At 65.6% G+C, this 57,485-nt stretch carries 49 protein-coding genes, 1 tRNA gene and 1 pseudogene (1 of these 51 running past the window's edge); 17 read left to right on the top strand and 34 right to left on the bottom strand.

The window, feature by feature from the left end; genetic code table 11:
• Together EU800_RS16950 and EU800_RS16945 are read right to left on the bottom strand one after the other, a co-directional pair.
• Positions 1–768, bottom strand: partial view of a ChaN family lipoprotein gene (locus EU800_RS16950; RefSeq protein ID WP_129634210.1) — the 5' portion only. It extends 48 nt beyond the left edge of the window; only the first 768 of its 816 coding nucleotides appear in the window; the start codon lies at positions 766–768; the stop codon falls past the left edge of the window.
• On the bottom strand, positions 765–1,649 hold the full coding sequence (locus tag EU800_RS16945; RefSeq protein ID WP_129634209.1) for an RNA polymerase factor sigma-32: 885 nt from the start codon (positions 1,647–1,649) through the stop codon (positions 765–767). Before EU800_RS16945 ends, EU800_RS16950 begins: the two co-directional genes overlap by 4 nt.
• 101 nt (positions 1,650–1,750) lie before the next feature.
• On the opposite strand from EU800_RS16945, the gene cobU reads away from it, so the two are divergent.
• The 3 genes from cobU to EU800_RS16930 all read left to right on the top strand — a co-directional run bounded on the left by cobU (position 1,751) and on the right by EU800_RS16930 (position 3,816).
• Positions 1,751–2,287: a bifunctional adenosylcobinamide kinase/adenosylcobinamide-phosphate guanylyltransferase gene (gene cobU, locus EU800_RS16940; RefSeq protein WP_129634208.1), complete on the top strand. Its 537-nt coding sequence runs from the start codon at positions 1,751–1,753 to the stop codon at positions 2,285–2,287.
• Entirely contained in the window at positions 2,281–2,853 is a 573-nt protein-coding gene (locus tag EU800_RS16935) for a histidine phosphatase family protein (RefSeq protein WP_129634207.1), read from the top strand. The genes cobU and EU800_RS16935 overlap by 7 nt, the downstream gene beginning before the upstream one ends.
• A gap of 90 nt (positions 2,854–2,943) precedes the next feature.
• Positions 2,944–3,816, top strand: a complete 873-nt coding sequence (locus tag EU800_RS16930) for a glutathione S-transferase (protein ID WP_129634206.1) — start codon at positions 2,944–2,946, stop codon at positions 3,814–3,816.
• Between the two features lie 3 nt (positions 3,817–3,819).
• On the opposite strand, the gene EU800_RS16925 is transcribed toward EU800_RS16930, so the two are convergent.
• A complete protein-coding gene (locus EU800_RS16925; protein WP_256369778.1) occupies positions 3,820–4,497 on the bottom strand; it encodes a sugar transferase in 678 nt (225 codons plus the stop codon).
• 201 nt (positions 4,498–4,698) lie between these two features.
• Here EU800_RS16925 and EU800_RS16920 point away from each other — a divergent pair, with 201 nt between their 5' ends.
• The gene (locus EU800_RS16920) at positions 4,699–6,213 is read left to right on the top strand and encodes a YifB family Mg chelatase-like AAA ATPase (RefSeq protein WP_129634204.1); all 1,515 of its coding nucleotides are present in this window, start codon (positions 4,699–4,701) and stop codon (positions 6,211–6,213) included.
• Between the two features lie 15 nt (positions 6,214–6,228).
• Here EU800_RS16920 and EU800_RS16915 read toward each other — a convergent pair whose 3' ends face one another.
• From EU800_RS16915 to rsmI, 4 genes are all read right to left on the bottom strand, one after another.
• On the bottom strand, positions 6,229–7,125 hold the full coding sequence (locus EU800_RS16915; RefSeq protein ID WP_129634203.1) for an alpha/beta hydrolase: 897 nt from the start codon (positions 7,123–7,125) through the stop codon (positions 6,229–6,231).
• Positions 7,122–8,060: a glutathione synthase gene (gshB, locus tag EU800_RS16910; RefSeq protein ID WP_129634236.1), complete on the bottom strand. Its 939-nt coding sequence runs from the start codon at positions 8,058–8,060 to the stop codon at positions 7,122–7,124. The genes EU800_RS16915 and gshB overlap by 4 nt, the downstream gene beginning before the upstream one ends.
• An 80-nt stretch (positions 8,061–8,140) precedes the next feature.
• A complete protein-coding gene (locus EU800_RS16905; RefSeq protein ID WP_129634202.1) occupies positions 8,141–8,542 on the bottom strand; it encodes a YraN family protein in 402 nt (133 codons plus the stop codon).
• Positions 8,539–9,423, bottom strand: coding sequence for a 16S rRNA (cytidine(1402)-2'-O)-methyltransferase (gene rsmI, locus EU800_RS16900; RefSeq protein ID WP_129634201.1), 885 nt, complete (start codon positions 9,421–9,423; stop codon positions 8,539–8,541). The genes EU800_RS16905 and rsmI overlap by 4 nt, the downstream gene beginning before the upstream one ends.
• A 92-nt stretch (positions 9,424–9,515) precedes the next feature.
• On the opposite strand from rsmI, the gene EU800_RS16895 reads away from it, so the two are divergent.
• From EU800_RS16895 to murJ, 3 genes are read left to right on the top strand one after another with little or no spacing between them, the layout of a single operon-like run.
• A complete protein-coding gene (locus EU800_RS16895) occupies positions 9,516–10,685 on the top strand; it encodes a penicillin-binding protein activator (RefSeq protein WP_129634200.1) in 1,170 nt (389 codons plus the stop codon).
• Positions 10,645–13,461: a [protein-PII] uridylyltransferase gene (locus EU800_RS16890; RefSeq protein ID WP_129634199.1), complete on the top strand. Its 2,817-nt coding sequence runs from the start codon at positions 10,645–10,647 to the stop codon at positions 13,459–13,461. Before EU800_RS16895 ends, EU800_RS16890 begins: the two co-directional genes overlap by 41 nt.
• A complete protein-coding gene (gene murJ / locus EU800_RS16885; RefSeq protein ID WP_129634198.1) occupies positions 13,458–15,011 on the top strand; it encodes a murein biosynthesis integral membrane protein MurJ in 1,554 nt (517 codons plus the stop codon). Before EU800_RS16890 ends, murJ begins: the two co-directional genes overlap by 4 nt.
• A gap of 13 nt (positions 15,012–15,024) precedes the next feature.
• Here murJ and EU800_RS16880 read toward each other — a convergent pair whose 3' ends face one another.
• On the bottom strand, positions 15,025–15,870 hold the full coding sequence (locus EU800_RS16880; RefSeq protein ID WP_129634197.1) for a transglutaminase family protein: 846 nt from the start codon (positions 15,868–15,870) through the stop codon (positions 15,025–15,027).
• Between the two features lie 145 nt (positions 15,871–16,015).
• On the bottom strand, positions 16,016–16,702 hold the full coding sequence (locus EU800_RS16875) for a rhomboid family intramembrane serine protease (protein ID WP_129634196.1): 687 nt from the start codon (positions 16,700–16,702) through the stop codon (positions 16,016–16,018).
• 73 nt (positions 16,703–16,775) lie between these two features.
• Here EU800_RS16875 and trpS point away from each other — a divergent pair, with 73 nt between their 5' ends.
• Together trpS and EU800_RS16865 are read left to right on the top strand one after the other, a co-directional pair.
• A complete protein-coding gene (gene trpS / locus EU800_RS16870) occupies positions 16,776–17,801 on the top strand; it encodes a tryptophan--tRNA ligase (RefSeq protein ID WP_129634195.1) in 1,026 nt (341 codons plus the stop codon).
• Positions 17,802–17,982: 181 nt separating this feature from the next.
• The gene (locus tag EU800_RS16865) at positions 17,983–19,431 is read left to right on the top strand and encodes an amidohydrolase family protein (protein ID WP_207209930.1); all 1,449 of its coding nucleotides are present in this window, start codon (positions 17,983–17,985) and stop codon (positions 19,429–19,431) included.
• A gap of 37 nt (positions 19,432–19,468) precedes the next feature.
• Here EU800_RS16865 and glcF read toward each other — a convergent pair whose 3' ends face one another.
• From glcF to EU800_RS16850, 3 genes are all read right to left on the bottom strand, one after another.
• On the bottom strand, positions 19,469–20,764 hold the full coding sequence (gene glcF, locus EU800_RS16860) for a glycolate oxidase subunit GlcF (RefSeq protein ID WP_129634194.1): 1,296 nt from the start codon (positions 20,762–20,764) through the stop codon (positions 19,469–19,471).
• Positions 20,765–20,777: 13 nt separating this feature from the next.
• Positions 20,778–21,893 (bottom strand): FAD-binding protein, encoded by a 1,116-nt coding sequence (locus tag EU800_RS16855; protein WP_129634234.1) that lies wholly within the window; start codon positions 21,891–21,893, stop codon positions 20,778–20,780.
• An 88-nt stretch (positions 21,894–21,981) separates the two neighbouring features.
• Positions 21,982–23,421: an FAD-linked oxidase C-terminal domain-containing protein gene (locus EU800_RS16850; protein WP_129634193.1), complete on the bottom strand. Its 1,440-nt coding sequence runs from the start codon at positions 23,419–23,421 to the stop codon at positions 21,982–21,984.
• 81 nt (positions 23,422–23,502) lie between these two features.
• On the opposite strand from EU800_RS16850, the gene EU800_RS16845 reads away from it, so the two are divergent.
• Together EU800_RS16845 and EU800_RS16840 are read left to right on the top strand one after the other, a co-directional pair.
• On the top strand, positions 23,503–24,201 hold the full coding sequence (locus tag EU800_RS16845) for a DUF599 domain-containing protein (RefSeq protein ID WP_129634192.1): 699 nt from the start codon (positions 23,503–23,505) through the stop codon (positions 24,199–24,201).
• A 95-nt stretch (positions 24,202–24,296) separates the two neighbouring features.
• Complete coding sequence (locus tag EU800_RS16840; protein ID WP_129634191.1) at positions 24,297–24,614, top strand: hypothetical protein; 318 nt, start codon at positions 24,297–24,299, stop codon at positions 24,612–24,614.
• 51 nt (positions 24,615–24,665) lie between these two features.
• Here the strand turns inward: EU800_RS16840 and EU800_RS16835 are convergent, their stop codons facing one another.
• The 5 genes from EU800_RS16835 to EU800_RS16815 all read right to left on the bottom strand — a co-directional run bounded on the left by EU800_RS16835 (position 24,666) and on the right by EU800_RS16815 (position 32,337).
• Positions 24,666–25,286 (bottom strand): C-type lectin domain-containing protein, encoded by a 621-nt coding sequence (locus EU800_RS16835; RefSeq protein ID WP_129634190.1) that lies wholly within the window; start codon positions 25,284–25,286, stop codon positions 24,666–24,668.
• A 325-nt stretch (positions 25,287–25,611) separates the two neighbouring features.
• Positions 25,612–27,687: a hypothetical protein gene (locus EU800_RS16830; protein ID WP_129634189.1), complete on the bottom strand. Its 2,076-nt coding sequence runs from the start codon at positions 27,685–27,687 to the stop codon at positions 25,612–25,614.
• A complete protein-coding gene (locus EU800_RS16825) occupies positions 27,687–30,455 on the bottom strand; it encodes a DUF4159 domain-containing protein (RefSeq protein WP_129634188.1) in 2,769 nt (922 codons plus the stop codon). The genes EU800_RS16830 and EU800_RS16825 overlap by 1 nt, the downstream gene beginning before the upstream one ends.
• On the bottom strand, positions 30,455–31,333 hold the full coding sequence (locus EU800_RS16820) for a DUF58 domain-containing protein (protein WP_129634187.1): 879 nt from the start codon (positions 31,331–31,333) through the stop codon (positions 30,455–30,457). The genes EU800_RS16825 and EU800_RS16820 overlap by 1 nt, the downstream gene beginning before the upstream one ends.
• Positions 31,330–32,337 carry a MoxR family ATPase gene (locus tag EU800_RS16815; protein WP_129634186.1) on the bottom strand — a complete coding sequence of 336 codons (1,008 nt, stop codon included), beginning with the start codon at positions 32,335–32,337 and terminating at the stop codon, positions 31,330–31,332. Before EU800_RS16815 ends, EU800_RS16820 begins: the two co-directional genes overlap by 4 nt.
• 84 nt (positions 32,338–32,421) lie before the next feature.
• On the opposite strand from EU800_RS16815, the gene EU800_RS16810 reads away from it, so the two are divergent.
• On the top strand, positions 32,422–33,000 hold the full coding sequence (locus EU800_RS16810) for a DUF1285 domain-containing protein (RefSeq protein WP_242500611.1): 579 nt from the start codon (positions 32,422–32,424) through the stop codon (positions 32,998–33,000).
• Positions 33,001–33,011: 11 nt separating this feature from the next.
• On the opposite strand, the gene EU800_RS16805 is transcribed toward EU800_RS16810, so the two are convergent.
• Both EU800_RS16805 and polA read right to left on the bottom strand, forming a co-directional pair.
• Positions 33,012–33,953: a cation diffusion facilitator family transporter gene (locus tag EU800_RS16805; protein WP_129634184.1), complete on the bottom strand. Its 942-nt coding sequence runs from the start codon at positions 33,951–33,953 to the stop codon at positions 33,012–33,014.
• A gap of 200 nt (positions 33,954–34,153) precedes the next feature.
• A complete protein-coding gene (gene polA, locus EU800_RS16800) occupies positions 34,154–36,946 on the bottom strand; it encodes a DNA polymerase I (RefSeq protein ID WP_129634183.1) in 2,793 nt (930 codons plus the stop codon).
• Between the two features lie 190 nt (positions 36,947–37,136).
• On the opposite strand from polA, the pseudogene EU800_RS16795 reads away from it, so the two are divergent.
• Positions 37,137–37,672 (top strand): annotated as a pseudogene (locus EU800_RS16795) (YHS domain-containing (seleno)protein).
• Between the two features lie 84 nt (positions 37,673–37,756).
• Here EU800_RS16795 and EU800_RS16790 read toward each other — a convergent pair.
• Positions 37,757–38,188: a GTP pyrophosphokinase gene (locus EU800_RS16790; protein ID WP_129634182.1), complete on the bottom strand. Its 432-nt coding sequence runs from the start codon at positions 38,186–38,188 to the stop codon at positions 37,757–37,759.
• 186 nt (positions 38,189–38,374) lie between these two features.
• On the opposite strand from EU800_RS16790, the gene EU800_RS16785 reads away from it, so the two are divergent.
• Complete coding sequence (locus tag EU800_RS16785; RefSeq protein ID WP_129634181.1) at positions 38,375–39,307, top strand: calcium/sodium antiporter; 933 nt, start codon at positions 38,375–38,377, stop codon at positions 39,305–39,307.
• Between the two features lie 13 nt (positions 39,308–39,320).
• Here EU800_RS16785 and EU800_RS16780 read toward each other — a convergent pair whose 3' ends face one another.
• Positions 39,321–39,491, bottom strand: a complete 171-nt coding sequence (locus EU800_RS16780; RefSeq protein ID WP_129634233.1) for a zinc-finger domain-containing protein — start codon at positions 39,489–39,491, stop codon at positions 39,321–39,323.
• A gap of 118 nt (positions 39,492–39,609) precedes the next feature.
• Between EU800_RS16780 and EU800_RS16775 the strand changes: the two genes are divergently transcribed.
• Both EU800_RS16775 and EU800_RS16770 read left to right on the top strand, forming a co-directional pair.
• Positions 39,610–40,554, top strand: a complete 945-nt coding sequence (locus EU800_RS16775; RefSeq protein WP_129634180.1) for an ABC transporter ATP-binding protein — start codon at positions 39,610–39,612, stop codon at positions 40,552–40,554.
• On the top strand, positions 40,555–41,619 hold the full coding sequence (locus EU800_RS16770) for an ATP-dependent carboxylate-amine ligase (protein WP_129634179.1): 1,065 nt from the start codon (positions 40,555–40,557) through the stop codon (positions 41,617–41,619).
• 41 nt (positions 41,620–41,660) lie between these two features.
• Here EU800_RS16770 and EU800_RS16765 read toward each other — a convergent pair whose 3' ends face one another.
• From EU800_RS16765 to EU800_RS16715, 11 genes are all read right to left on the bottom strand, one after another.
• Positions 41,661–42,044 (bottom strand): HIT domain-containing protein, encoded by a 384-nt coding sequence (locus EU800_RS16765; RefSeq protein ID WP_129634178.1) that lies wholly within the window; start codon positions 42,042–42,044, stop codon positions 41,661–41,663.
• A gap of 18 nt (positions 42,045–42,062) precedes the next feature.
• Entirely contained in the window at positions 42,063–42,422 is a 360-nt protein-coding gene (locus tag EU800_RS16760; protein ID WP_256369777.1) for a DUF5928 domain-containing protein, read from the bottom strand.
• 206 nt (positions 42,423–42,628) lie between these two features.
• On the bottom strand, positions 42,629–43,678 hold the full coding sequence (locus tag EU800_RS16755; protein WP_129634176.1) for a dihydrodipicolinate synthase family protein: 1,050 nt from the start codon (positions 43,676–43,678) through the stop codon (positions 42,629–42,631).
• Between the two features lie 13 nt (positions 43,679–43,691).
• Positions 43,692–44,330 (bottom strand): TetR family transcriptional regulator, encoded by a 639-nt coding sequence (locus EU800_RS16750; RefSeq protein WP_129634175.1) that lies wholly within the window; start codon positions 44,328–44,330, stop codon positions 43,692–43,694.
• Positions 44,320–45,348, bottom strand: coding sequence for an NAD(P)-dependent oxidoreductase (locus EU800_RS16745; protein ID WP_129634174.1), 1,029 nt, complete (start codon positions 45,346–45,348; stop codon positions 44,320–44,322). The genes EU800_RS16750 and EU800_RS16745 overlap by 11 nt, the downstream gene beginning before the upstream one ends.
• 12 nt (positions 45,349–45,360) lie before the next feature.
• Positions 45,361–46,815, bottom strand: a complete 1,455-nt coding sequence (locus EU800_RS16740; protein ID WP_129634173.1) for a mandelate racemase — start codon at positions 46,813–46,815, stop codon at positions 45,361–45,363.
• On the bottom strand, positions 46,812–47,648 hold the full coding sequence (locus EU800_RS16735) for a sugar phosphate isomerase/epimerase (protein ID WP_207209929.1): 837 nt from the start codon (positions 47,646–47,648) through the stop codon (positions 46,812–46,814). The genes EU800_RS16740 and EU800_RS16735 overlap by 4 nt, the downstream gene beginning before the upstream one ends.
• Positions 47,645–48,154: a tripartite tricarboxylate transporter TctB family protein gene (locus EU800_RS16730; RefSeq protein WP_129634172.1), complete on the bottom strand. Its 510-nt coding sequence runs from the start codon at positions 48,152–48,154 to the stop codon at positions 47,645–47,647. Before EU800_RS16730 ends, EU800_RS16735 begins: the two co-directional genes overlap by 4 nt.
• The gene (locus tag EU800_RS16725) at positions 48,151–49,194 is read right to left on the bottom strand and encodes a Gfo/Idh/MocA family protein (RefSeq protein WP_165354709.1); all 1,044 of its coding nucleotides are present in this window, start codon (positions 49,192–49,194) and stop codon (positions 48,151–48,153) included. The genes EU800_RS16730 and EU800_RS16725 overlap by 4 nt, the downstream gene beginning before the upstream one ends.
• Complete coding sequence (locus tag EU800_RS16720; RefSeq protein WP_129634170.1) at positions 49,191–50,702, bottom strand: tripartite tricarboxylate transporter permease; 1,512 nt, start codon at positions 50,700–50,702, stop codon at positions 49,191–49,193. The genes EU800_RS16725 and EU800_RS16720 overlap by 4 nt, the downstream gene beginning before the upstream one ends.
• A 113-nt stretch (positions 50,703–50,815) precedes the next feature.
• A complete protein-coding gene (locus EU800_RS16715; RefSeq protein ID WP_129634169.1) occupies positions 50,816–51,820 on the bottom strand; it encodes a tripartite tricarboxylate transporter substrate binding protein in 1,005 nt (334 codons plus the stop codon).
• 430 nt (positions 51,821–52,250) lie between these two features.
• Between EU800_RS16715 and EU800_RS16710 the strand changes: the two genes are divergently transcribed.
• Positions 52,251–52,340, top strand: a tRNA-Ser gene (locus EU800_RS16710).
• Positions 52,341–52,967: 627 nt separating this feature from the next.
• Here EU800_RS16710 and EU800_RS16705 read toward each other — a convergent pair.
• Positions 52,968–56,087 carry an efflux RND transporter permease subunit gene (locus EU800_RS16705; protein WP_129634168.1) on the bottom strand — a complete coding sequence of 1,040 codons (3,120 nt, stop codon included), beginning with the start codon at positions 56,085–56,087 and terminating at the stop codon, positions 52,968–52,970.
• Positions 56,084–57,214: an efflux RND transporter periplasmic adaptor subunit gene (locus EU800_RS16700; protein ID WP_129634167.1), complete on the bottom strand. Its 1,131-nt coding sequence runs from the start codon at positions 57,212–57,214 to the stop codon at positions 56,084–56,086. Before EU800_RS16700 ends, EU800_RS16705 begins: the two co-directional genes overlap by 4 nt.
• Between the last annotated feature and the right edge of the window lie 271 nt (positions 57,215–57,485).

Here is a 57,485-nt window from a genome sequence, read left to right as displayed (position 1 = left end):
CGCCTCTGTCGTGAGCCAGAAATCGTATGGCACCTCGCCCTCCGGAACGCTGTCCTCGAACTGCCCGAGCGTTACGACGCGCAGCTCCGGCGCGGCCGCCGCGAGATTGGCAGGCATGCCCCAGTCCCGCCGTGCATGGCCGTTTCCGGTAATCACTGCGACCGGCCCGCCGGTCTCCTCCAGTGCCCGCAGCGTCACCTCCGAAAACCGTGCATCCCGGAGCCGCTGCGCCTCGACCATTCCGCCGAGCATCTCCTCGGGCAGCGCGCCGCAATGCGCCTCGTGCTGCATCGCCTCGCGCGCTTCCTGCATCTCCGCCGGCAGCGGGCCGAGCCCGAAGGCGTCCGCTTGTGCCCCGAAGACTTCGGCCGCACCGGAAGAGACCGCTGCCATCAGATCTTCGCGCGGAACGGCCGCTCCATAGATGCGAGCTCCGGGCGCGGCAAGGAAGATGGGGTGATACATCGCGAAATCCGGCCAGCCCGAATGCGCCCAGTCAAGCGCTTCCGCAAGCGCCGCCGCATCGTCGCGCGACATCGCGTTGGCGGCGTCCGCCTGCTCGGCGTCAAGCATCTCGAAGACGAGCGCCGCGGGCGCGATCGCGGCCACCGCCGCGGCCTGGTTGGCATGCTGAATCGGATTGTCATGCACCTCGCCAAGCAGGACGATCACTGCGCCTGCGGGATCGAATTGCGCGATATCGGCGAGCTCCGCAGCCGCGACGGGCGTGGCGAGCAGAATGGCGGCAATAAATACGGACGGCTTCATGCCATCAGGTCGTATACCGCTTCGCCGTGCCGCTCCAGAGATTTGCGCATCTGGGTAAGCGCCGCCGCCTCGAGTTGGCGCACCCGCTCTTTAGAGAGCCCGAGCTCGCGGCCAAGCGAGTCGAGCGTGCGCGGCGAGTCCCGCAGCTTGCGCTCGCGCAGGATGAATTGCTGCCGCTCCGGGAGTTCCCTCAGCGCCTCCAGCAACCAGCCCCGAAGCGTTCCGACATCCCGCATCGCCTGCACGCGGGTCTCGGCGGGGGCGTCCTCGTCGGCGAGCGTGTCGATCCACTCCCGCCCCTCGTCGTCGTCCGATCCCTGCGGCGCGTTGAGCGAGAAGTCCCCGCCACCGAGCCGGCCCTGCATCATCTCCACATCGGCGATCGCGACGCCAATCTCCTGCGCGATCTTCTGCTTCAGTTGTTCCGAATCGAGCGGCGTGCCGCTGGCCTCCGCTTCGCGTTCGAACTTTGCCTGAACCCGCTTGAGGTTGAAGAACAGCGACTTCTGGCTCGTCGTCGAGCCGGTGCGCACCAGCGACCAATTGCGCATGACGTGGTCCTGGATCGACGCCTTGATCCACCAGACCGCGTAGGTGGAGAACCGCACGCCGCGGTCGGGATCGAATTTCTCCGCCGCCTTCAGGAGCCCGAGGCTCGCCTCCTGGATCAGATCGCCCATCGGCGCGCCGTAGCGACGAAACTTTGTCGCCATCGAGATTGCGAGCCGCATATAGGCGGTCACCAGCCGGTGCAGCGCTGCAACGTCACGTTCGTCGCGCCAGGCGCGCGCCAGACCGAGTTCGGTTTCGGCATCCAGAAGTTCCGCCCGCATCGCTGCGCGGGACAGGCCATGATCGTCTAGCGCGTGAGACACCTTCATCGCGTTTCCCCTCGGTCATGCCCCGTACGGGGCGTTTGCTCCGTCCTGTGCTTCTGATACGGAATGGAGCGCGGAGCGGATCACTCTGGAGTGGAGAGCCGATGGCGGCACGGATAACGTTGGTGCTGGGCGGGGCGAGTTCGGGCAAATCGGCCTGGGCGGAATCTCTGGTCGCGGGCACCGGCCTGCCGCGGATCTATCTCGCGACGGCTCAGGCCTATGACACCGAAATGGAAGCGAAGATCGACCTGCACCGGCGGCAGCGCGGCGACGGCTGGCAGACGATCGAGGCGCCGCACGCACTCGCCGCAGCGCTCGCCTCGCTGCCTGCGGGTCATGTCGTCCTGCTCGACTGCGCCACGATGTGGCTCTCCAACCGCCTTCTGGCCGAGGCGGAGGTGGAGGTGGAGGCCGAGGCGCTTCTCGCGGCGCTCGAGAGCTGCGAGTCGCCGGTCGTCGTCGTCTCCAACGAGGTCGGCCAGGGCATCGTTCCCGAAAGCCCGCTGGCCCGCCGCTTCCGCGACCTCCAGGGGCGGCTCAACCGCGCCCTTGCGGCACGCGCCGACCGGGTGATCGCGGTGATGGCCGGGTTGCCGCTCGCGCTCAAGGGCGAGTTGCCGGGAAACGCGGAATGGTGAGCTGGTGGTGGGTGCGACACGGGCCGACGAACCGGCACGACATGAACGGCTGGACCGACGTGGCTGCCGATCTCTCCGATCATTCCGCGCTTGAACGGCTGGCCAAGTTCCTGCCGGACGACGCGCCCGTGGTCTCCTCCGATCTGGCGCGCGCCGTTGCCACCGCGGATGCGATCCAGCGCGGCCGGGCGCGGCTGCCGCACGAACGCGGATTGCGCGAGATCCATTTCGGCGCCTGGGAGGCCCGCAGTTTCGACGACGTTCAGGAAGAGGACCCGCGACTGATCCGCGCCTATTGGGAGCGCCCCGGCGACATCCGTCCGCCGGGCGGCGAGAGCTGGAACGACCTCTCCGCCCGTGTGAGCCGCGCTGTCGACTGGCTGACCGGCGAGGCAGGCGACATCATCGCCGTGGCGCATTTCGGCACGATCCTCACCCAGTTACAGCGCGCGCGCGGATGCAGCGCGGTCGAAATTCTTGGGGAACGGATCGACAATCTCTCGGTGACACGGCTCGACTGGGACGGGCGGAACTGGCGCGCCGGGCTTCTCAATCACATCACGTGACAACAGGTCGTTTCATACATAAAAGATAACCACTTACCGCTTCACAAAATGTCGTTTGGCGCCAGAGCGCCCTGCCCATAGGCTGCGCCCATGACTTATCACCTCTATCTCGGCGACCCGGGTTATTCGAGCTGGTCGCTCCGCGGCTGGCTCCTCTTCGAACGGTTCGGGCTCACCGCGGACCTCCACTGGGTGGACTTCCTGAGCGATTCCGTGGCCGCGCAGCTGGCGCCACTCGCGCCCGCACGGACTGTGCCGACCCTGCGTCTTCCGGACGGCGCGATCGTCTCCGAGTCGCTGGCAATCGCCGAGGAACTTGCGACGCGGAATCCCGGGGCCGGCCACTGGCCCGCCGACCCCGCCGCCCGGGCCACCGCGCGCAACCTGGCCGCCGAGATGCATGCCGGTTTCACCACGCTGCGCTCGGACTGCCCGATGAACCTGCGCACGGCCTATCGCGACGTTCCGCTCTCCGCCGACCTCGAGGCCGATTTGCGCCGGCTCGAGCAGATCTGGGCCCACGCCCGTGCCACGACCGGCAGCGACACGCCCTGGCTCTGCGGGGCCTATTCCGCCGCCGACGCCTTCTTCGCGCCGGTCGCGGCTCGAGTCGCGGGCTACGGGCTCGATATCTTCCCCGAGGCCCGCGCCTATGTCGCCGCCCACCTTGCCGATCCCGCCTTCCGGCGCTGGCGGGCGCTTGCCATGGCCCGTGGCAACCGCCTGCCATGGTATGATCGCGACTATCCACAAACCGACTGGCCCGGACCGACACCGCTTCCGGCCCGCGCGCTTCAGGACGGCACCGCAGAGAACGACGTCTGCCCCTTCTCGGGCAAACCTGTCAGCGATCTGGCAGAGATCGACGGACATTGCATCGGCTTCTGCAACCCGATCTGCCGTGACAAGGCGGTGGCCGACGCCGCCGCCTGGCCGCAGGTCATGGCCCTTCTGGGGAGCTGAGCCCTAGCGGCCCGACATCCTGCAAACGGTCCAGATGGTGCGGAAGAGATAGCCGAGATCGGACAGGAGCGACTGGCTCCGGTAATACATCAGGTCGTATTTCGCACGGTCGGCGAAGGATACCGCGTTGCGGTCGGAGACCTGCCAGGGGCCGGTGATTCCCGGACGCATGCGATAATAGGCGCGGCCTGGATAGAGCCCGGCCTGCTCCGCCAGCATCGGGCGAGGCCCGACAAGGCTCATGTCTCCCGCCAGAACGTTGAAGAATTGCGGCAATTCGTCGAGCGAGGTGCGGCGCAGAACCTGGCCGATCGCAGTGACACGAGGGTCTCCTGACAGTTTCTGGAACCGGTCCCACTCGCTCTGCGCTTCCGGACTCGCGTCCAGATGGCTCTGAAGGCAGCGCTCGGCATCCGGCACCATGGTCCGCAGCTTGATCATCCGGAACACCCGACCATTCCGGCCGACGCGTCTTTGCAGGAAGAACGGATTGCCCCCGTCCATTGCGACAAGAATCGCAAGCACGCCGATCAGCGAGAGAAGGAGTGGCATCGCCAGGAAAACCAGCAGGAGATCGAACGCGCGCTTGCCGGGGTAGCCATGGGGCCGGGAAAGTCCTGGCTCTGCCGGGGCATCGAGTCCGGAACCCCGGTTAGCAGCTTTGACCGTCGCGAAAGGCATCATCGTTACCACATCTGTTGCCTCACAGTTGATCCGGATTTGTGGCCAATATCCGACGAAATCAGGATAAATCCCGCCCATTTCCGGCGCGGCCACGATCCACGCCGCAGTCGCTCTCCTTGGGTCTAGGCAGAAACACTTAACGAAATCTCAACCGCGTTCACCGAATGAGTTTACGGGTGGTTACCAGAGGGAACGAGGATGGTTTCACGAGCGCATACGGTGGCTTTCGACGGCGTCGAGGCGCGCCCGGTCGAAGTGCAATGCGCGGTCACCGCGGGCCTGCCGGCTTTTTCCATCGTGGGCCTGCCGGACAAGGCCGTGAGCGAGGCGCGGGAACGGGTCCGCGCGGCGCTGCAGAGCCTCGCCGTGGCGCTCCCCTCGCGCCGCATCACCATCAATCTCTCGCCCGCCGACCTGCCCAAGGAAGGTTCGCATTTCGACTTGCCGATCGCCATGGCGCTGCTGGCAGCTCTCGAGATCGTGCCTGCCGAGGAGGTGGAACAGATTGTCGCACTGGGCGAGCTGTCGCTCGACGGCAGCCTCGTGCCAGTTCTCGGCGCACTTCCCGCCGCGATGGCCGCGGCCGAGGAGGAGCGCGCGTTGCTCTGCCCGCGCGCCTGCGGCCCAGAGGCGGCCTGGGTCGGCGGCACGACTGTCTTCGCCCCCGACACGCTCGCGGCCGCCGTCGCCCATTTCACTGGCCAGACGCCGCTCCGCCCGGCCGCTCCCGGCGAGGTCCGCGCTGCTGATCGCAGCCGCGACTTCCGCGAGGTGAAAGGACAGGAGCGGGCCAAGCGCGCCATCGAGATCGCCGCGGCGGGGCGTCACCACGTCCTGCTGGTCGGCGCGCCGGGCTCCGGCAAGTCCATGCTGGCGGCGCGCCTGCCGGGCATCCTGCCGCCACTCGACGCAACCGAGGCGCTCGAAACCTCGATGATCCACTCCCTGGCCGGACTGCTGAAGGAGGGTGGCATCTCGCGCGACCGCCCGTTCCGCGAACCGCACCACACCGCCTCGATGGCCGCGATCGCCGGAGGTGGGCGTGGTGCGCGCCCGGGCGAGATCAGCCTGGCCCACAATGGCGTTCTGTTCCTCGACGAGTTGCCGGAGTTTTCCCGTCAGGTGCTCGACACGCTCCGCCAGCCGATCGAGACCGGCGAAGTCGTCGTCGCCCGCGCCAACGCCCATGTCCGCTATCCCTGCCGTTTCATGCTGGTCGCCGCCGCCAATCCCTGCCGCTGCGGCCATCTCGCCGACGCCAGCCGTGCCTGCCCGCGCGTGCCAACCTGCGGAGAAGACTACCTGGGGCGCATCTCAGGGCCGCTGATGGACCGGATCAACCTCAGGATCGAGGTGCCGCCGGTGGCCTACACCGATCTCGACCTGCCGCCACCCACCGAGGGCACGGCCGAGATCGCCGCGCGCGTCCTCGCTGCGCGCGACCGGCAGGCCGCCCGTTTCGCGACGCATTCCACGGCGCGGGTCAACTCCGATGCGGAGGGCGCCCTGCTTGACGAGATCGCCGCGCCGGACGCCGAGGGACGGGACCTGTTGCAGAAGCTGGCCGAACGGATGGGACTGACCGCGCGCGGCTATCACCGCGTCCTCCGAGTTGCCCGTACCATTGCGGATCTCGACGCGAGCCCGCGGGTACTGCGCCGCCATATAGCCGAGGCCGCCAGCTTCCGGCTCGCCATCGGCACGCTGGCCTGACGCGCCCGATACTTCTCAGGGCGCGTCAAGCGCTCGGATGAATTCCGCCAGATCCTCGAGCGTCTCCCGTGCCTCCGGAATATAGCCGTCGAAGATTGGCCAGAGATGCGGCGCCTCGGGCCACTCCCGCAGCGAGACACGGCCACCCGCCGCCCGAAGATGCGCCTCCATTCGGCGGGAGTCGTCGCGCAGGATCTCGGTCGTCCCGACATGCAGCCGCACCGGCGGTGGGTCCGCGAAGGCGGCGAAGAGCGGCGACACGCGCGGATCATCCGCCGCGATGCCCCCAAGAACGAAACCGACGAGGTCGTCGGCTCGGTCCGCCGGCAGCAGCGGATCGCGCGCCGCATTCTCGACCATGCTCGCGCCGGAGAGCGTAAGGTCGACCCAAGGCGAGATAGCGAATGCGCCGGCCGGGTGGCGGTCGCGCGCGCAGAGATCGGCGAGAAGTGCGAGCGCCAGGCCACCGCCGGCGCTGTCGCCGCCGAGGATGATCTCGTCCGGCCGGAACCCCTCCGCCAAGAGCGAGTCGTGCACGGCTTTCGCATCTTCGAACTGAGCCGGGGCCGGGTGGTCCGGCGCGAGCCGGTAGGCCGCGGCGGCAACCTTGACCCCGCTCAACTGTGACAGGCGTCCGAGCATGCCCCTATATGCGCGCGGGCTGCCGGAGATATATCCGCCGCCGTGGAAATAGAGCAGCACTGGACGGTCGGCCGTCGGGTCAGCACAGATCCACTGAAGTTCGGGCAGACCGGCGCGCCGCTCGCAGTGGAGGCCGCGCGGAGCGCGCAGCACGAACCGGGCGAACCGCGCGAAATCGGCCTCCGCCTGCTCCGGGGTCTTGGTTGCTGCAAGGCGTGGCTTTACCACGCTTCGCAGCAAGACGTTCAGGATCCGGAGGCGGCGGCTCACCCGGCTCGCTTCGCTTCGATCACCTGCCATATCTTCTCGGCCACGTTCACGCCGTCGAACCGTTCAAGCTCCTGGATGCCGGTCGGCGAGGTCACGTTGATTTCTGTCAGGTAGTCGCCGATCACGTCGATACCGACGAAAATCTGCCCGCGCTCGCGCAGAAGCGGGCCGATGGCCGCACAGATCTCGAGGTCGCGCTCCGACAGGCTGACCTTTTCGGGGCGCCCGCCCACATGCATGTTCGACCGGGTCTCGCCCTCCGCCGGCACACGGTTGATCGCCCCCACTGGCTCGCCATCGACGAGGATCACCCGCTTGTCCCCGTTGGAGACGTCGGGGATGAATTTCTGCGCGATCAGCGGCTCGCGGCTGAACCCGGCAAACAGTTCGTGCAGGGAGGCGAGGTTGCGGTCGTTCGGATCGAGACGAAAGACTCCGGCACCCCCGTTGCCATAGAGCGGCTTGAGGATGATGTCGCCGTGCTGGTGCTTGAAGGCGCGCAGGTCGGCGAGGTCGCGTGCGATCATCGTCGGCGGAATCAGCTCGGGAAACTGCAGCACGAGAAGCTTTTCCGGGCAGTTCCGGACCCAGAAGGGATCGTTGACCACCAGCACCTCCGGCATGAGCTGCTCCAGAAGATGCGTGTTGGTGATATAGCCCATGTCGAAGGGCGGATCCTGGCGAAGCCAGACCACGTCCATCGTCGCGAGATCGATCTCCTCTTCCTCGCCCAGCGTTACGTGGTCGCCATAGACGCGGCGGACCTCCATTTTTCGAGCGCGCGCGACGACCCTGCCATCGCGCCAGCTCAGCCCGTCGACCATGTGGAAATAAAGCTCGTGGCCGCGGGCCTGCGCCTCTTCGGCGAGACGAAATGTGCTGTCCGCGTCGATATTGACGGCGGTGACCGGATCCATCTGGAAGGCGATCTTCAGGGGCATGCTGGCTCCTACGCTGGTTCGCCTCTTATTTGCCCGTTTGCCGCGGACTGTCCACCACATCCGGCGCAAAGGTGTCAGATGCCGAACGCGGCCTCCAGGACTTCGAGCCGGCCACGCCGATCCACCAGGCCCACATCGAACCTAACCTCGGTCGCCTGCCCGCTCGGCATCCGCTCGAGATATTCCGCCGCAGCCGCACTGATCCGGCCGATCTGGCGCGCGCTCACCTGTGCCGCGGCCTGGGCGAAGTCCTCCGAGGCCTTGACTTCGACGAAGATCAGCCCATCCCCGTCCTCTACAATCAGGTCGATCTCGCCTGCGGCGCCGCGCCAGCGCCGCTCCCGCACCCGCTGGTCCCGGCCCGTGTAATAGCGCTCCGCAATCTCCTCGGCCGCCCGGCCCGCGTGATAGGATCGGGCACCGCGCGACTTCCGCCGCAGCGTTTCCCCTAAGGGCAGCCCGCCGCCTGCGCTCATCCGTTTCGCTCCTTCAGCGCCAATGCCATTTGGTAGACATCTCTCTTGCTTGCTCCGAAACGCTCGGCAACCGCCGCCGCCGCCTGTTTCAATGACATCTCCCCGAGCGCCTCTCCAAGCGCCGCCTCGATATCCGCCGAGTCGGTTTCCACCTCGGCGGGACGATCGACGACGAGGACGATCTCGCCCTTGATCGTTTTGCTCTCGAGCCGCTCGACGAGTTCGCCGAGCGTGCCGCGTTTAACCTCCTCGAATCGTTTCGTCAGTTCCCGGCAGACCGCAGCCGGCCGATCCCGTCCGAAGCTTTCGCAGGATTCTGCCAACATTCGGTGAATCCGCCTGGGCGATTCGAAGATCAGAAGCGTCGCCTCCACATCCGCCAGCCCTGCGAGCCATTTTCGGCGTGCACCAGCCGCGGCCGGCGGGAACCCCGCGAACAGGAAGCGGTCGGAGGGCAGGCCCGACAGGGCCAGCGCCGCCAGCGCCGCCGACGGCCCCGGCGCGCATGTCACCTTCAGGCCGGCATCGATGACGGCGCGGGCGAGTTGGTAGCCCGGATCGGCCACCAACGGCATGCCGGCCTCGGAAGCATAGGCGACCGCGCGACCGTCGCGGATCGCGGCAAGAATCCTCGGGCGCATCGCCGCTCCGTTGTGGTCGTGATAGGCCAGCATCTGCCGGCCCCGCAGCGGAACACCGTGCAGTTCCATGAGGTGACGCGCGGTGCGGGTGTCCTCGGCGGCGATGACATCGGCCGAGGCGAGGATATCGAGCGCGCGCAGGGTGATATCGCGGGCATTGCCAATCGGCGTGGCGACGAAATGAAGTCCGGGGTCGAGCGACGTTTCGCGAAACACCTGTCCCGGCGGGTTCTGGGTCATTTACTTGCCGTCCTCCACGTCTTAGGGTCTGCCGCGCCCGGGAACTGCGTTTCCCCATACCCGGTCCGACCTGGAAGAGCGAGATTTAACCCATGTTTTCCGCCCTGAGACTTCCCCGATCCCTGCCGGGACGCGGCCTCGCCCTCGCCGCCGCGCTGTTCCTGAGCGCCTGCAACGCCGTGTCCACCGGCGGATCCGGCCCTTCGATCGACACCGGCGCCGCCGTTCCGGTCGCGCTTCTCGTCCCTGGCGGGGCCGGCGGCGACGCAGTCGTCTCGCGCAGCCTTGAGAACGCCGCGCGGCTCGCCATTGCCGACTTGCAGGGCGTCAAGATCGACCTGCGCGTCTATCCGACAGGCGGCAACGCCGGCGGCGCAACCGCCGCGGCCAGCCAGGCCGCCGCCGATGGCGCCAAGATCCTGCTCGGCCCGCTCTATTCCGAAGCGGCAAATGCCGCCGGCCGAACTGTCGCGGGCGAGGGTCTCAACGTGCTCTCCTTCTCGAACAACCCGGCCATCGCCGGCGGCAACGTCTTTGTCCTCGGCAACACCTTCGATAACACCGCCGACCGGCTGGTGAGATACGCCGCCTCGCGCGGCAATGGCCGAATCTTCGTTGTCAACGCAAGGTCGACCGCCGAAGAGGTCGGTCGCGACGCGATCGCCCGCGCGATTTCCGGAAGCCGCGCCACGCTCGCGGGCAACGCCTCTTTCGAATTGTCCCAGCAGGGCCTCGTCGCCGCCGTGCCGCAGATCGCCTCGCAGGTTCAGGCCTCGGGCGCCAATGCTGTCTTCTTCACCTCGGATAACGCCGGCGCCATGCCCTTCCTCGCGCAGCTCCTGCCCGAGAACGGCGTCTCGTCGGCCGAGGTCCGTTTCATCGGTCTGACACGGCTCGATATCCCTCCCGAGGCGCTCTCGCAGCCCGGCCTCCAGGGCGCCTGGTTCGCCATGCCCGACCCCGCGCTGAGCCAGAATTTCGTGAACCGCTATGCCGGCGCCTATGGCAGTGCGCCTCACCCGCTGGCGGGGCTGGCCTATGACGGTATCGCCGCGATCGGTGCACTTGTAGGCAGCGGCAAGTCCGATGCGCTCACCCGAGCGGCGCTCACGCAGGGATCGGGTTTCGTCGGCGTCAACGGCATCTTCCGCCTTCGCCCCGACGGCACCAACCAGCGCGGCCTTGCCGTCGGCCAGATCCAGAACAACCAGGTGACCGTCATTGACCCTGCCCCCAAGAGCTTCGGCGGCTTCGGCTTCTGAGCCGGAGCGCGGGCCCACGACCCCGCCCGCCCCTACCGATCTCATCTGTCCCACAGAGGAGATCTTCGACGCAACCGGTCTCTCCGAGCGCCTCGCCGAAGCCGTGCAGGGCGGCGTCGGTACCGGACGACGGGCGCGTGCGACGGCGATCCTCTCCGAAGCGCTCACCCGCGGCCGCGCCGCGATCGAGGCGGGATTCGAGAAATCGCCGCGCGCTTCCCGCCCGCTGGTGCATTCCTATGCCTGGCTCACCGACTGCATCGTCCGGTCCGCCTTCTGGACCGCAAAGTTCCTGCTGGTCGAGGACGGCGCGGACGCCTCGGCCCAGCATATGGCGGTCATCGCCGTCGGCGGCTATGGCCGTGGCGAGATGGCTCCCCATTCCGATGTCGACCTGCTGTTCCTCTCCACCGACAGGATCACGCCCCGCATCGAGGCGATCGTCGAAGAGATGCTCTATATCCTCTGGGACATGCGCCTGAAGGTCGGGCATTCCACCCGCACGATCCGCGAATGCCTCCGGCTCGGGCGGGAGGATTTCACCATCCGGACCTCGCTTCTGGAAATGCGCCATGTCGACGGTGACCCGGAGCTGACCGATACGCTGACCCACCGGCTCTGGCAGGAGCTGTTCAGCGCCTCGAGCAAGGATTACGTCGAGGCAAAACTACAGGAGCGCGCCGAGCGGCACCGCAAGCAGGGCGGACAGCGTTACATGCTCGAACCCAACGTGAAGGAGGGCAAGGGCGGGCTGAGAGACCTGCAATCGCTCTACTGGATCGCGAAATACGTCAACAATGTAGGCCGGATCGAGGAGCTGGTCGAGGCCGGCGTCTTTACCCCCGAGGAATACTGGGCCTTTGAGCAGGCCGAGACGTTCCTCTGGGCAGTGCGAGCCCACCTGCACCTCGTTGCCGGCCGCGCGGCCGAACAGTTGACATTCGACATGCAGGTGCCCGTGGCCGAGCGGCTCGGCTACCGCGATCATTCGGGGCGCCGCGCGGTAGAGCATTTCATGCAGGACTATTTCCGCCACGCGACCCGGGTCGGCGAGCTGACGCGGATCTTCCTCACCGCGCTCGAGACCCAGCATGCCAAGCGCGAGCCGGTTCTCGCGGGCCTGTTCCGCCGCCGCAAGAAGGTCTCCGACGGGTTCGAGATCAAGGGCGGCCGGCTGGCGATCGTCGACGACAAAGCGTTCCTTTCCGACAAGCTCAATATGCTGCGCCTGTTCGACGAGGCGCTCGGAACCGACACGCTGATCCACCCCGACGCCATGCGTCTGGTCTCCGCCAACCTGCACCTGATCGATGCCGACATGCGCCGGTCGCCCGAGGCGGCGAAGATCTTCCTCGGCCTGCTGCTCGACCACGGCAATCCCGAACGCTCGCTGCGGCGGATGAACGAACTCGGCGTGCTCGCTGCCTTCCTGCCGGAATTCGAGCCCATCGTGGCGATGATGCAGTTCAATTTCTACCATGCCTACACGGTCGACGAGCACACGATCCAGTGCATCAAGGTGCTCGCCCGGATCGAGCATGGCGAGCTGGTAGAGGAACTGCCGGTTGCCTCACGTATCCTCAAGAAGGGCGTCAACCGCCGGGTTCTCTACCTCGCCGTACTTCTGCACGATATCGGCAAGGGCCGGCAGGAGGACCATTCTGTCCTCGGTGCCCGCATCGCCCGGCCGGTCTGCCAGCGGCTGGGGCTCGACGAGGAAGAGGTCGAGACCGTCGAATGGCTGGTGCGCGCGCATCTGGTGATGTCGGACATGGCGCAGAAGCGCGACATCGCCGACCCGCGCACGGTGGCCGATTTCGCCAAGGCGGTGAAGACTCGCAAGCGCCTCGACCTGCTCACCGTGCTGACCGTCTGCGATATCCGAGGCGTCGGCCCGAATGTCTGGAACAATTGGAAGGCGCAGCTCCTGCGCTCTCTGCACCGGCAGACCGCGACGGCGTTGGAGAACGGGCTGGAGGATCTCAACCGCGACAATATCGGCGAGGAGAGTCAGGCCGCGCTGCGTGCCGCGCTGGACGACTGGCCGGCCGATGACGTCGAGGCCGAGATCGAGCGGCATTACCCGCCCTACTGGCAGGGCCTGCCGAACGCGACGCATACCGTCTTCGCCCGGCTGCTGAAGGGCATCCCCGATGACGAGATCCGCATCGACCTGACCGCCGAACCAGATCGCGACGCGACGCGGGCTTGTTTCGCGCTCAGCGACCACCCCGGGATCTTTGCCCGGCTCGCCGGTGCGCTGGCGCTGGTCGGCGCCAATGTGGTCGACGCCAAGACCTACACTTCCAAGGACGGCTACGCCACCGCCGCCTTCTGGATCCAGGACGGCGACGGGGCACCCTACGAGGCCGCACGCCTGCCGCGGCTCCGGCAGATGATCCACAAGACGCTCCGCGGCGAGGTGGTGCCGCGCGACGCACTGGTCAAGCGCGACAAGCAGAAGAAGCGCGAGCGTGATTTCCGCTTCCCGACCTCGGTGCATTTCGACAATGACGGCTCGGAGATCTACACCCTGATCGAGGTCGACACCCGCGACCGGCCCGGCCTGCTCTACGATCTCGCGCGGACCCTGGCCTCGGCGCATATCTACATCTCCTCGGCTCAGATCGCGACTTACGGCGCTCAGGTGGTCGACACCTTCTACGTGAAGGACATGTTCGGGCTGAAGATCTACTCGGAAAGCAAGCAGCGGACGCTCGAGAAGCGGCTCATCGCGGCGATCGAGCGCGGCGCCGAGCGGGCACGGGTCGAATGAAGCCGATCCGCCTGATGGCGGGTTTCCTGACGGTCGGGTTCTGGACGCTGATGAGCCGGATCCTCGGCTTCGTGCGCGATATCGTCATCGCCGCGCAACTCGGCGACGGTCCGGTGGCCGAGGCCTTCGTCGTCGCCTTCTCCCTGCCCAACATGTTCCGACGCTTCTTTGCCGAGGGCGCGTTCAACATGGCCTTCGTGCCGATCTTCTCCAAGAAGCTGGAAGCCGACGACGGGCCGAAGACCTTCGCCACGGACGCCTTCTCCGGCCTCGCCGCGGTGGTGATCCTGGTAACCCTCGTCGCCCAGGCCGCAATGCCCTGGCTGGTGCTCGCCATGGCCTCAGGCTTCCGCGCCGACGAACGCTTCGACCTCGCGGTCCATTTCGGCCGCATCGCCTTCCCATACATTCTCTTCATTTCGCTCGCCGCGTTGCTTTCGGGCGTGCTGAACGCTTCCGGCCGGTTCACGGCGGCTGCCGCGGCGCCTGTGCTGCTCAATGTGATCCTCGTGACGGCGATGATGATCGCAACGGCCACGGGTGGCGATTTCGGCACCTGGCTGGTCTGGGCGGTGCCGGTGGCCGGGGTCGCGCAGTTTGCCCTCGTCTGGACCGCCGCATCGCGCGCCGGCTTCCGCCTGCTGCCGCGCCGGCCCCGTCTCACGCCGGACATGAAGCGGCTTGCCCGCGTTGCCCTGCCGGCGATGCTCGCCGGTGGCGTTGTGCAGGTGAACCTGCTGGTCGGCCGTCAGGTCGCCTCTTATTTCGACGGCGCGATCCAGTATCTGAACCTGGCAGACCGGCTCTACCAGCTTCCACTCGGCGTCGTTGCCATCGCCATCGGCGTGGTGCTGCTGCCCGACCTCTCGCGCCGGCTGGCCGGGAAGGACACCGCGGGCGGACGCGACGCCTTCAACCGTGCCACCGAATTCGCCCTGCTGCTCACGCTGCCGGCAGCAACCGCGCTGGCGCTGGTCGCCGATCCCATCGTCTCAGTGCTCTACCAGCGCGGCGCCTTCTCGGCGGAGGCGGCCGTGCGCACCGCCCAGGTGACAGCGATCTACGGGCTCGGGCTGCCCGCCTTCGTGCTGCAGAAGGTGCTGCAACCTCTTTACTTCGCCCGCCACAACACCCGGACACCGTTCTATTACGCGCTGGTCGCCATGGTCATCAACGCTGCCGTGGCGATCGGCGGCGCCTTCGTGATCGGGTTCCAGGCCGCCGCCTGGGCGACCACGCTTGCCGGCTGGGCGATGGTGGCGCTGCTCTGGCTCGGCTCGCGCGGCATGGGCGAGGCCGCGGCAATAGACGCGCGCCTCAAGCGCCGCGCACAGCGCATCGTTATTGCGTCGGCGGTCATGGGCGCGGCCCTGCTCGGCACCGAGAAGCTGCTCGGCGAGGCACTCTACGTTCAGCATCTCCGCTTCGGCGCGCTCGCGGTTCTCATAATTGCGGGCGTGGTGAGCTATTTCGGCGTCGCACAGGCAATCGGCGCAACGAGTTTCGCCGAGATCCGCAGGGCGATGCGCCGCGGCCCGAAAGGCAGCTAGCAGCCGGGCGGTGTCAGATCGGCCGAACCGGTTCGTCGAATGCGGCCGCGCCGTCGTCGCTTCTGTCGATCCAGACCTTGAAATCCTTCAGCTCATGCTTGCCGAAACTGTGGGTCAGCGGTACGTCCGCTGCATCCCGGCCACGCGCGATCAATACGCGACCGCGGCGGATGTCATTGTTGCGCGGATCGAAGACCCACCACTTTCCGCCGAGATGGACCTCCATCCAGGCGGCGAAATCCATCGGCGCATAGGGGGGCGGCTGACCGATATCGCTCACGTATCCGGTACAATAGCGCGCCGGAATGTTGAGGCATCGGCAGAGCGCTACGGCCAGATGGGCAAAATCGCGACAGACACCGACGGCTTCGTTCAGGGTTTCGACGGCCGTCCGGGTCGGTCGGGAATGCTCGTAGCCGAAGCTTACGTGATCATGCACGAAGTCGCAGATGGCCTGCACCCGGTCCCAACCCTGGGGCCCGGATCCGAACCTTTCCCAGGCGAAATCCGACAGGACGTCGCTTTCGCAATAGCGGCTTGGCAGCAGGAAGTTCAATAGCTCGACCGGCATCTGCTCCACCGGCGTCTGCCCGGCCAAGCGATCGACCGGGTCGGGGGTCCCGGCGTCGCGGATGATGCCATCGGTCGACACCACCATCCCTCCGGCCGGCGCAACCAGCCGGTTGCACCAGTTGCCGAAACCGTCGCGATAGGCCTCGACCGGCACCGCGGGCTCCGTCACCAGCAGGTCCGGCCGCACCAGGTCGCTCGCGCGGGAATAGTGCACGTTGAGAAGAAGAATCATCGGTGTCGGCGCCGGCAGATCGAACGAAAGCCGGCACCCCAGTCGCAGTTGCATCATTGGCTCCGGGTGACAATCAGGGGCGGCTGACCAGGGCGCATGTTCGCACGCCCGGCGTTTCGGTCAACGTCCACCCGATCCAAACAGCTTTTGCCGCAGATTGATAGGGTCTTGAGGTTTCTGCGCCCCGGATCGCTCTGCGCTAGCGTTGCCGCATCGTTCGAAGGAGCGCCGCCCAGCCGCCCGGTTGCACGATCCCCGACAGCACGAAGCCCGCGCCGAACCCCGCCAGTTCCGCCACCCAGTCCTTGTTCGCGCCGAACAGGAAACCGAAGATGAGCTGGATCCCCATTAGGAATCCGATCAGCCGGAACGCCTGAAGCTGGTTCTGCCCCGAGCGCCCGTAGCCGACCCAGAGGATGAAGGTGAAGGCGCCGATCAACCCGTAGGCCCCCGGATACCCGCCGAAGAGCCAGTCGCCCTGCCCCGAGACCAGCCCGAAGGCCAGCGCGCCGGCGATGCCGGAACCGAAGAAGATCACCAGCACCGTCCATTGCCGGAAGGTCTCGCCCACCATCTTGCCGAGCGCGAGCACGAAGACGCAGACCATCGTGACATGAACGAAGGAGCCGTGGATGAAGAGATAGGTGACGAAGCGCTTGAGGAAATCAAACGGCCATCGCGATGTTTCGATCATCCACTGCAGGGCCTCCGCCGAAAATGCGAAATCCTGGATCGCGAGATAGCGCAGGTCGTCACCGCCGCGCATGCCGCCAAAAAGTCCGTTCCGCGACAGGAAGAACAGGATCTCTACGCCGAAAAGCGCCAGCACAAGCGCCACCACCACGGGCGGGATCGAATTGAACGGGCTGTCGTGATCGGGCTGCATGGCGGCCTCCGGTTGACGCGATTTCCCTGCATGGGTAAGCGAGCGAAGTCCGAATTTCCAGCCGGAGCCCGACATGTCCGAAGAGCCTTCGTTCACCCCGCGCGTCTTTTCCGGGATCAAGCCCTCCGGGGGCCTGACCCTCGGCAATTACCTCGGCGCCATCAAGCGGTTCGTGGACTGGCAGGAAGCCGGCACCCACGAGACGATCTATTGCGTGGTCGACCTGCACGCGATCACCGTCTGGCAGGACCCGGCCGTCCTGCACTCGGCCACCCGCGAGGTCGCCGCGGGCTATCTCGCTTCCGGAATCGATCCCACGAAGTCCATCCTTTTCAACCAGAGCCAGGTCTCGGCCCATACCGAGCTCGGCTGGATCTTCAGCTGCGTCGCGCGGATGGGCTGGATGAACCGGATGACCCAGTTCAAGGACAAGGCCGGCGAGAACGCCGAGAAGGCTTCGCTCGGCCTCTATGCCTATCCAGCGCTCATGGCCTCAGACATCCTGCTCTATCACGCCACCCACGTGCCCGTGGGCGAGGACCAGAAGCAGCATGTGGAATTGACGCGCGACATTGCGCAGAAATTCAACCACGACTTCAAGGTCGCCTTCTTCCCCGAGACCGAACCGGTGATCGAGGGCCCGGCAACGCGGGTGATGAACCTGCGCGACGGCACCAAGAAGATGTCGAAGTCGGGCGAGAGCGACATGGAACGCATCAACATGACAGACGATGCCGACACGATCGCGAAGAAGTTCAAGAAGGCCAAGACCGACCCTGAGCCGCTCCCTGAGTCGATGGAGGATCTCGCCGGCCGTCCGGAGGCGAAGAACCTCGTCGACATCTATGCCGGCCTCTCCGGTCGGACTGACGAAGAGGTTATCGCAGAGTATGCCGGCGCCGGCTGGGGCCGGTTCAAGCCGGCACTGGCGGACCTCGCGGTCGAGAAGCTCGGACCGATCTCGACGGAGATGAAGCGCCTCATGGCCGACCCGGCCGAGATCGACCGCATCCTCGCGCATGGCGCAGACCAGGCGCGCGAGATCGCCGAGCCGATCCTGAGCGAGACCTTCCGCATCGTCGGACTGGTGGGACGCTGATCCGCAAGAGGCGTGGGCCGCGCGCGCCCCACGCCTCGACGACCTGCATGATCCGCCGGATTTTCCGGCGAGGGGCGGTATCGCGGATTGCTGGCGTTGGCCCAGTCAAGGCAAGGCAGCGCTTTCAAAACGATCGGGCGCTCTACATCACCGTTTAAAGGACAAGACACCAGCGCATACGGTGCGCGTAGAGCCGGGTTATTGGGAGAGGAGAACGGCTTCTCTTCCATCACAACGGCCGGCCGTGAAAATTGAACCGCGACCCATTCCCCAAATGGAGGTTTTCATGCGCGCCCTGACACTTCTCCTCTGCACCGCTGCTACCGTCATTTCCGCCGACGCCAATGCCCAGAACGGCAATTCGGACGGAACGCCCAATGCGGTGCTGATCCGTGGCGCGAAGATCTTCACCGGATGCTCCCCCGACCTGCTGGAAGGTCAGGACGTTTTCGTAGCGGGCAACCTGATTTCCCGTATCGGCCCTGACCTCGAGCCACCCGAGTTCGCGACGATCATCGACGCTGACGGCCGCGTGCTGATGCCCGGCCTGATCGATGCCCACTGGCACGGAGTATTTGCCACGGCAACAATTCCGCAGCTCGCCGCGACAAACGAAGGTTACTGGAACCTGCAAACTGCCGTTGCACAGCGTGACACTCTCTATCGCGGCTTCACAACCGTTCGGGACGCTGGCGGACCAATGTTCGACATTGTTCGCGCAACCAACGAAGGCCTGATCGAGGGCCCCAGGGTGTTCCCCGCCGGACCCGTCATTTCTCAGACTGCAGGTCACCAGGACTTTCGGATGACCAAGGACGTGCCCGCAACGCCCGACAAGTTGCATCCCTTGGAAACGTCAGACATGTTCTACATTGCCGACGGCGTACCCGAAGTCCTGAGACGCGTGCGCGAGAATTTGATGCAGGGCGCGACGCAGATCAAGCTGACGGCAGGCGGCGGCGTGACGTCTTCCTACGATCCGATCCACACCAAGCAGTTCACAAATGCGGAACTCGAAGCGGCTGTCGAAGCGGCAGAGAACTGGGGAACATACGTGATGACCCACGCGATCAATGACGAGGCCGTCAATCACTCCCTCGACGCCGGCGTCAAGAGCATCGAGCACGGCCAGATGGCGACTCGCGAAACATTGCAGCGGATGAAGAACGAAGGCGCCTGGCTCAGCATGCAGCCCTTCCTCGATGACGAGGACGCGCCTGCCTTGAACGATTTCCAGAAAGCGAAATACCAATTCGTCACCGACGGCACCGATTTCGTCTATCGCACGGCCAAGGAGCTGGGGGTGAAGATCGCTTTCGGCACCGACACCCTCTTCAGCGCCGATCTCGCCAGACGTCAGGGCGCACAGCTCGCGAAATTGCAGAATTGGTTCACACCCTACGAAGCACTAAAGATGGCGACCTGCGACAATGCCGAACTGCTGGCGCTGTCCGGCGAGCTCACGCCCTATCCTTTGGGCCCGCTCGGCGTGATCGAGGAAGGTGCCTATGCCGACATGATCCTTGTCGATGGCAACCCGCTGGAGAATCTCGACCTCGTGAGCGATCCGGAGACCAATTTCGACATCATCATGAAGGACGGCGTGATCTACAAGAACACGCTGGAGTGACATGGCGCCGAGCGGCTCCTGTGAAGCCGCCTCGCCCTCACAATGCCGTTGGATCGAGCTTGCGCGGCCGCGGCCCGCCCGTCGCCCAGTCGAGAAGCTCAACCGTGTGGACCACCGGCACCTCCGTCCCCGCGCCGATCTGCATCATGCAACCGATATTTCCCGCCGCGATGACCTCCGGCGCCTTCGCCTCCAGCGTGCGGACTTTCCGCGCCTTTAATTCGGCGGAGATTTCCGGCTGCAAGAGGTTGTAGGTTCCCGCCGAGCCGCAGCAGAGGTGCGGGTCGGCCGGCTCCACCACCTCGAACCCCGCCCGCTTCAAAAGGACTTTCGGCGCCGTCTTCACCTGCTGGCCATGCTGCAGCGAACAGGCGGCGTGATAGGCGACTCGCAGCTTCTCCGGCGCGGCCGCCTCGGGCAGCAGGTCGACAAGAACCTCCGAGACGTCCCGCGCAATCGCCGCCACCGCCGCCGCGGGTTCGGCCAGCACATGCCCCCGGAACAGATGCCCGTAATCCTTCACGGTCGTCCCGCAGCCCGATGTGTTGATGACGATGGCATCGAGCCCCTCGCCCTGCATCTCCCGCCACCAGGCCGCGATGTTTTTTCCTGCCGTCTCCCGCGCTTCGTCGCCCTTTCCCATGTGGTGGGTCAGCGCCCCGCAACAGCCCTGCCCCTCGGCCACAACCACCTCGCAGCCCAGCCGCCGCAGGAGCCGGATGGTGGCGTCGTTGATGTCCGTGTCGAGCGCCCGTTGCGCGCAGCCGGTCATCAGCGCCACCCGCATCCGCCGCGCCCCGCGCGCGGCAAAGACCTGCGGATCGTCGTTCCGGCTCACCGGCGGGATCCGCTTCGGCGCCATCTCGAGCATCGCCCTGAGCCGCGCGTCCGGCAGCAACCGCCGAAACGGACGCCCGATCTTCGCGCCCAGCATCGCCAGCCGGAACCGCCCCGGATAGGGCAGGATCCGGGCCAGCAGCCAGCGCAACGCGCGGTCGGTAAAAGGCCGCCGGTAGGTGTCCTCGATATGCTCCCGCGCGAGATCGACAAGATGCGCGTAATGCACCCCCGAGGGACAGGTCGACATGCAGGCAAGGCAGCCCAGGCAACGGTCGATATGCCGGGTAACATCGGCGTCCGCCGGGCGGTCGTTCTCCAGCATGTCCTTGATCAGGTAGATCCGTCCCCGCGGGCTGTCGAGTTCGTCGCCAAGCACCTGGTAGCTCGGACAGGTCGCGGTGCAGAAGCCGCAATGCACGCAGGCGCGCAGGATCTCGTTCGCGCGCGCGATGCCCGGGTCGGCCAGCTGGGCCTCGGTGAAGTTTGTCTGCATTCGCCCGAGCTCCCTACGACATCAGTCCGGTGTTCAGGATCCCGCGCGGATCAAACCGGGACCGAAGCCCGTCCTCCAGCGTCCCCACCGCCGCCGGCTGCGGTTGAAACACGCCGCCCGCGGAGCGCCGCGTCTCGGACGCTTTCACCAGGGTCGCATGCCCCCGGATGCCGGCCAGTGCCGTCCTGAGATCGAACCCATCCCGAACCCGCGCCCAGACCCGCCCGCCGCCCCAGTCGAGCAGCAGCTCCGCCTCCGGAAGGGCCGCTGCCACGGACACCGCCTCAGAGGGCATCACCGAGATCCTCCAGACCTCTCCGGGTTTGCCGGCCAACGGTGCCACGTCACGCAACCCGGCCCAAAGGGTGGCCAAGCGCCCGGTATCGTCTTCGATGTCCACCGGACCGAAGCGTGACATCGCCGCCTGCAACCGTCGCGCCCGGTAGGCCACGGAGGCCTCGAACCCCTCGATCCGCAAATGCGTGAGGCGCTCCGCCGGTAGATGCGCCGCGCCGGTCACCTCGAACGGCGAGCCGAGCGCCGCCGACATCGCCGCCACCGCCTCTTCGATCCCGAGCCCGGCAATCGTCAGCCCTGCCGCCGTCTCGGGCGCGGGCAGCACCTTCAGGCTGACCTCCGTCAAAACCCCGAGCGTGCCGCGACTGCCCGCCAGCAGCTTCACCAGATCGTAGCCGGTGACGTTCTTCATCACCCGCCCCCCGTTCTTGACGATCTCGCCGCGCCCGTCGACAAAACGCAGGCCGAGCAGGCTATCGCGGCAGGCACCGGCCTGGATCCGCCGCGGGCCGGAAACATTCGCCGCCACGACGCCGCCGATCGTCGGTTCGCCCGAGGTGCCGAGCAGGACGCGATGATCCATCGGCTCGAAGGCAAGGCGCTGACCCTCCGCGGCCAGCGCCGCCTCGGCCGCGGCCAGCGACGTCCCAGCAGCCGCCACCAGCGTCAGCGCCCCGGGCTCGTAGAGCGCAATCCCCGCTATCCCGACCAGGGACAGATCCTCGCCCGCAACCGGACGCCCAACCGGCCGCGTCCCGCCGCCCCGGATCGCCAGCGGGCCCTCCGCATTGCGGATGATCTCCGCCAATGCGCCCTCGCTTTCCGGTCTCAACATGCCACGCACCGTCCCGGCTTTTTCTGCTTGCACACATCCTCGGGGGTGAATTTGCCGCAAGGCACAGAGGGGGCAGACAGCCCCCTCATGCCGGAGACTCCCGGCGCGCGGCCGACGCCTCGAGAGGGAACACCTTCGCCGGGTTCAGCAGCCATTTCGGATCAAACACGTCCTTCACCGCCATCTGTATCTCGAGATCCTGCGGCCCGAACTGGTGCGCCATCAACTCCCGCTTCTCCACGCCGACCCCGTGCTCGCCAGTGAGGCACCCGCCTGCCTCGACGCAGAGCTTCAGGATCTCCGCTCCGAAGCGCTCGCAGAGTTCGAGGTCTCCGGGCTTGTTGGCGTCATAGAGGATCAGCGGGTGCATGTTGCCGTCGCCGGCGTGGAACACATTGCCCACCCGGAGCCCGAACTCCTGGCTCATCTCGCCGATCCGCCGCAGCACTTCCGGCAGCGCCGAAACCGGGATCGTGCCGTCGAGACACATGTAGTCGCCGATCTGCCCCATCGCCCCAAAGGCCGATTTCCGCCCCAGCCAGATCCGGGCCGATTCCTCTTCCGACCGGCTTTCGCGCAATTCCACCGGGTCATGGCTGCGCGCGATGGCGAGGATCTTGGCCAGTTGCTCGTCGATCTCCGCCGGCGCCCCCTCGACCTCGACGATCAGCAGCGCCTCGCAATCGGGATAGCCGGCGCCGGAGAAGGCTTCGGTGGCGCGGATGCAGGGGCGGTCCATGAACTCGATCGCCACCGGCAGCACGCCTGCCTTGATGATGTCCGAGACGCAGCGCCCCGCGACCTCGTTGCTCGAAAACCCCATCAGAACCGGGCGCGCCCCTTCGGGCTTCGGAAGGATGCGCAGGGTCGCCTCCGTCACCACGCCAAGCTGCCCCTCCGAGCCACAGACGAGCCCCAGAAGGTCATAGCCGCCGGCATCGAGATGCGCGCCGCCGAGCTCGACCACGGTGCCGTCCATAAGCACCATGGTCACGCCCAGGAGATTGTTCGTCGTCACCCCGTATTTCAGGCAATGCGCACCGCCCGAGTTCATCGCGATATTGCCGGCGATGGCGCAGGCAAGCTGGCTCGACGGGTCCGGCGCATAGAAGAAATCCGCGTCGGCCACCGCCTCGGACACCGAGAGGTTGGTCCGCCCGGCCTGGACGCGAATGAAGCGGCTGGCGGTGTCGATCTCGAGCACCTCGGTCATCCGCGCGACCCCCAGGATCACGCAATCGGCCGTCGGAAGAGCCCCACCGGCGAGCGAGGTGCCCGCGCCGCGCGGCACCACAGGCACGCCTTCGGCATGGCAGAGGCGCAGAATCGCGGCGACCTCCTCGGTCGACCCCGGCAAGACCGCTGCCAGCGGTGGGCAGGCATAGGCCGCAAGCGCATCGCATTCGTAGGCCCGAAGCTCGCCCGGCGCCGAAATTACCGCATCCCCCGGCAAGAGCTCGCGCAACCGCGCGACGATCCTGTCCTTGCGCGCGATCACCGCCGCAGCAGGAACCGGCATCTCCATGGCTGTCCTCCCCGAACTCAACAGATCTAAAAACCGATTTTGCCGGCTGGCAAGGGAACATTTCGGCGCTAGTGTCTCGCCATGACGATCACCGACGCATTCTCAATGCTCTCATGGCTCGATATCACCGCGCTGGCGCTGCTCATTGTTTGCTGGTTCGGGATCGGATGGCGGATCGAACACGACATGGGCGGCCGACGATCCGTATCGAACCTGATGCTGGCCCATCGCGAGGACTGGATGCGCGAGATGGTCACCCGGCAACCGCGCATCTTCGACGCCACGATCCTCGGCACGCTGCGGCAAGGCACCCTCTTCTTCGCCTCATCGACGATGATCGCCATCGGCGGCGGGCTGGCGCTGCTCGCCAACCCGAAGCCGCTCAGCGACGTGGCGGGCGACCTCGTGCCCGTCCAGACGCCCGAGATCCTCTGGGAACTCAAGCTCCTCCCCGTCATCCTATTCCTCGTCAGCGCGTTCCTCGCCTTCGTCTGGTCGCATCGCCAGTTCGGCTATTGCGCAGTGCTCATGGCCGCGGTGCCGAACGATCCCGAGGTTCCCGAGGCCTATCCGCGCGCGTCCCAGGCTGCCAAGCTCAGTTCGCGCGCCGCCCGCGCCTTCAACCGCGGCATGCGCTCGGTCTATTTCGCCCTCGGGGCGACGGCCTGGCTGGCCGGTGCGCTGCCGCTGATCTTCGGCACGCTGGCGGTCACGGCGATGATCTGGCGACGCGAATTCGCCTCCACCAGCCGGTTGCTTCTGCTGCCCGAAGATCGCTGACGCGATCGTGACCGCCGGAACAGTTCCAAGGATGGCAGACTCGGCGCATGAAACCCGCGCTCTTCCTCGCCGTCCTGTAAACCACGCCTTCCGCCGTGGCCGCCGATCCCGCGGTGATCGAAGCGGTCGAAGCGCGTCCGGGCGCGTCCGGCTGGACCTTCTCGGTCACGCTCCGCCACGACGATACCGGCTGGGAGGACTATGCCGACGGCTGGCGCGTGCTTGCGCCTGACGGAACCGTTCTTGGCACCCGCGTGCTGGTCCACCCGCATGTCAACGAGCAACCCTTCACGCGCTCGCTTGCGAACGTGGATATACCCCGTGACATCCGCGAGGTCGCCATCGAGGCCAGCACGCGGGTCGAGGGCTGGTCGGGCACGTCAGTACCCTTCACGTTGCCCGCCGACGAATGACCTCGGCAGGGACGTTGCGTCCCGTTCTGCCCGACTGGAGAGGGCCGGTTGTCAGCGCCGGCGACGGCGCGCGACGGTCACCCCGGCAAGCGCGGCGGCCAGAAGCGGCAAGCTCGCCGGGAGCGGGATCGCCGGCGATAAATCCTCGGACGGGGCAACGGAGTATTCGACGACATAGGGCGCCCTGTAGCCGCCAGTCGCCTCGTCGAAATAGGTGTCGAACCAAGTGCCGCTCGTGTTCATCATCGCGTAGTCGCCGCCCCATATGCCCGGAGCCTGGCCATTGGTCCAGTTCGTGTAGCCACCGTCTTGGCTGTCTCCGGCTTCCGGGCCGACCGCCCATTCCCAGGTGCCTTGTTGGCCGAATTCCGCGGTGTCGCGGAGCCCGATATGGATATTGGTCGACCCGCCCCAGGGATACTGCGCGTCCGCAATCTGGCGGACAAAAGCGTTTTCCTCGGCAGAGGTTATTGTGACCAGGTCGCCAGCGGCGCCCATATAGCTCCGGGCGGCGGCATCTTCCGCCGCATCGTACCAGGACGCGTTCCAGTCGAGAATATATTCATACCAGTGGCCGTTGCCGCCATCCTCAACGGTCCATTGAACCGGAAGCGCAAGAGAGGCCGTTGCCGCCACACCGAATACGGCGGCAAGCAGAACTCGTGTAACCATCACACTCTTGTCCAATCGTTAAACCACGGGAGACATAATCGAACACCGGGCCGGTGCAAGACGCCCGGCGCGGGATTCGGTCGAAGGTCGGGTTGAGGTCGCGACATCTCCGACCTGTCGCGTTTTCGACGCGCGAAACGGCGCGAGCCACCCGACACATGCGCCGTTGGCGCGGGCGGTCGGGCCCGTTGGTGCACTCAATGGCACACTCGGTCATTGTCGTGAAACCCGAATTTCGCATCGATTTCGATGCAAGGAGCCTGGTGTTGGATTCTGGCAGAACGATGCTCTTGCGAGGGTCTTTTCCGGGTGGCGCGGGCTGGGTTCAGCGCCGACCCTCGCGCAGCCAGGCCCCGATCATCAACCCGGTCGCCAGAATCAGGAACAAGAGCGGCGCGACCAGCGGGATGATCGTCACATCTGCCGTCCGGTAGGCGCCCCGCGGAGTGATGCCGATCCAGCCACGCCCGGCCGCGCTTCGACCCTCACGCACCTCGCGCAGCCGCACCGGCCCCTCTTCCAACCGCGGCGCGCCGCCCCGGCGGGCGTCGATGGCGGCCCGGAGACGCGCATCGGTGGCGATGGTGTCCTCGAATTCCTTCGGAGCCGCCGGTCCGAGCGCCACGACGCCGGTGAGATCCCCCTCGGCCAGCCGGTAGAGACCCGGCTCGGTGCCGGTGAACCGGCCGGTGAACCGGCCCGGATCCGTCTCGGCCAGCGGCACCTGCACGACGCTGCCATCCGGCGCGGTGACCTCGACATCCTCTGGCGCATCGCCCAGCGTGCGCCGCGTCAGCACCACGTCGAGCCCTTCGGCGCTCGCGGTCAGTGCCTCCTCCTCGAGATCGGGCTCCTTCATCGTCCAGTGCGCCAGGCGGCGCAGCAATTCCAGCTGCGGCCCGCCACCCTCGAAACCGCGCGACCAGAGCCATGCGTGGTCCGAGGCCAGCAGCGCCACGCGCCCCGCGCCCACCCGGTCAAGAAGCAGCAACGGACGTTCGAGCCCGGAGAGCACGACCTGACCCCGCTCCGGCTCGAGCTCCACCAGCCGGAACCAACGCCCCCAGCCCGGCTCCGTGTCCCCCTCCGCCGGAGGCGGGGCGAGCGCGTCGAGGCCTTCAGTCACCGGGTGCTTGCGGCCGGTCTCGGTGATCTGCGGCCGGTAGCCTTCCTCGATCACCCGCGCGGTGGGCACCGCTGGCAGGATCTCGCCCAGCGGCGAGCGGAAAAGGCTGTCGGCGGTGGCGAAATCCGGCCCCGCCGCGACCAGCACAGCGCCGCCGCGCTCGACATACTGGCGCACATTGTCGAGATAGAGCATCGGCAGGATGCCGCGGCGCTTGTAGCGGTCGAAGATGATCAGGTCGAACTCGTCGACCTTCTCCAGGAAGAGCTCGCGCGTCGGGAAGGCGATCAGCGACAGCTCGGTCACCGGCACGCCGTCCTGCTTCTCGGGCGGACGCAGGATGGTGAAATGCACCAGATCCACCGAACTGTCCGACTTCAGAAGGTTGCGCCAGGTACGCTCGCCGGCATGCGGCTCGCCGGACACCAGCAGCACGCGCAACCGGTCCCGCACGCCATTGATCTGGACGACGGCGGCGTTGTTGCGGTCGGTCAACTCGCCCTCGGCGGCGGCAACCTCAAGACGGACGACGTTCATCCCGCCATGGGAAAGCGTCAGTGGCAGTTCAACGTCCTGGCCAACGGGAAGCTGCACCGGCACAGGCTCCGCGCCGTCGATGCCGATCAGCATGGTGACGACGCCGGGCATCCCCGCCGGCACCGCGCCGCTGTCTTCCACCCGTAGGGTCAGCGACGCCTCTTCGCCGACGATGGCGAAGGCGGGCGCGGATTTGAGGACAAGGCGGCGATCCCAATCCGCCTCTCGGCCCGTCATCAGCAGGTGAAGCGGCGCCGGCAGGTCGGGCGCGCGCTCGATGTCGTGCACCAGCCCGTCGCTGACAAGGACCGCGCCGGCCACCTGCGCCGATGGCACCTCGGCCAGAAGTTCCGCCAATGCTTCCATCGCGAGAGACCCGGCATTCTCGTCGGCATCCGTCAGGATCACCTCGCGCAGCTCGGTCCCTGGCATCCCGGCCACCGCAGCGCGGAGGTTGTCCGCCGCTGCGTCCGTCTGCTCGGCGCGGTCGGACATGCGTTGCGAGGCGGTCCGGTCCACCACCATCAGGACGATGTCGGAGAGCGGCTCGCGCTGTTCGATCTGGTAGGACGGGTTGGCGAGAGCAACCAGCAGCGCGGCGGCCGCGAGCCCGCGCAGCCACCAGCCGCGCGCGCCACGCCAGATCGCCAGCCCCACGAGCACTGTCGCAAGCCCGGCTGCTACCCAGATTGCCGGCCAGGGCAGCAGCGGATCGAAGAGGATATCGGTGCTTCGCATCACTGGCCGAGCCTTTCCAAGAGGTCGGGCACGTGGACCTGGTCGGATTTGTAGTTGCCGGTGAGAACATGCATGACGAGGTTCACGCCGAAGCGTAGCGCGATTTCCCGCTGCCGGTCACCGGCGTGGCCGCGGCCCACCGGGAACATCGGACCGCCATACTCATCCACGGCCCATGCCGCGGCCCAGTCATTGCCGCCGATCACCACCGGCGTCACGTTGTCGTTGAGATTGCGGAAGGGCATGCCGTCGGCTCTCTCGGCATCGGCCGGTGCCGCCTCGACCCAGACGTCCCGGCTGGCGAAGCGGCCGGGAAAATCCTGCAACAGGTAGAAGGTGCGGGTCAGGACATGATCCTCGGGGATCGGTTCCAGCGGCGGGATGTCGAGCGGGCGGGCGAGTTGCTGGAGCTTGCGACCGGCCGCAGTGCCCGACCCGAAACTGCCGATATCGGCGTCGCGCGTGTCAAACAGGATCATACCGCCGGACCGGAGATAACGGTTGAGCCGCGCATAGGCCTCGGCCGATGGGATCGGCTGGTCCAGAGCGATCGGCCAGTAGAGGAACGGGAAGAAAGCGAGTTCGTCCGTCTCCAGGTTGACGGCGATCGGGTCGGTGGGCTCGACCGACGTTCGGGCGTAAAGCGTGTCGGACAGGCCCTTCAGGCCGGCGGCGGCAACGCGGTCCGTGCGCGCGTCACCCGTGATCACATGAGCGAGCACGACCTCGTTTGTCGCCATAAGCGCGAGACCGTCATCGGATTGCTGCGCCTGCACCTCGCCAAGTGGAAGTATCGCCACCAGCGCCAGCGCGGCCAGCGCGCCCTGGCTCGCCCGCCGCAACCGGCCGGAGAGCCAGAGCGAGGCAATGAGGTCGAGGCCAAAGAGCGCAAGTGCAAGCGCCAGCACCGGCCCGGTGAGCCGGGTTTCAGCGGCGATCTCCATGCCTTCGACGGGAATCCGGGCGGGCCAGTCGGCCGGCGCGAGGGCGGCTTCGGATCCCAGAACGTTGACCGCAAGCCGCCGGTCGCCATTGGCATAGAGGCCCGGCGGCATCTCCGCGCCGAGCTGGCCCTCGGCGATCCGTTCGCCCGGAACGCCGGCCAGCGTCTCCGCGTCGCTTATCCGGCCGAAACCGTCGAGTACGCGTTCGGCGGTCCAGGTCGTGCCGGACAGTTCCTCGGCACCGGGCGCGGCGGAGCGAGTCGAGACGGCCAGCCGCTCTAGCATCTGCACGAAGAGCCCCGAGAGCGGCAGGCTCGACCATTCGGCATTGGCCGTAACGTGGAAGAGCACCACCTGCCCCTCGCCCATACGCTTTCGGGTGACGAGCGGCGTGCCGTCCTCCAGCGCGGCGATGACGCTCTGGGAAAGATCGGGATCGGGTTGCGCCATGACCTGCGACGTGACGGTCACCTCCGCCGGGATCGCCAGGCCGAAGAAGGGCGAGCTCTCGGCGAAGGGGCGCAAACCCTTTGGTTCGCCCCAGCTCATCGCGCCGCCGACGCTGCGCCCGCCCTGCCGCAGGCGCACCGGCATCAGCGGGTCGAGCGCGTCGCGGCTGACATCCGAGGCCGCGAGCCGCGGTCCGGCGAAGCGCAGCAACAGGCCGCCATTCTCAACCCAGTCCTGCAACCCCGCCTCCTCGGCGGGCGCGAGCCGGGCGACATCGGCCAGCACGATCACGTCCGGGTTGGCGAGCAGCAGGTCGGTGAGCGCGCCGTCGATCAGGTCGGCGGTCGGCGCCAGCGCCTGTTCGAGATAGTGCAGCGGCGACAGAAGCTGGAGTCCCTCGCGGTCGGTCCGCCCGGCGATCAGCGCCACCTCGCGGCGCTTTAGGCTGTCATCGGTCAGTGTCACCGCCCCGGCGGCTCGGGCACCCGTGATCTCGAACCGGGTCACCCGGTTCCGCAGTTCGGGCGGCAGCGACAGGTCGACCTCGGCACGCGTCGCATCGGCAGGGAAGGTCACCGGCACCACGGCGAGTTGCCGTTCGGTTCCCGCCGGGTCAAGCCCGATCGCGGCGATCTCGGCCGCCTGCTCGAGCCCGCTCCGGGTCCGGAGTGCTGTGAGGTCGACAATTCCATCTACGTACATTGCCGGAAGCAGACCGAGCACCGGGCGGCCCGTCTCGATCACCCGAACCTCGCCGCGCGCCTCGAGCGCGGCCAGCATCTCTGTGCGCGCCGGGTCGGCCATGCCGTCCGAAAGCCAGAGCGTGTCGAAATCCTGCGTCCCGAGCGCATCGATCCAGTCGGCCTGCGCCGCCGCTTCAGGCGACCAGGGGCGCGGCTCGAGCCCGGCGAGACGGTTCAACCAGCGATCGGCCGAGAGGAAGTCGGGGGGGGCCGGCACCAGATCGGTGCGGCTGGCCAGCGCCACCGGGCGACCGGCTCGTCCGGCCTCCTCGAGCGCCACGGCGATCCGGTCGCGGCGCTTCGTCCAGTCGCCGGCATCCGCCCAGGTTCCGTCAATGAGGACGAGGAGCGGGCCGGAGCCGCTCTCGTCGCTCTGAGGGTTCAGCACCGGGCCGGCAAAGCCCACGATCACCGCCGCCGCCGCCAGCATCCTCAGGAGCAGGAGCCACCAGGGGGTGCGGTCGGCCTGGGTTTCCTCATCGGTGAGCCCCAGCAGCAGGGCCACGCCGGGAAAGCGCCGGCGGATCGGTGCTGGCGGCACCGCACGCAGGATGATCCAGAGCACCGGCAGCGCCAGGAGCCCCAGAAGCAGCAGAGGCGCGGTGAACCCGAGCGGTCCCAGCATCCACATCAGCGCGTCCGCTCCAGCGCGGTGTAGAGCCAGAGCAGCGCCGTCTGTGCGCTGTCACCGGTGTGGTGGCAGGTGTAGAGCCAGCCGGAAAGGCGCGCGAGACGCTCCAGCCGGTCTTTCCGTTCGGCGAGCCGTTCGAGATAGCGCTCTTTCAACTCACCCGCCTTCAGCGTCTCATGCCGGAGCGTGCCGCCCATGCTCTCGAAGATCGTGCGGCCATCGAAGGGAAAGCTTTCCTCGGCCGGGTCGAGCACCTGGAAGAGCATGCCGTGGACTCCGCGATCGGCCGCCTTGGCAAGCGCCGCCTCGACCGCGTCCATGTCGCCGAGGAAATCCGAGAGAAAGACAGCCCGCGCATGGAGCGGAAGACCGGGCGTCTCCGGGCGGCCGTAATCCTCCGCAGACAGTTCATCCGAGAGCGCCTCGGCCAGGCGCAGGAGTTGCACCTGGCCCGAGCGGGGCGGCGTACCGATATTGGCCAGCCCGACCCGCTCGCCGCCGCGCACCAGCAACACCGAAAGCGCCAGCGCCAGGAGCCGCGCCCGGTCGGATTTCGCCGGGCGCGAGCGGTCGCCGGAGAACCCCATCGAGCGCGAGCCGTCGACCCAGATGACCACCGATTGCGCAGCCTGCCACTCCCTCTGGCGTATGAAGTGAACGTCCGACTTTGCCGAGCGCCGCCAGTCGATCTGCCGCGCCTCGTCGCCCTCCGACAGCGGGCGATATTGCCAGAACTCGTCTCCGGTGCCAGCACGGCGGCGGCCATGCGCGCCAAGCAGCACGGTCGAGGCGAGATGCTCGGCCTGCACCAGCAATGGCGGAAGTGCCGCCGCGAGCCCCTCGGCCCGGGTCCTGAGTTGCGGGCCTGCCTGGCTCACGCGGCAGCCTCCCGGTGGCCGATTTCAGCCGCCACGGTCTGGATCAGGTCGCCAAGGCTCTCGCCCCGGGCGCGGGCGGCAAAGGTCAGCGCCATGCGGTGCAAGAGCACCGGCTCGGCCATGTCGATCACGTCCTCGGTCGAGGGTGCGAGCCGTCCGTCGAGAAGCGCCCGCGCCCGCACTGTCAGCATCAGCGCCTGCGCCGCGCGCGGCCCCGGCCCCCAGCTTACGCTGCGCGTCACCGCCTCGGGCGCGCCGGGCTCGCCGGGGCGGAAGGCGCGGACAAGATCGAGGATCAGCTCCACCACCTTCTCGCCCACCGGCATACGCCGCAGCACCACCTGTGCCGCCAGAAGCTCCTCGGGGGTGAAGACGGCATGCGACTGTGCCTCCTCGATTCCGGTCGTGGCCAGCAGGATGTCGTGCTCGGTCTTCCGGTCCGGATAGGGCACGTCGATCTGCACGAGGAAGCGGTCGAGCTGCGCCTCGGGCAGCGGATAGGTGCCCTCCTGCTCGATCGGGTTCTGTGTCGCCAGAACGTGGAACGGGGAGCCGAGGGGGCGATGCGCGCCGGCGATGGTAACTTCCTTCTCCTGCATCGCCTGCAACAGGGCCGACTGTGTCCGCGGGCTGGCACGGTTGATCTCGTCGGCCATCAGCAACTGACAGAATACCGGCCCCTCGATGAAGCGGAAGTCGCGCCGCCCGCCCTCGCCCGTTTCGAGAACCTCGGACCCCAGAATATCGGCCGGCATCAGGTCCGGCGTAAACTGGATCCGGTTGGTGCCGAGCCCCATCACGGTGCCGAGCGTGTCCACCAGCCGCGTCTTGCCCAGCCCCGGCAGGCCGATCAGCAAACCGTGCCCACCGCAGAGAAGCGCCGACAGAACGAGGTCCACAACCCGCTCCTGGCCGATGAATCGGCGGGTGATCGAGGCCCTGGCCTCGCCGAGCTTGGCGCCCAGGGCTTCGATTTCGGAGACAAGTTCGATAGGCTCGGCCATGAAGTGGGTCCTCGGGAAATTACGTCGTCCTCAGTAACGCAGATATTTCGCGGGGAACAAATGACAAAAAGGGGATCGGGGAAAATGCGCAAGACACCCTCTGCCGAGAGCCTTGCCGCGGCCGCCACAAGGGCGTCGATATCCGGCGGTCTGCCGCCGGTTCACCTTTGGGATCCGCCCTTTTGCGGCGATATCGACATGGAAATCCGCCGCGACGGGACCTGGTTCTATCAGGGTACACCGATCGGGCGGGCGCCGCTGGTGCGGTTGTTTTCCTCGATCCTGCGTCGCGAGGGCGACGCGTATTTCCTGGTCACACCGGTCGAGAAGGTGGGGATTCGCGTTGAAGACGCACCTTTCGTCGCGGTCGACGCCAATGCCGCCGGCGCCGACACCGACCAGGTGATCGCCTTCACCACCAATGTCGGCGACCGTGTGACGGCCGGCCCAGAGCACCCGATCCGCGTCGAGCGCGACCCGGAAACGGGCGAGCCCGCGCCCTATCTCCTCGTCCGCGTCAACCTTGAGGCGCTGATCGACCGAAAAACATTCTACCGGCTGGTCGAGCTCGGCGCGGAGCATCCCCATGCCGGCGAAGACTGGTTCGGCCTCTGGTCCAGCGGATGCTTCTTTCCGATGATTCCGGCCAAGGACCTGCCCTGAGGCGGCACGCTTCAAGCCTGACCGCGGGTCGCGGCGCCGGATCCGTGACCGATCGCCGGCGCGTTGAAGCAGCAATCGCCCGCACTTTCCATTTCCAGGACGGTGTGGTGCAGGTCGAACCGGTCGACCAGCAACCTCTTGAGTGCGGCCTTGACCCGCGCGGCCGCATGGCCGTCCTCGTGCACGACATGCGCCTCCAGCGAAACCTCGTGCTCTCCCATCTGCCACAGGTGCAGGTGATGCACCTCGGCCACCCCCTCGACATCACCCATCGCTTCCAGTACCTCGCCCGCACGCGGCCGTTCCGGGCTTGCCAGCATCAGAATTCGGATAACGGGACCGATCTCGCGAAGCGTGTGCCACAGGATGTAGCCGGCGATCATCAGCGTCACGATCGGATCGACCAGCCGCCAGTCGTAGAGCAGGATCAGCGTGCCACCGACGATCACCGCCACCGAGCCAAGGGCGTCCATCACGTTGTGCAGAAAAGCCGCGCGCATGTTCACGCTCGACCGGGACAGGCCGAATATGAGCAGCGCCGTCGCCGCGTCGATCACCAGCGCCACTGTCGCGACGATTACGACGAGCCAGCCCTCGATCTCGGGCGGATCGAGAAGGCGGTTGACGCCCTCGGCGGCAAGATAGACGGCGATGACGATAAGTGTTGTGTAATTGATCAGCGCCGCCACGATTTCGGCGCGGCCGTAACCAAAGGTCATGTGCTCGTCTGCCGGCCGCCGTGCGATCCGCCGGGCGGCAAAGGCGATCACGAGCGACAGCGCATCCGAGAAATTGTGGATCGCATCTGCAATGAGCGCCAGCGAGCCCGAAATCACCCCGGCGGCGATCTGAACGACGGTCAGGGCGGCGTTGACTGCAACGGCCAGAAAAACCCGCCGGTCTCCGGAATCGAGATCGGCATGAGCGTGGTGATGATGATGGTCGTGTGGCATTGGAGCGGACCTCGTCCTGACGGGGCCTTTTGGAACAAATCCGCGGCGCAGTGGCAAGAGGACCCGCCGATGCGATCACCGATCACGGATCTGCGCCGCCTCCTGTTCTCGAAATTGGGGGCGCGTCCCGCGCTTCAGAGGGGACAGGGTCTCGACGCGCGAATCCCGAAACGGAATTGACGATCCTGGCGGCGCCGGTTTCAGTGCGCTTCGGCCCAGTTCGCCCCCTGCCCGGCGTCGACCACGAGCGGTACGTCGAGCTTCACCGCCGGCTCTGCAGCACCTTCCATCACTTCGCGGACACGGGCGATCGTCTCGTCCACCGCACCTTCCGCCACCTCGAAGATCAGCTCGTCGTGGACCTGCAACAGCATCGTCGCCGGCAGCCCCTCTATGGCCTCCTCCATCCGGATCATCGCCCGGCGGATGATGTCGGCCGCCGTTCCTTGAATCGGCGCATTGATTGCCGCGCGCCTTGCAAACCCCGCACCCGGCCCCTTGGCGTTGATCTCCGGCGTGTGGATCCGCCGGCCGAAGAGCGTCTCCACCCGCTCATGCGACTTGGCGAAGGCCACGGTGTCGTCCATGTAGTCCCGGATGCCAGGAAAGCGCTCGAAATACCGGTCGATGAACTCCTGCGCCTTCGTCCGCGGAATCCGCAGGTTGCGCGCCAGTCCGAAGCCAGAGATGCCATAGATCACGCCGAAATTGATTGCCTTGGCCTGCCGGCGGATCTCCGGCGTCATCTCGTCGAGGGGTACGTCGAACATTTCCGACGCGGTCATTGCGTGGATGTCCTGGCCCTCGCGGAAGGCCTGTTTCAGCGTGTCGATGCCGGCAACATGGGCGAGGATGCGAAGCTCGATTTGGGAATAGTCGAGGCTGACAAGGACCTTGCCGGTGTCGGCCACGAAGGCCTCGCGGATGCGCCGACCCTCCTCGGTGCGCACCGGGATGTTCTGCAGGTTGGGATCGGTCGAGGCAAGCCGGCCGGTATTGGCGCCGGACTGGATATAGGAAGTGTGGACGCGGTCGGTCTCGGGGTTGATGTGGTCCTGCAAGGCATCGGTATAGGTCGATTTCAGCTTCGACAGCTGCCGCCAGTCGAGCACCCGGGCGGGCAGGTCGTGTTCGGTCGCAAGGTCTTCCAGCACCTGTGCCGGGGTCGACCATGCGCCGGCCTTGCCCTTCTTGCCGCCCTCCAGTCCCATCTTGTCGAAAAGGATCTCGCCCAGCTGCTTGGGACTGCCAACATTGAAGCTTTCGCCGGCCAGCTCGTGGATCTCCGCCTCGAGTCCCGCCATCTTCTGCGCGAAAGCGTTCGACATGCGGCTGAGCGTGTCCCGATCGACCTTCACACCGGCCATCTCCATCCGGGCGAGCACCGGCGCGAGCGGCCGCTCGAGCGTTTCGTAAACAGTCGTGACCCGTGCCTTGTGCAGTTGCGGCTTGAACAGATCCCAGAGCCTCAGCGTCACGTCCGCATCTTCGGCGGCATATTTCGCCGCCTCGTCCAGCGCGACCTTGTCGAAGGTGATGGCGCTCTTCCCGCTCCCGATGAGATCCTTGATCGGAATCGGGACATGGCCGAGGTAACGCTCGCTGAGCGTGTCCATCCCGTGCCCGTGCAGGCCCGCATGAAGCGCATAGGAGAGCAGCATCGTGTCGTCATAAGGCGCGATCTCGATGCCGTAGCGCGACAATATCTTCGCGTCGTACTTCATGTTCTGGCCGATCTTGAGGATGCTCGGATCCTCCAGGACCGGCCTGAGCTTCTCCAGCGCCTCGTTCAGCGGCATTTGGCCCTCGGACAGCGTTTCATCGGCGAAGAGCCCGTCACCCGATCCCGCCTTGTGGCCCACGGGGATGTAGCAAGCCTGCCCGGCCTCGGTGGCAAGACAGATGCCGACGAGTTCGGCCGTCATCTCGTCGAGCCCAGTGGTCTCGGTATCGACCGCAACCCTGCCGCACGCCTCGATCCGCTGGAGCCAGAAATCGAGCTCTTCCGCTGTCCGCACAATGTCGTAGGCCGCGGCATCGAAAACCGGCGCCGCCTGTTCTTGCGCTGCCTGCTCCGCGGACGCTTCGGGAATGGCCGGCGGCTCGACTCCGAGCCTGTCGGCAACGCGCTTGGAGAGCGTTCGGAACTCCATCTCGGCCAGGAACCCCAGCAGCGCCTCCGGGTCCGGCTCTCGGACCTCGAGGTCATCCAGGGAAAAGTCGAGCGGCGTGGCGCAGTCGAGCGTCACCAGCTTCTTGGAGAGCTCGATCTGGTCACGCATCTCGAGCAGCACCTGGCGCCGCTTCGGCTGCTTGATCTCCTCGGCGCGGTCGAGCAGGGTTTCGAGATCGCCGTATTCCTGAATCAGTTGCGCGGCGGTCTTGATGCCGATTCCCGGCGCACCGGGAACGTTGTCGACCGAGTCGCCGGCAAGCGCCTGCACGTCCACCACCCTGTCCGGACGCACGCCGAACTTCTCTTCGACTTCCTCGATCCCGATCCGCTTGTTCTTCATCGCATCGAGCATCTCGACGCCGTCGCCGACGAGTTGCATCAGGTCCTTGTCAGAGGAAATGATGGTCACCCGCCCGCCGGCCGCCCGGGCCTGACAGGCGAGCGTGGCGATGATGTCGTCGGCCTCGAAACCGTCAATTTCCTCGCAGGAGATGTTGAAGGCCCGCGTGGCCTGCCGGGTGAGCGGGAATTGCGGCACGAGGTCCTCGGGCGCCGGCGGCCGGTTGGCCTTGTAGTCGGGGTAGATCTCGTTGCGAAAGGACTTGCCGGAATAGTCGAAGATGACCGCCGCGTGGGTCGGTGCGTCCGGCCCGGTATTCGCCTCCACATAGCGGTGCAGCATGTTGCAGAAGCCCGCCACCGCGCCGATGGGCAGGCCGTCGGACTTTCGCGTGAGTGGCGGCAGCGCGTGATAGGCGCGGAAGATGAAGGCCGACCCGTCGATCAGATGCAGGTGATGTCCCTTGCCGAATGCCATGCCGCGCTCCCCGAGATCCGTGCCGCACCTTGGTGCCACGTTCCGCTGCCGAGGGCCAGAGAGCGCGCGGGTTGGCGCCGCGAACACGGGATGGTGAAGCACGACATCGTGTGTTCGTGGCCTGCGACCGTACCTTCATCGTCAGGGGCATCCGGCGTCTCACGATCTGGCAACGCGCAAAGGACATGTCATGCGTTTCATCCCCGCTTTCGCCCTTGGCCTCGGCCTCGCTCTGCTCGGCGCCGCCGCGCTCGCCGGCGAGGAATACACCGCCGCGAACGGATATGCCGTCTCGGGCTACGATGTCGTCGCCTATTTCAACCTCGAACAGTCCGAGATCGGCACGCCCCAGCCGGCCGCGATTCCGGGTCGGTCGGACATCACCGCAGAGTTCGACGGCGCGACATTCGCCTTCTCCAGCGAGACGAACCGAGACCGCTTCCTAGCCGACCCCGACGCCTTCATGCCACAATATGACGGCCACTGCATGACGGCCACTGCGCCTATGGCGTGGCCAAGGGCGGCAAGGTGCCGGGCAATCCCAACCTCTGGCGGATCGTCGACGGCAAGCTCTATCTCAACATCACGCGAAACGTGGTGGGCTTCTGGGAGGCGGACATTCCCGGCAACCTGACCCTCTCTGAGGCGAACTGGACCGATCTCGAAGCCCGGCCCGCCTCCACCGACCCGATCCCGAACTTTTCCCCCGCGGCACCGGTGAAGTGAGGCCGGTGGCCGCACAATTCGGGAGCAAGGGGCGCGAACGAAGCAATTGCTATTGAAGCGCCGTCTCCAGCGCCATCTTCCGGTCTAGGACGCGGTCGCGGACTCGAGCCGGTCGAGTGCCGCTCGGTATTTCTCCTGGCGCGACTTGTCCCTCCCGTTCGGCGCCGCAATCCGCGTGATGTCGAGATTGTCCTTCAGGTCCGCGATCTTGACCACGCGTCCGACCGGATTGCACGCCGCGCGGTCGATGAATTCCTCGTAGCTCTCGTCGGCACGCCGGGTCACCGACTCCAGCGACGCCAAGATTTCATCGCTCGCGCCTTCGTCCCTGAGCGCCTCGAGCGTCCAGGTCGTATCCTCGACCACATCGTGCAGCACGCCGACGATCCGTGCACTGTCTCCCTCGCAGGCGAGCATCACCCGCAGCGGGTGCAGGATATATTGGGCGCCGGCCCTGTCGGTCTGACCGCGATGCGCCGCGGCGGCAATTTCGATGGCACGTTCCAGATCCAACATGGGGCTCCTCCGATTCTTCCCAAACTGCGTCTCGACCGACAGGATAGCAGGCCGCGACACCGGATACGGCCGCAGGACGCGACATTCTGCGTGGCAGGTCTTGTAACCCCCTGTGCGGCACCCGATCTCCTGCCAGCCAGATCCCGGTCCCGGCGGGCGGCACAATGTTCCGGGGCGGGGACATGCATGGATCTTCTCTTCATTGCCGCCGGCCTGGCCGGGCTGTTCTTCGGTGGCGACCGCCTCGTCGCCGGCGCGGTCGGACTCGCGCACAGGGCGGGCCTGCCGCCCCTCGTGATCGGCCTGACCATCGTCGGTTTCGGAACGTCAACGCCCGAGCTTCTTACCAGTCTCCGTGCTGCCTTCCTTGATTCGCCCGGAATCGCGATCGGCAATGTCGTCGGCAGCAATATCGCCAATATCCTGCTGATCCTCGGCCTTGCCGCGCTGGTCGCTCCGATGGCGGTCGAGCGCCGCGCTCTGCTGCGCGACGGTCCCGCCCTGGCGTTGGCCACGCTCGCCGGCGCCGCACTGATCTGGATCGACATGCTTGGCCGGACCGGCGGCCTGATCCTCCTAGGCGGCCTCGCGACCTATCTTGCGATCGCCCTGCGTGCGCCGGGGCCGGACGACTCAGCGCCGACCGAGGAAGCGGCCGCGCCGGCGCGCCTGTTCCCCGCGGTGGGTCAGTTCGCGTTAGGACTGGTGGCGACGCTGATCGGAGCGCATCTGCTGGTCACCGGCGGGATCTCGCTGGCGCGGTCCCTCGCCGTTCCCGAAACGATCATCGGCTTAACCATCGTCGCCGTCGGCACCTCGCTTCCCGAACTCGCCACGTCGCTGATCGCGGCGCGACGCGGACATGCCGAGGTCGCCATCGGCAACGTCATCGGCAGTAACATCTTCAACCTGCTCGGAATTCTCGGGGCAACAGCGGCGGTTTCGCCGATCTCTGCACCGCCGGGCACGATCGGCGCCGACCTCGCAGTCATGCTGGGCGCCACCGCCCTTCTGCTATGGGTCGCGGCGACGGACCGGCGGATCAGCCGCCGCGAAGGCGCGATCCTGCTCGGTCTTTACGTCGGTTACATCCTGTGGCTGGCGCTTCGCGCCGCCTGAGAGCATGGGCCGGTCAGTGGCCGGCCTTGCCTTCCAGCACGAACTTCTTGTCGCAATAGGGGCATTCGACCTCGCCATTCGCGCCAAGGCTCAGCCAGACACGCGGATGGCCGAGCGCCCCTTCGCCGCCGTCGCAGGCGACGCGGGTGGTTGTCACGACCTCAACTTCGGGCGGCTCGGGCATCTCGGACATTGCGGGCTCCTGGCGTTGCGGCCGGGTGCTTGTGGCAGCGCCCGACCCGACATAGGTTCGCGACATCATAGAAAACGCCCGCGCGCGGGCAAGAGCCGGAGCGCCGCATATGAGCCGTTTTGCCATCGAGATCGAGGGACTGGCCAAGACCTACGCCGCCCAGAAGGGCTCAGCCTCGAAGGAAGCGCTGAAAGGCGTCGACCTTCAGGTGCCACAGGGATCCATCTTCGGTCTGCTGGGGCCGAACGGGGCGGGAAAGTCGACGCTGATCAATATCCTTGCCGGGCTGGTGCGAAAGAGCGCGGGGAATGTCCGGATCTGGGGCTTCGATCAGGACGTGAACCCGCGTCAGAGCCGCGCCGCGATCGGGGTGATGCCGCAGGAGCTGAACCTCGACCCGTTCTTCACCGCGCGCGCCGCGCTCGACGTGCAGGCGGGCCTCTACGGCGTGCCGCGCGCCGAACGCCGCACCGACGAGATCCTCGAGATGATCGGGTTGACTGACAAGGCTGACGCTTATTCGCGCACCCTTTCGGGCGGCATGCGGCGGCGGCTCTTGCTCGGAAAGGCGCTCGTGCACCGGCCGCATGTGCTGGTGCTCGACGAACCCACGGCGGGCGTCGATATTGAGTTGCGGCAGATGCTCTGGACCAACGTTCGGAAGCTCAACGCGGAGGGCATGACGATCATCCTGACGACGCATTACCTCGAGGAGGCCGAGGCGATGTGCGACGAGATCGCCATCATCCACCAGGGTGACAAGATCGCCCATGACCGCACCGACCGGCTGATCGGCCGGCTCGATGCCAAGACCCTTGTGATCCAGCCGGCGGGCGACCCGCCGGCCGATCTCGTCCTGCCCGAGGCGGTCACCTGCGAGCGCCGCCCGGGCGGCGCTCTGGCACTCTCCTACCGGCGCTCGACCACCTCGGCCGAGGACGTGCTCGACGCCGTCCGCGCGGCCGGCATTCGCATCGCCGATGTTGCCTCCGAGGACCCGCGGCTGGAAGATATCTTCCTCGCGCTCACCACCGGCGCCCATCGGGCGGCCTGAATGGCACTCCGGCTCGCCCCGCCGGATTCGGCATTTCTTGCGCGCGCCACCCCCTTCGTGCGGCTCCTCCACGAAGCCGCGGACGCCCTCGGCGCACGGCTCGACATGGAGTGCGACTACGCCTTCATCGGCCGGCTCACCGCGCCGGACGGCCGGAGGATGCAGGTCTTCGGCAAGTCCATCGGGCTCAATACCGACGCCGCCGCGCATCTTGCCGCCGACAAGGACTACGCCGCGCGATGGCTCGCCGCCGAGGGCCTGCCCACGCCACCCGGCCAGCTCGACTTCAGCCCTGCCTGGCGCGCACGCATGGCGCTGAAGAACGCCACAACCGCCGAACGCCTGCCCGGCCCGGACGCGGCCGCCGAATTCGCCCGCCGACAAGGCTATCCGGTCATCGTCAAGCCGAACACTGGCTCCGAAGGGCGCGACATCCGCCTCTGCGAGGACCCAAAGGCCCTTTCGTACGCCATATCGGAAGGGTTCGGCACCGACGACGTGCTGCGTGTCGAACCGCGCCTGCCGGGCCGCGACTACCGCCTGCTCGTGCTCGACGGAACGGTCCGCCTTGCCTATGAGCGCAATCCCTTCTCCGTCACCGGCGACGGCGAGTCGTCCATCGCCACGCTCATTGCCGATGCGTTGACCCGGTTTCGCAGCCAGCACCGGGGAGCGAAGGTTTCTGCTGACGATCCGCGCCTCCTGCGCCGCCTCGCGGCAGACGGCCTCTCGCCCGCAACGATCCTGCCCGCCGGCCGGCGGCAACCGCTGCTCGACAACGCGAACCTGTCCACCGGCGGTGAACTTGTTGACCTGACCGGGCACCTGCCGCCCGCGGCCGAAAGCCTCGCCACCCGCGCCGCCACCAGCCTCGGGCTCGCCCTCGCGGGCATCGACATCCTTGCGCCGGACCTCGCAGCGGGACCGGAGGGCGCGACCATCCTCGAGGTGAACTCGGCCCCCGGCCTCGACTATTTCGCAACCTCCAGCCCGGAGGCCTGGCTCCGCGCCCGCAGCCTCGTCACCGAGATGCTACGCCTTCGCCTCGGAATCGCGCTCGCCTGAATCCGCGTCGGCCAGCGCGCATTCCGGCGACCGCTTCCGCCTCACTCGGCAGGGGGCAACATCCGGCCCAGAATCCGCCCGCCGAGGACATGCACGTGCAGATGCGGCACTTCCTGAACGCCGTGCGCGCCAGCATTGGCGATCAGCCGGCACCCGTCGCCCGCTGCGTCGGCCTGCACACCAAGCATCTTGCAGACCTGACCGACCGCGCGGGTGAAATCGAGGATCTCGGCATCCGAGGCTTCGAGCGCGAAATGGTCGTAACAGACATAGGACCCCTTCGGCAGCACCAGCACATGCACCGGCGCCTGCGGATTGATGTCATGGAAGGCCAGCGAATGCTCCGTCTCCAGCACCGTCCGGTTCGGGATCTCGCCCCGCAGGATCTTCGCGAAGATGTTCTGATCGTCATAGATGTAGGCCATCGGCCGTCCCTTCCCTGTTCAGTCGCCAAACAATCGCATCGCGGCAATCTCCCGCGCTGTCTTCAGAGGTATAGACAGGAAGGCGGCAAGCGCCATGGCATTCTCGTCGGGATCTGCCGCCTGCCGGTCCACGTCGAGATGAACGAAACCGGCGTCCCCGACTCGGTCCGAGTCCTCCACGAAGTCCCGCCGGAGCGTGCGCAGGAATGCCTCCATCACCGCGCCGCTCATTCCCTTCCCGGCAAGACCTACGCGGCGAGAGTGTTCGGCCAGATCCGCGCCGCTGAAGTCAGACTGGATCTCGAGGATCAAGAGCGTTGCCCGGTCTGCGGCCAATTCCTTCATTATGTCGAACATCGCCGGGTCGAGGCAAAGCATAAGGCAAGAACGCAGCGGCGGCGCATGCGCTTGACGAGCCGGCCGATCACCGAGGCCAATGTGACGGCACATTGTTCTTGGACCACCAGACATGCGGGCAGGTACAGGCTTCCGCGCGGCTCGCGGGTGGGGTGGGCGGAGCACCTCGTTCTCACGGAATGGCACTCTTTCCTGGCGCCAGTTGTGGCCGGGCTAACGAGCGCCGGTCAGCGGAGCCACCGTTCGATGTTGTCCTTCACGAACTGGTCGTCGGTGAGCTCCGGATGCTGCGACAGCAGCCGACCGAGGCGCGCTTCCTGTCCCGGCCCCATGGTTTCCTCCGGGTTCAGGCACCAGGTTCCTTCCAGAAGTCCCTGGCGGCGCAGCACTTCGTGAAGCGCGGCGATGCAGCCTGCGAAATTGTTGTCGACATCGAAGAGCACCGAGTTGGCGTAGGTGGTCAGGGCATCCATCGCCAGCCAGTCGGTGAGGCTCCGGCTATCGGGTCGGTCGCGAATTTCCTCCATGAGTTCGACAGCCCGGCGCGTCCAGACCGCCCAATGGCCGAGCAGACCGCCGCGGAACCGAACCGACACGATCTCCCCGTCGCGCGCGACTCGGAACTCGGTCAGCAGATCGGCGACGATGTGGTCGTCGTTTCCGGTATAGAGCGAGATGCGGTCCTCTGCCCGGGCCGCCACGACAGCGTGCACGACGTCGAGCGTGAAATAGCGGTTGAACGGGGCCGCCTTGATCGCAACCACGTTCTCGATGCCAGCGAAGCGCTCCCAGAAGGCACGAGACAGGTGCCGGCCACCGACCGCCGGTTGCAGGTAGAAGCCGAAGACGGGCATGATCTCCGCGACCGCCGCGCAATGGGCCACGAGAGCATCCTCGTCGAGGCCGTCGAGTCCCGCAAGACTCAGGAGCACGGCATGGTAGCCGAGCGCCCTTGCCACTTTGGCCTCGGACGTCGCCTGTGCCGTGGCACCGGCAACCCCGCCAACGAGGAAGGGTTGCGAGCCATGCGCCTCGGCCTCCTCGGCCGCAAGTTCCAGCACGCGGTCGTAGAGGCCTGCTTCTCGGATCTCGAACTGTGTCGTGTGGACGCCGACGGCGAGACCGATGGACCCGGCGTCCAGATAGTAGCGGGACAGGACACGCTGACGATGCTCGTCGAGCTTTCTGTCCGGTGTCAGCGCCAGCGGATGGGCAGGAATGGCTCCGCCGCGCCGCAGTCGGGCAAGTGTGTCCTGTGGGATGTCGGAGATCAGCACGTCAGGTCCTCGTTCAGGGTCTCAGGTATCCGAAGATCACCTCGGTCGCCTGCCGCCGCCGCTCGTTCAGCATCTCGCCACCCAGCGGCAGGTCGAAGATCGCCGAGAGCGTGCAGCGGTTGGAGACCGGGAAGTAACAGATTGAAGCTATGGTAATATACAGGTGTTGCGGGTCGACATCCTTGCGGAACAGACCCGACTCGACGCCGCGAGCCAGCACGTCGGACAGTGCGGCAACGACTGGACTGTTCAGTTGCCGCGCAAGGTCCGGGTTGAGGTGCCGGCCTCCATGCAGGTTTTCCTCGTTTAGGAGCTTTATGAATTCCGGGTTCGCCGCGACATAGTCGAAGGAGAATTCCACGAAAGTCCCAACCGCCTCGGCCGGTTCCAGCCGTGCAAGCTCCAGCTTCGCCTCGGCAGCCCGGATCAGCGCATAGTTCTGCTGAAGAACCTCCGCGAACAGGGCGTCCTTGGATCCGAAGTAGTGGTAGATCATGGCCTTGTTTATTCCCGCGCGGTCGGCGATGGCGTCGATGCGCCCGCCACCCAGGCCGTTCTCGGCGAACTCGGCACGCGCCGCGTCGAGAATGGCCGCCCGCGTGGCTTCGGCGTCGCGCGTGCCCGGGCGTCGCTTGATCCTCTCAATACGCACCGTCGCGCACCTCGAAATGCGTCGGCTTGCCGAGCGACCCGCGCCCCGCCGCAACCCATTCGGCGGTCCAGTCGATCACCGTTGCGAGGGGGACGTCCGGATAGCCGAAATGACGTTGCTGCAGCGTGGTGTCCACGAGCCAGGCGCGGTCCTGCTCGGTTCCGGTGAAGACCGGTTCCTTGCCGAAGATCTCCCCGAAGCGCTCGGCGATGCGGCGGATCGAGGCGGTTTCGGGACCCGACAGGTTCAGAAGTGTCGGCGGGTTGTCCGCCAGCGCCAGCGACCGCAGCGCCACGTCATTTGCATCCCCCTGCCAGATGACGTTGCAATGCCCCATGTCGAGCGGAACGGGCCTGCCGGCAAGGACGGCCTGAGCGACGTCGTGCAGCACGCCATAGCGCATGTCGAGCGCGTAGGAGAGGCGCAGGATCACCGACTTTGTGCCATGGATCTGAGCGAAATGTTCGAAGGCCCGTTCCCGGCCGATGCAGGAGTTCGCGTATTCGCCGGGCGGATCCACCCGGAGGCTCTCGGGAGCGCCGCCCGACGTCACGTCCACGAACGGATAGACACAGGCCGTCGAATAAACGGCAAGGCGAGAGCCGGCAAAAGCCTCGGCAACAATGGCGGGACAAATCACGTTCATCGCCCAGGTCAGCGCCATGTTGCTTTCGCTTCCGAACTTGCGCCCGGCGAGAAAAATGGCGTTCTCCGTTTTCTCCAGGCCGAAGACCGCATCGCGGTCAAGCAGGTCGCAGGCCACGGTCTCTATGCCCCAGCCATCAAGCTTCTCGCGCAGTCCGGCCTCCGAAAACCGGGCCACACCGATGATCCGCTTATCCGGCGCAGCGCGCTTGGCCATCCTCGCGAGTGTTGGCCCGATCTTACCGCCGACGCCGAGCAGCGTGATATCGCCGGGCAGGGTCGGCAGATACTCGCACAGTTCGGGCGAAGGGCGGGAGAGAGCCTCTTCCAGTGCGTCCAGATCGGAGAAACCTTTTTCGGGGCGTGTGGACATCGACAGCTCCTTTTATTCTTGGGGATTGCGGGCCAGCCGATCGAACGACCAGTCGGAAGGCCGGATGCGCGCTTCCATATCCGGAGGCGGGAATCCCATCCCGGGACGTTGCAGGCTGGCGACCGACAGCGTTCCGTTGTTGATGGTGAGACGACCGCCAACGCGGTCGTCGGGGTGATAAAGTTCAGGATGATCCGCAAGCCCCGCGACGACATCGGCAGGGGGCAAGTGGGCCATTCCGTTGAAGAAGTGATGAGCGTTTCGCTCGACATGGCCGATGCCGAGCGCTGCAACCACCGCAAGGTCGGAATTGAGACCGGCGACCGGAAGACAGCTCAGATCCTCGGCGGATTGGAAGAGAGCCACATTCCCCTTGTCCGCATGATGCCGAGCAAGCAATCCGTTCATGACGGACCGCAGCACCCCCTTGCAGTTCTTGTGGCTCACACCGCGATAGCCAAGGTCGATGGCGCGGCGGAACGCATCGGGCGCATCGTCGCTCTCGTCGATGAGAAGCGGCAGGCCGATGGCCTCGAGCGCACGTGGATCGAGCGGACCCGACAGCGCGGTCTTGCGTTCGATGGGTTGCTCGGCGAACAGGATGGAGCGCCGCAGCCCGTCGAGACGGGGTTCGGACCGGACCGTCTCCATGAAAGCCGCGAACGCATCGACGGTGGCAAACTGTTCATTACCGTCAAGCGTCAGCCGGACCTCGCCAACAGTCCGGCCGAGCAGTCCGGCTATGCGCAGGAGACGCTCGAGATCGGCGTCTGTGTTGCCCGCGATCTTGACCTTCAGATAGCGGATTCCGCCGTCCAGATACTCGGCGAGCGTCTCGGGAAGCCCGTCGTTCAGCCGTCGATCCGGCGCGAGATCGGCATCGTCGATCGGATCTAGCATCCCCACCGTGTGCCGGACCGCAACACGGTCGAGAGGTGTGGGCGGGAGCGCCGCACAAAGGTCCGTCCCGGCAAGTTCGGGAAAGATTTCTCCGGGTCTCAGGCCCAGCGTTCCCCGGCTCAGCATCTCCCGGAAGGAGAGGCCAAGCGCCCGCCCTGCCCCGTCTATCATGGCGCGTTCGACCATGGACGTGCCGTAGCCGGCCATCAGGGCGTTGTGGCCCTGTCCCGCCGCCGCTGCCCGCATGTCGGTATCGAGGCGCCGCCAGAGCGTGAAGATGTCGTCATCGGCATAGGCCTCGGCGCGTGCCACGGCATCCTGGAGGATTGAGAGGAGATCGGCCACGTTTTCCTCGGCCGACTTTTCAGGTCGCTTGTCGAACCATTTGTAGGCGAGGATCTCGGAAGCGTAGCCAGTCACGGCCCGTCCGTCGACGTGAAGCTCGAGCGCGAGCGTCGCGGCCACGGCTGCCTCGATGGTCACGGCCCCGAAACGGAACGGCATCCGCGCAAAGACTTCGTCGAGGCCGATCCGTGCGGGCCCAATGCGGATCCGTGCGGCCGTCATGACGGCTCTCCCACCGACTCACGAAGTGCCCGGAGATAGCCGGCGGCCACGGAGGCGCAGGCGAGACCCGACGGTTCGTAGACGAAGGGCTCCGCGCTGACATAGCCGGCGAAGCCTGCCCGCGTCAGGACATCGAAGACCGGGCCAAAGCGCATCTCGCCCTGCCCCGGCGCCCTTCTGTTGGGGTCATTGACATGGACATGGCCGATCCGTCCCGTCGGCAACCATTTCTCAAGCACCTCGTGGGCTGGCCGGTCCTCACTGTCTGCCGCCGCACAGGTATCCAGCATGGTCAGAAGGCCAGGCGCGCCGATCTCGTCGATGAACTCCACGCAATCGGCGACCGAGTTCAGAAACGGCGTCAGGCTGGGAGAGAGCGGTTCAAGACAATACCGAACGCCTGCCGCTTCGGCGGCGCGACCTGCCCGCGCGAAGCAGTCCGCGGCGGCGGCCCGGGCCGCGGCCGCGTCGGGCGCGTCTGCCGGGTTGCGGGCGTCGGGCGAGCCGTGGACCATCATCTCGCCGCCCAGATCGGCGCAGAGTTCGACCATGGCTTCCATATGTGCCCCCGCCTCGCCGGCGCGCAGCGGATCGGTAATCGACAGTCCTTCGGGAAAATTCATCAGCCAGTGAAGGCCGGCGATCTCGAGCCCGGCATCGCCGGCGATCTCCCGTATTTCGCGCCGTTTCGCCGCCGTCAAAGCGGCAGGGTCTTCCGAAAGCGTGAAGGGCGCGATCTCGACCGCGTCGAAGCCGAGATCGGCAATGATACTGCATTGCTCGGCAAAGCTGATTTCCCTGAGCACCTCGTTGCAGAGAGCGAGCCGTATCATCCGGGCAACCTCACGAGGAATATCTCCTTAAAAACAATATGAATTCCGGCCGCCGCCACCAGGGCGAGAAGGGCAGCGCCGACGATGAGCACAGGCAGTGACAGCTTGCGGTCGGGGTTCACAAGCTCAAGGGCAACGACGAACACGAAGACGAAGCCGGCCGTGACGGGTATGAAGGGAAACGATCCAAACAGGAGCATTCCGTAGGTCAGTGCCAGCGCGATGGTCAGAACTGTCCGCAAGATCGAGGCCCTGTTCCAGCGGTGGATCGTGACTCCCAATCCCCCCTTGGCGCCGCGGATCGCACGCAGTGTGAGCAACAGCCCGAAAACCAGAAGCGCCGCGGAAATCAACCCCGGCGTGACGCCCGGAACCGTGTTCGGGTCGACTCCACGTTCCGCGAAGCGCGGCATGCGGAGCGATTCCACCAATCCGGCCGTGCCGAGAAGCACCGTAAAAAGCCCGGACAGAAGATCGACGCGGATCGCCGAATTGCGTTCGCTCATCGCGCCGCCTCCATTTCAGCTTCAATGGCCACGTAGGAACGCGGACCACGTCCAAGTGCGGCCCCGATCGCCTCGCTCACCTGCGCAAGCTCGATCGCGCCCTCTTCGAGACCGCAGCACGGCGGCGCGCCCTGATCGATGGTTTCTAGAAAACCCGCAAAGGCGCTCTTCAACAGGTCGACCGTGGTCGCGCCATCGATATCCTCGGTTACACATTCGCCGGGATCGGGATGCCATCCGCCCGGGCTCGCCGTGTATCGGACGCGCGCCCTCGTCAACCGGCTCGCATTGAAGTCAAGATGCAGGACTCCCTTGTCGCCGCACAGCATAAGATCCTTTCGCGTTCGCGCGCCCGGAACGACGCTGTCGGCAACCGTTCCGCCCCGGAGGAGACCGAGCCGAAGTTCGCCGGCAACTCCGTTCTCGTGCAGCATATCGATGCGGATGTCGTCGACCACGTCGCCACCGAGCCGGGTATTGGCGACAGCGTCGACCGCGACGATCCGGGCCTTCGCGAGATGCCGCATGAGGTCGAGGAAATGAACGCCATCATTCTCGATCAGCGAGCTGTCCTCCCGCATCCGTTTCCACCCCGAGAAATCTCCGTTCATCGAGACGAGCCGTCCGATAGCGCCCTGATCGATGAGCACGCGCGCGCGGTCCGTCAGGGGATGGGAACGCAGGATCATTCCGACCTGAACCGGAACGCCGCGTGCGAGAGCCGCCAGCCGCCGTGCCTCTTCCAGCGTCCGGGTGGCCGGCTTTTCGATCAGGACCGGCAGCCCGCGCGACAGCGCCATCTCGGCGACCATTGCATGGGCGTCGGGCGGCGCGACGATGTCCACGACATCCGCATCTCTCATCGCCAGTTCGAGATCGCCGAACACGTCGTCCTGGGACAGGCCATCGCCGACCGCACGTTCGCGCGCAGCGGCATCCTCTTCTGCGACGCGAAGTGCGATACCGGGCAGCCTTGACCACGCCCGGGCATGAAGCACCCCAAAGGCTCCGTAGCCGACGATGAGGACCCGGCGCGTCACGTTAGCGCTCCCATTCGATTCCTGACCCAGTTGAAGATCCGTCGGGTCGGCAGAAGGCCAGCGAGCAGGATCACGATTACCAGGAAGGCCAGCAATGCCGAGATCGGTCGCGTGAAGAACGGCGACAGGTCGCCCTGCGTGAGCGCGAGACTGCGGCGCAGGTTGGCGTCGAGGATGGGGCCCAGGACGACACCGAGGACCATCGGCGCCACCGGAAAGCCGGTTTCGCGCATCAGAAAGCCGATCAGTCCGAAAACGATCATCAGATGCACCTCGAACATCCGGTTCGAGATGGCGAAGGCACCGACGACACAGAGCGTGAAGATCACGCCGAGCAGCCACTCGCGGCGAACCTTCAGGATGAGGAGAAGGGGGCGCGTCAACAGGAGGCCGAGGACGAGGATGCCGACGCTGGCCCAGAACACCATCGCCACGATGGAATAGAAAAAGTCAGGCTGCTGATACATAATCAGCGGGCCGGGCCGGATGCCGTGGATGATCATGGCCGCAAGCAGAACCGCAGCAGGCGCGGAGCCCGGAATCGCAAGCGTCAGGACCGGGATCAGCGCGCCGGGAACGGCGGCGGAGTTCCCGGTTTCGGCGGCCAGAAGCCCCTCGACCGAACCCTTGCCGTACTCCTCGGGCTTCCGGGTGAGGCGCCGTGCAGCGGCGTAGGAAACCCACGCCCCCATATCTTCTCCCACGCCGGGCACAACGCCCATGAACGTGCCGATCAATCCAGAACGCAACCACGTCGCGCTGTGCCGGAAGGCCTGCAGGCTCGAGGACAGCACGCCTCGCGCATTGTTGGTGACACGCTGCCCAGCCTCGCCGCGCATCACCGAAAAGACTTCGGCACAGCCGAATGCTCCGACCAGAATCGGGAGTAGCCCCAATCCGCCGGCGAGATTGGGATTGCCATAGGCGAACCGGGAATAGCCATGGATGCTTTCCTGCCCCACCATCGCGACGAGCAGTCCAATGAAGCCAGAGATCCATCCTTTCAGCCCGTCTTCCATCGCAGTGAGCTGCCCGCAGAGCACGATGCCGAAGACCGCCAGCCAGAAGAACTCGAAGGAACCGAAGTCGAGAGCGAATTCCGCGAGCCAAGGGGCGAGAACGGCAAGCGCCAGCATTCCCACCGTCGTGCCCAGAAAGGAGCCCGTCGTCGCGATGGCCATCGCGCGACCGGCATGCCCGCTTCGGGCGAGCGGGAAGCCCTCGAGGGACGTGGCCGCGTTTGCCGGCGTTCCGGGGATGTTAAGAAGGATCGCCGATCGGCTGCCGCCATAGATGGCGCCGACATACATGCAGATCAGGATCAGGATAGCCTGATCGGGCTTCATCGATAGTGTCAGCGTCGTCATCAGCGCGACGCCCAGCGTAGCGGTCAGGCCGGGGATCATCCCGATCACAATGCCCAGAAGGCAGGCCCAGAAGACCGTGAAGAGCTGAGGCGATGCGCCGATGTCGGCGACCGCGGCGAGCATGTGCGTGAGGTTATCCATGTGCCCAGGCGGAAATGCGGGTCAGTAAGCTCACACGCGCCGTACCGACGGAAACGGGGCGCATGCCGACGCAGGAGCCGGCCCGGATCACCGATCCGGGCCGGTTGTGGCGATCAGTTCGCGCGGGGGATGCCGAAATCTGCCGGATCGTTCGGTCCGGCACCGCTGTCGAACTGCTGATACGCATTGATCTGGAGGAACGGCATCGCTGCTGCCTGGGCGTCCTTACCATAGGACGGCTTGAACAGCGCAGCGCGCTCCGAGGCATAGCTCCGCATCCGATCACTGTTCGGAATGACGGTCTCCCAGATGTCGTTCATCGTGGCGATCACCTCCTCAGGTGCATCAGCCGGAAGGAACAGGCCGAAATAGTTTGGCGCCACTGCGACATCGGGCAACCAGTCCGTGATCGGCGGCACGCTGCCAAAATCCTGGAGTTCAAGCGCGGTGTCCGCCACGACGGCGAGCGGGCGCAGCCGGCCTGCCCGGATCATGTCCACCTGCTCCACCGCCGTTTGCGCAGTCATCTGCGTCTCACCCGCCACTGTCGATGTCACCGCGGGCGCGCCGCCTTCATAGGTGATCTGCTGGTAGTTGATTCCGCCGGCTGCCTTGTCGATGGCATCGAGGCTGATGGCGCCCGCCGAGGTCAAACCAGCGGAGGAGGCTGTGATCGGATCGCCTGCGGCCTTCAGAGCTTCGAGAAGCTCGCCGAAGTCTTGATATTGAGAATCGGCGGGAACCGAGACCAGCGAAGGGTTGGCGACGTGGAGGTAAAGTTGCCAATCGGCCAGCGGGACATCGAGCATGTCCATGACCGGGTAGGCCCCAAGGTCCGCCGCCGCTCCGGCCGCGAACATCATGCCGTCATGCGGCGCTTCCCACACGGACCGCGTTCCGACGGACCCGGACGCGCCGGGCTGGTTCACCACGACGAAAGTCTGGCCGATCGCTTCGCTGAGAACCTCGGCGACGACACGCGTCACGCTGTCAGTTGACCCGCCGGCCGACCATGGAACCACAATCGTGACGGGCTCGGACGGCTGCCAGTCCTGTGCCATCGCCGCGCCGGAAAGACTTCCGGCCAGGACCGCTCCGATCGCAAGTGCCCTATGCATTTCATTTCCTCCTCTGTTGTAACTAACCTTTCAGTTAATTATTGATTGCCTGCCTCTCCGCCTGTCAAGAGCACACTGGACCGCACGCCCGTCGGCGGGGCAGACAACCAGGTAGGCGCCTAAAAACTAAGCGATTCACGGGGTGATCCAACGGACGCCGAATTGGTCGGCATGGAACTGGCAGCTTGAACACATGAACGAGATTCAAGCACAAAGGCGACTATGACGTCCTCTGAAGGCGCATCGTGGCCGACCAGTTGCCGCCATCAGGAACGCCATCCGAGCATCCTGAGCCGCTTCTGTGCCAATAGCTGGCGTGGTCGCCTCGCCTCTGCCGGAGTTTCCGCCAAAACAGAGTTGGCCGTTGCGTAAGGAATGGACCGCCAAAAACCCCTTGTTTCTCGTTATCTGCGTCTGTAGACGGGTCGGCGGAGACGTGGCCGAGTGGTCGAAGGCGCTCCCCTGCTAAGGGAGTAGGCCCGGAAGGGTCTCGTGGGTTCGAATCCCATCGTCTCCGCCACTTGCCCCTGAGAACTGTTTCTCTCGTTCGCGATGCAGCCAGATTTTGCCGTTGTTTTTTAGGGTTGTACGGGACGAGCTATTCACCGACCTCGGCGCCAGGAGGCCCGAAAGCATTCTCTCGGGCCGATATTCTCCGGACCTGTTGACTGCGCCGATTTGGTGAATTTTCTTCAAACATATGGTATCGCGTGGTTTTTCGTGAGCCGAAACTGAACACTTCGACGCCAGTGGCGCCCGGAGAAACGGAACAGAAATCGAACGTTCGCCATTGCTCATGCCGCAACTTGAGCCTGGTTCGCCATCTCGATTGCTGCCGTTCGCCGTGGTCCTCCCGAGCGACCGGGGCGCGAACCTTCCAGACCTTCAACCGGTCGGTCCAAACAAACGCGACCGGCCCGTTGCTGCCTTTCGCTATCGACTTTCCAGGCGTCCGCTTTGGTGATCCTGCAAATGACAGCAAAGCCGATAGGATAGACAACCCCGGTTGCTCGCTCTGTCCACGGACCAGTTCATTGGGCCAATTTCAGCGAAAGTTTCGCTTGGGTTTCAATGCACAGTTGGCAGAGAGCCTTGCATCACCAACGCCTTCCCGGCCGGCAAATGGCCAGCGTTGGAGCTGGCAGCTTCAGACTTCTTGTGGCGCCGGAACGCCGCGAAGCGCCCGCTTTTCTCCAAGCATCAGCATCGCCGGCGTCACGATCAGGGTCAGAACGGTGGCGACAAGGAGGCCGCCAGCGATGGCCGCGGACAGTTCTGTCCACCACTGGGTCGATGGGGCGCCATAGATGACCTCGCGAGTATAGAAGTTCAGGTTGACCCCGATCACCATTGGCATGAGACCGAGGGACGTCGTCAGCGACGTCAGGACCACCGGACGCAACCTTTGGGCGCCAGTTCGAAGTGCAGCCTCCAGCGGGCTCTGTCCACCGCGTTTGAGGTCGTTGAAGGTATCGATCAGGACGATGTTGTTGTTCACCACGATCCCGGCAAGCGCGATCACTCCGATGCCTCCCATGACCACGCCAAACGGTCGCCCGGTCACCAAGAGCCCCAACAGCACTCCGGCAATTGAAAAGACGATCGCGCTCATCACCACAAACGCCTGATAGAAGCTGTTGAATTGCAGCATGAGTATGCCGAACATCAGGAATATCGCAGCTATGAACGCCCCGATGAGGAATTTCATGCTTTCTTCCTGATCTTCGGCCTCGCCGCCGAAGCCGTAACTGACGTCATCCGGCAGGTCGGTCGCCTCAAGAGTGGCGCGGAGTGCGTTGACCTGGTCATTGACCAGAAGGCCGGGGAGTACGTTGGCCTCGACGGTCGTTACGCGCTTCTGGTCCAATCGTCTGATGATACCGGTGCGCGGGGTTGGTACAAACTTTACGAAGTTCGAGATTGGAACCAGCCCGGCGGAGGTCGGCACACGTAGATTTCCCAGTTCGGCAAGCGTGCGTTCCTGCCGTGGAAATCGGACCCGGATGTCAAGCGCATCGTCGGTGTCATCGGGTCTATAATCGGCGACGGTAATACCTTGGGTCAGCAACTGCACCGCCTGGCCCAGCAGGCTGACATCGGCGCCGAAGCGTGCAGCCTCCGCGCGGTTGACCAGGATGGAGACCTCGACACCGGGCAAAGGGCGGGTGTCCGTGATGTCGGTGAAGGTTCCCATCTGGCCCATGATCTGTCGGATGATTTCAACCGCGTAAAACTGATCCTGCGGCGAACGGGATGTGACCTTCAGGTTGATTGGCTTGCCCGAGTTTGGACCGCCGCTGTCTGTCTGGACCTGCACATCGATGCCGGCAATGTCCGCCACCTTCGTGCGGATGTCGGCACCGATTTCCTCCGCGGTCCGGCGCTTGCTCCAGTCAATCAGTTCAAGCTGGAGCGTGCCGATGGTTTCCTCGTCTCCTTGACCGGCACTCATCGTTGAGCGTGCATAGATGCTGGCAACTTCGTCGAAGCCAAGCAGACGGTCTTCCACCGCCCGCACCAAGGCATCGCGTTCGAAGATTGAGGAGTTGTCTCGCGCACGGACCTGCACCTGCATGAACTCCGGCTCGACCGAGGGAAAGAACGTCAAGCCCTTGCCGAACTCTCCATAGAGGCCGAAGCTACCCAAAAGCAGCGCAATCGCCAGCACTACCGTCGTTCCGGGGCGCAGGATTGCCCATTCGAGGAGCCTGACATAAGCGCCGGTGGCCCCTTGCATCCGACGCGGATCGCCGAACTCGGCCTCATGCAGTGCCAGTTTTTCGCGGGCGGTCTGGGGTTGGCGCTTACCAATGACCCCACCCAACACTGGAATGAAAACCAACGCCATGAACATCGATGCGAAAAGGGTCAGGATCACGGTGATCGGCAGGAACTTCATGAACTCACCGATTATGCCGGACCAGAACAGAAGCGGGAAAAAGACGCTGAGAGTTGTCGCCGTCGAAGCAATGATCGGCCACGCCATTCGTTTTGCAGCACGGGCGTACGCTTCTCGCGGCGTTGCACCTTCCTGAAGGCGCCTGTCAGCGAATTCCGTGGTCACGATTGCGCCGTCAACGAGCATGCCAACCACTAGAATCAACGAGAACAGGACCACTATGTTCATCGTGTACCCCATCGCCCAGAGCGCGATAACGCCAGCCAGAAAGGCTCCTGGTATGGCGATTCCCACGAGGATCGCAGAGCGCAACCCGAGCGCGAACACGATGACGATCATAACCAGCATCACGGCGGCGATGACGTTGGCCTCGAGGTCGCTTAAGAGGTCTTCCACTGTTTCGCTCTGATCCTGCAGGTAAGTTATTTTCACGGTTTCCGGCCAGTCGGCGCGAATCTCGGCGACCAGTGCTCGAACGGCTGACACTGTCTCGATGATGTTGGCACCTGCGCGTTTCTTCACTTCGAGTGCCAGAGCCGGTTGTCCATTGATGCGGGCAAATGAGCTGGGATCTTCGAATGCCCTACGGACCATCGCAACGTCGCCGAAGGTGACTACGGCATTCCCCCTCACTTTGATCGGCATGGACATGATGTCGTCCAAGTCCTCGATCAGTCCGGGCACTTTGAGGATGATGCGGCCGACACCAGTCTCGATAGCGCCGGCTGCAATCAGGCGGTTGTTGCGCTGGATCTGTCCGATCAGTTCGTCGAAACTGAGGTTGTAAGTCTGAAAAACGGTGGGGTCGACGAGCACTTCGAGGAATTCGGAACGCTTGCCGCCGATATCGACTTCCAGAACGCCTTCGAGCGCTTCGATCTCGTCCTGCATATCCTCGGCCAGTCGGTTGAGCGTGCGCTCGGGCACCGGGCCGGACAGGATGGCCGTGATGACTGGGAAAAGGGCCGTGTTGATTTCGGTGATGGTAATGTCATAGGCGTCATCGGGAAGTTCGCTTTCGGCGCGGTCAGCCGCGACGCGAACATTGTCGAGGGCTTCGGCGTTGTCTGCTCCGGCGCTGAATTCCAGAAGGACAGTAGCGGACCCCTCGGAGGCGTAGGATTCCAGACTGTCCAGATCACTGATTGAGGCCAGTTCCTTTTCCAGCGGTTCGAGCAGAAGGCGTTCGGCGTCGCCGGGACTGATGCCGTCGAGACCTGTCGAAACGTAGAAGAAGGGAAGAGGCACCTCGGGATCAGCCTCTTTCGGGATCGAGACATAGGCATAGGCCCCAACAATCAGCACCAAGACCAACGACATGATGACCGCGCGTGTCCGAGCGAAGGCAGCGGAGATGATCGCGTTCATTGTCCAGGCTCCTCGGCGCTTGGACGAACGGTTTCCCCGTCGCGCACGAAACCCTGGCCAACCGTGATGATATCGGCCGTATCCGGCAGCCCGGTCACCCAGATACCATCAAGTTGGGAACGAGCGAGGGCGATATGGTGAAACCGAACGACATTGTCGGCGCCGACAGTCTTGACGCCCAGTTCTCCGTCCGCGTTGAGCGATATGATCGAGGGCGAGAGGAAGTGGGCGACCGTCTCACCGGACGGAATCTCCACTTCGGCCGATATCCCGGCAGGGATCGCGCCGTCCAGATTCTGAACGCGCACCTCGGCCAGGAAAGTTCGCGTTTCAGCCGAGGCAGCCGTCCCGACGAAAATCACCTTGCCTTCGCGGACCTCGCCGGTGATGAAGCGCACGGTTGCCGTTTGCCCCTCGTGAAGGCGGGTCAGCGATTGCTGAGGGACCTGGATGGTCACAGTCAAGGGGCTGTTGTCGACGATCCGCCCGACCTCGGTCCCGGCAGAAACAAACTCGCCCGGATCAAGATCGAGCGCTTCAATCCGCCCCGTGAACGGCGCCTTGATCCCAGCATCGACGACTGCCTCTCGGGCGTTGGTCAGCCGCGATTCCGCCGCAGCGAGTGCGACCCGGGCGAGCACCAGGCGATCCGTTGTTGCGACGCCACGTTCGAACAGCGTCTGAGCATTTTCGAGCTCACGCCGTGCCTGCACCAAATCCTCACGGGCTCGCGTCAGGGCCGCATTGGATTCAGTTCGATCAAACCTGGCCACGACGGCCCCTTGTTCGACCATCTGACCCTTTACCACATAGACCTCGTCGATTGTCCCCGATGTCTCGGCGCGAAGTGCTGAATCCCGGTCTGGCAGGGCCTGTCCTTCGGCCTGAAAAAGCTCCGTGACCGTCTCGGCGGTAGATCGGCGTACAGCAACTGATACCGGTTGCGGTTCACCCCGGCGTGCCACCGGTTCAGTCGTGTCTGATGGAAAAACCAGACCGCTTCCCATCCAGGCAACGATGACCACCACGAGCGCACCAGCAATCCAGATAGATCGTGAAGCGCCGAGATCAGTCTCAAAGCTGAGAGTTTCCCGTTGGGTCGTTTTGTCTACGCCACAAGCCTTCATCGCGATCTCCTTTGGGGGTCCGCCGGGTGCGTTGGGTAAAAGCTGTTAGTAGACTTATCGGCGGTTCCGGCTTCGAAATCTATCTTTGAAACCGAGAAGGCGGCGTCGACTCGGTCGTTAGGTCTAGCCTGTCTAATGGCGCCTTAGGTGTTTGATCCCACGGTTTGATGGTGCGATCCATTCGCTGGAATGGAAGGAAGCCCTATGGGACAGGTACGTCACGGCAGCGCCACGACCACGCACGCCATCCGAGCAGCAATACAGCGATCGC

The sequence above is a fragment of the Tropicimonas sp. IMCC6043 genome, assembly GCF_004146235.1.
In the GTDB taxonomy this organism is placed as follows: Bacteria; Pseudomonadota; Alphaproteobacteria; order Rhodobacterales; family Rhodobacteraceae; genus Tropicimonas.
The sequence above is the reverse complement of the archived record's forward strand: the minus strand, read 5'-3'. Positions and strand labels throughout refer to the sequence as shown.

Bases quoted from the DNA above. Each gene is read 5' to 3' on its own strand.
- EU800_RS16945 (WP_129634209.1), bottom strand. From the start codon at position 1,649: ATGAAGGTGTCTCACGCGCTAGACGATCATGGCCTGTCCCGCGCAGCG.
- cobU (WP_129634208.1), top strand. From the start codon at position 1,751: ATGGCGGCACGGATAACGTTGGTGCTGGGCGGGGCGAGTTCGGGCAAA.
- EU800_RS16935 (WP_129634207.1), top strand. From the start codon at position 2,281: ATGGTGAGCTGGTGGTGGGTGCGACACGGGCCGACGAACCGGCACGAC.
- EU800_RS16930 (WP_129634206.1), top strand. From the start codon at position 2,944: ATGACTTATCACCTCTATCTCGGCGACCCGGGTTATTCGAGCTGGTCG.
- EU800_RS16925 (WP_256369778.1), bottom strand. From the start codon at position 4,497: ATGCCTTTCGCGACGGTCAAAGCTGCTAACCGGGGTTCCGGACTCGAT.
- EU800_RS16920 (WP_129634204.1), top strand. From the start codon at position 4,699: ATGGTTTCACGAGCGCATACGGTGGCTTTCGACGGCGTCGAGGCGCGC.
- EU800_RS16905 (WP_129634202.1), bottom strand. From the start codon at position 8,542: ATGAGCGCAGGCGGCGGGCTGCCCTTAGGGGAAACGCTGCGGCGGAAG.
- rsmI (WP_129634201.1), bottom strand. From the start codon at position 9,423: ATGACCCAGAACCCGCCGGGACAGGTGTTTCGCGAAACGTCGCTCGAC.
- EU800_RS16895 (WP_129634200.1), top strand. From the start codon at position 9,516: ATGTTTTCCGCCCTGAGACTTCCCCGATCCCTGCCGGGACGCGGCCTC.
- murJ (WP_129634198.1), top strand. From the start codon at position 13,458: ATGAAGCCGATCCGCCTGATGGCGGGTTTCCTGACGGTCGGGTTCTGG.
- EU800_RS16880 (WP_129634197.1), bottom strand. From the start codon at position 15,870: ATGCAACTGCGACTGGGGTGCCGGCTTTCGTTCGATCTGCCGGCGCCG.
- EU800_RS16875 (WP_129634196.1), bottom strand. From the start codon at position 16,702: ATGCAGCCCGATCACGACAGCCCGTTCAATTCGATCCCGCCCGTGGTG.
- trpS (WP_129634195.1), top strand. From the start codon at position 16,776: ATGTCCGAAGAGCCTTCGTTCACCCCGCGCGTCTTTTCCGGGATCAAG.
- glcF (WP_129634194.1), bottom strand. From the start codon at position 20,764: ATGCAGACAAACTTCACCGAGGCCCAGCTGGCCGACCCGGGCATCGCG.
- EU800_RS16850 (WP_129634193.1), bottom strand. From the start codon at position 23,421: ATGGAGATGCCGGTTCCTGCTGCGGCGGTGATCGCGCGCAAGGACAGG.
- EU800_RS16845 (WP_129634192.1), top strand. From the start codon at position 23,503: ATGACGATCACCGACGCATTCTCAATGCTCTCATGGCTCGATATCACC.
- EU800_RS16835 (WP_129634190.1), bottom strand. From the start codon at position 25,286: ATGGTTACACGAGTTCTGCTTGCCGCCGTATTCGGTGTGGCGGCAACG.
- EU800_RS16830 (WP_129634189.1), bottom strand. From the start codon at position 27,687: ATGCGAAGCACCGATATCCTCTTCGATCCGCTGCTGCCCTGGCCGGCA.
- EU800_RS16825 (WP_129634188.1), bottom strand. From the start codon at position 30,455: ATGTGGATGCTGGGACCGCTCGGGTTCACCGCGCCTCTGCTGCTTCTG.
- EU800_RS16815 (WP_129634186.1), bottom strand. From the start codon at position 32,337: ATGGCCGAGCCTATCGAACTTGTCTCCGAAATCGAAGCCCTGGGCGCC.
- EU800_RS16810 (WP_242500611.1), top strand. From the start codon at position 32,422: ATGCGCAAGACACCCTCTGCCGAGAGCCTTGCCGCGGCCGCCACAAGG.
- EU800_RS16805 (WP_129634184.1), bottom strand. From the start codon at position 33,953: ATGCCACACGACCATCATCATCACCACGCTCATGCCGATCTCGATTCC.
- polA (WP_129634183.1), bottom strand. From the start codon at position 36,946: ATGGCATTCGGCAAGGGACATCACCTGCATCTGATCGACGGGTCGGCC.
- EU800_RS16790 (WP_129634182.1), bottom strand. From the start codon at position 38,188: ATGTTGGATCTGGAACGTGCCATCGAAATTGCCGCCGCGGCGCATCGC.
- EU800_RS16785 (WP_129634181.1), top strand. From the start codon at position 38,375: ATGGATCTTCTCTTCATTGCCGCCGGCCTGGCCGGGCTGTTCTTCGGT.
- EU800_RS16780 (WP_129634233.1), bottom strand. From the start codon at position 39,491: ATGCCCGAGCCGCCCGAAGTTGAGGTCGTGACAACCACCCGCGTCGCC.
- EU800_RS16775 (WP_129634180.1), top strand. From the start codon at position 39,610: ATGAGCCGTTTTGCCATCGAGATCGAGGGACTGGCCAAGACCTACGCC.
- EU800_RS16770 (WP_129634179.1), top strand. From the start codon at position 40,555: ATGGCACTCCGGCTCGCCCCGCCGGATTCGGCATTTCTTGCGCGCGCC.
- EU800_RS16765 (WP_129634178.1), bottom strand. From the start codon at position 42,044: ATGGCCTACATCTATGACGATCAGAACATCTTCGCGAAGATCCTGCGG.
- EU800_RS16760 (WP_256369777.1), bottom strand. From the start codon at position 42,422: ATGCTTTGCCTCGACCCGGCGATGTTCGACATAATGAAGGAATTGGCC.
- EU800_RS16745 (WP_129634174.1), bottom strand. From the start codon at position 45,348: ATGTCCACACGCCCCGAAAAAGGTTTCTCCGATCTGGACGCACTGGAA.
- EU800_RS16740 (WP_129634173.1), bottom strand. From the start codon at position 46,815: ATGACGGCCGCACGGATCCGCATTGGGCCCGCACGGATCGGCCTCGAC.
- EU800_RS16735 (WP_207209929.1), bottom strand. From the start codon at position 47,648: ATGATACGGCTCGCTCTCTGCAACGAGGTGCTCAGGGAAATCAGCTTT.
- EU800_RS16730 (WP_129634172.1), bottom strand. From the start codon at position 48,154: ATGAGCGAACGCAATTCGGCGATCCGCGTCGATCTTCTGTCCGGGCTT.
- EU800_RS16720 (WP_129634170.1), bottom strand. From the start codon at position 50,702: ATGGATAACCTCACGCACATGCTCGCCGCGGTCGCCGACATCGGCGCA.
- EU800_RS16715 (WP_129634169.1), bottom strand. From the start codon at position 51,820: ATGCATAGGGCACTTGCGATCGGAGCGGTCCTGGCCGGAAGTCTTTCC.
- EU800_RS16705 (WP_129634168.1), bottom strand. From the start codon at position 56,087: ATGAACGCGATCATCTCCGCTGCCTTCGCTCGGACACGCGCGGTCATC.
- EU800_RS16700 (WP_129634167.1), bottom strand. From the start codon at position 57,214: ATGAAGGCTTGTGGCGTAGACAAAACGACCCAACGGGAAACTCTCAGC.